This window comes from Streptomyces sp. JN8 (genome assembly GCF_055808075.1).
The window spans coordinates 4,654,813-4,712,167 of record NZ_CM147852.1 but is presented as its reverse complement, the minus strand read 5'-3'; the positions used below and the strand labels follow the sequence as shown (position 1 = coordinate 4,712,167).

Sequence of the window (57,355 nt, the reverse complement as noted above, 5' to 3'; positions counted from 1 at the left end):
TGCAGCACGTCGATGACGTCGTCCTCGTGGACGAACTGCAGCCGCGGGTCGTAGCCCAGGACGGTCGGCAGGACCGGCAGCGCGAGGTACTCGGTCAGGGGCGAGTCGATCCGGGGCCCGAGGATGTTCGCGAACCGCAGCACGCACACGGCGACGTCAGGCCGGCGCCGGGCGAACCCGCGGACGTACCCCTCGACCTCGACGGCGTCCTTCGCGAAGCCCCCGCTGGGCAGCGACTTCGCGGCCGTCGTCTCGGTGAAGACGGCCGGGTCGCGCGGCGCGGAGCCGTAGACGCTGGTACTGGACTTGATCACGAGCCGGCTGATCCGCGGCGACTTCTGGCAGGCGCCGAGCAGCTGCATCGTGCCGATGACGTTGGTCTCCTTGACCGACGTCCGGCCGCCGCCGCCGAGCGCCGTACCGGTGACGTCCAGGTGGACCACCGTGTCGACGTCGTGCTCGGCGAGGACCTTCGCGATCTCCGGCCGGCGGATGTCCGCCCGGACGAACTCGGCGGCGCCGAGCTGGTGCGCCGGATCGACCGCGTCCACCGCGATCACCCGGTCCACCTCCGGGTCCCGCTGGATCCGCCGCACGAGACGGCCCCCGAGGTGCCGGGCCGCACCGGTGACGAGCACGACCTTGCCCAAGATCAGCGCCTTCCGTCCGTCTTCCGTTGGTCGCCACCGTAGCGCCTCCGGATTTCCGCGCACATAAGACGTGGCCCTTCACCGTTCGGTGAAGGGCCACGTCTGACACACGGAACACTGCGAAGCAGCGGTCGCCTTACTTCTTGTTGCGACGCTGAACGCGCGTGCGCTTGAGCAGCTTGCGGTGCTTCTTCTTCGCCATCCGCTTACGCCGCTTCTTGATAACAGAGCCCACGACTACCCTCGCTCACTTCTCGGAACATCCCCGCCTCCCGGCGGGGATCGGTGCGGGGCGTCTGGGCCCACACGACCTACGTCGGCCTAGCCTACCGTCCCGAGCACCGCGCTTGTAATCCGAGGGACATACGGAGCTTTCCCGGCGTTGTCGCCGCGCTCGCGCTACGCGGTCCCCACCCCCACGAAGGACTCCCGCAGGTACTCGTGAACCGCCTGTTCCGGCACCCGGAAGGACCTGCCCACCCGGATCGCCGGCAGATGACCGCTGTGCACCAAGCGGTACACGGTCATCTTGGAGACGCGCATCACCGAGGCGACTTCCGCCACGGTCAGAAACTTGACCTCGTTGAGAGGTCGTTCGCCAGCAGCCATGACCCACCTGTACCTTCCGCCGCGACGCCCACCGGCTTCCCCTCCGGTGACCCTTAGTCGCCGAGCGCTCACTCTCCAGACTAGGGGCGGGTGGTACGAGTGGGGAAGAGGAGCTACCACCCGCCGTTTACCGTGACAGACACGCTCGATTGAGTACATAGCGCGTGAGCGGACGGTAGGAGGCGGGGCGCACGCCGTCGTCCAGCGGAACCGCCACCGACACCTGCCCCTCCGCCTCACCGACGAACAGCGCCGGATCATCCGTATCGGCCAGCCCGATGGCCTCGATACCCAGCTGACCTGCCCCGCAGACCCAGCCGTGGTCCCCGATGACGAGCTCCGGCAGCGGCCCGCCGGCCTCGGCCGCGCTCTCCAGAGCGGCCCTGACCGGCAGCGGGGAGTGGGAATGCGCCCCCGGCACACGCCCGTCCCCCGACGGCCCCGGTTCTCGCACCAGCGCGACCCCCCGTACGTAGTCGATGAGGTACGTACGTACGCCGAACCGGGTCGTTATGTCGACACATCGCCCCTGCGCCGGGGTGAGGACAAGACATCCCGCCGCCGACAAAGCGTCTGCGAGAGCGACGTAGAAACCGAGCAGACGGTGCGGATGACCCGTCCCGAGGAGCACCGGAACCCGCCGCACGGCCGCCGCGCCCACCCGCGCGGCGAACGCGTCCAGCCCCCGCAGCGTCCGCTCGGGATCGATCACGTCGGGCCCCGACCGGTGCGCCGGATCGTCCGACACCCCGCATCGGTCCGCCATCAGCCGCAGCAGATCGGCCTCACCCCACCCCCCGGTGGGATCGAGCCCCAGCAGCACCCGCGGATCACGCGCCGCGAAGAGCCGATAGCTCCGCAGGCTCGTCTCCCGCGGCGTCGCCACCGTGCCCGCCAACCCCGCAGCCAACAGATGCGCCCGCAGCGCCCCGGTACTCAACACCCTCCCGATGCTGCCGGAACACCCCCGCACCGGAGCCCAAACCCCCGGCACACCCCACCGTCGGCGTAACGCCCGCCCGCACGTTCAGCGACCCGCCTAGGGCAGCATCCCCCGCAGCGGGAAGGCCGCCTTCCGCGTCGCGAGCACCGCCTGGTCCAACCGGTCCGCCGGGTCGTATCCCTGGGACCAGTCACGGAAGCCCACCGGCCACAGGCCGTCCGTCATCCGCCCGGGACCCGGCTGCCGGGTCCGCGCGTACACCTCGTCGCGCCAGGACGCCGGGATCACCGACTCCGGATCCACCGGGGCGTGCGCGGCGATCCCCACGAGATGGGTCCACGACCGGGGCACGACGTCGACCACCGCGTAGCCGCCGCCGCCCAGGGCCAGCCAGCGCCCCTCCGCGTACTCGTGCGCCAGCTCGTGACAGGCCCACTGCACCGCCCGCTGCGCGTCCAGCGACACCGCGAGATGGGCCAGCGGATCCTCGAAGTGCGTGTCCGCCCCGTGCTGGGTGACGAGGACCTGCGGCCGGAAGTCCGCGAGTAGTTCGGGCACGACCGCGTGAAAGGCCCGCAGCCACCCCGCGTCCCCGGTCCCGGCCGGCAGCGCCAGGTTCACCGCCCCGCCCTCGCCCGGCCCGGCCGCCCCGGTCTCCTCCGGCCAGCCGGTCTGCGGGAACAGCGTCCGGGGATGCTCGTGCAGCGACACGGTCAGCACCCGGGGGTCCTCCCAGAACGCCGCCTGCACCCCGTCTCCGTGGTGCACGTCCACATCCACGTACGCGACCCGCTCGGCGCCCAGTTCGAGCAGCCGCGCGATCGCCAGCGACGCGTCGTTGTAGACGCAGAATCCCGACGCGCTCCCGGGCATCGCGTGGTGCAGACCGCCCGCGAAGTTCACCGCGTGCGCGGCCTCCCCGCGCCACACCGCCTCCGCGGCGCCCACCGACTGCCCGGCGATCAGCGCCGACGCCTCGTGCATCCCGGCGAACGCCGGGTCGTCGACCGTACCGAGCCCGTACGCCTGGTCGGCGTGCCGCGGATCCGCCGACGCCGCCCGCACCGCCGCCACGTAGTCCTCGCGGTGCACGAGCCGCAGCGTCGAGTCCCCCGCCGGCTTCGCCGCGACCACGTCCACGGACCGGTCCAGCCCGTAGGCCCGCACCAACGACATCGTCAGCGCGAGCCGTACCGGATCCATCGGATGCTCGGACCCGAAGTCGTACCGGGTGACAGCTTCATCCCACATCAACAGTGCGCGGCCGCTCATGCCCGCCACCGTATCGGGCCGTTCGCGAGCCGAACGACGTGGCGTACACCACCGTCACGAGGACCAGCACCATCGGCACCAGCATCGCCCCCCGGTAGCTCCACGCGTCGCCCAGCGCCCCCACGAGCGGGGAGCCGATCAGGAACCCGACGTAGTTGAAGACGTTCAGCCGCGCCACCGCCGCGTCGCTCGCGCCCGGGAACAGCCGGCCGGCCGCGGCGAAGGTCTGCGGCACGATCACGCTGAGACCGAGTCCCAGCACGGTGAACCCGGCGATCCCGGCCCAGGCGCCCGGCGCCACCGCGACCACGCCGAACCCGAGCGCCGCGAGCACGGCACCGGCCCGCACGACCGCCGCGGCCCCCAGCCGCCGCACCCCGAGGTCCCCGACGGCCCGGCCCAGCAGCGTCGTCACCATGTACGCGTTGTACGGCACGGTCGCCAGCTCCTCCGAGCCGCCCAGCACGTCCTGGAGGTACTTGGCACTCCAGTTGGAGACCGTCGAGTCCCCTATGTACGCGAAGGTCATCACCAGGCAGAGCGGCAGCAGCAGGGTGAAGGCGACCCCGCTCCCCTTCGCGACCCCCGCCTCCGCCGCCGGGTCCGGTTCACCGCCCCCGGAGACGTACCAGCGGCTCCCGACGAAGGCGACCGGCAGCAGCACCGCCACCACGGGCAGATAGGACGCGAAGAGCGACAGGTGCCAGTGCGCCCCCACCCAGGCCAGCGAGGCCCCCGCGATCCCGCCGAGGCTGTACGAGGCGTGGAACCCGAGCATGATGCTCCGCCCGTACGCCCGCTGGAGGCTGACCCCCAGCATGTTCATGGAGGCGTCGAGCGCACCGACCGCCAGCCCGAAGAGCCCCAGGGCGAGGGCGGCCTGCCACAGCGAGTCCCCGACCCCCACGCCGAGCAGGGCCAGGAGCACGAACGGCTGGGCCCACCGCAGCACCACCGCGGGCCCGACCCGGGCCACGACCTTCTCGGTCAGCACACTGGCCGCACCGGCCAGGACCGGCACGGCGGCGAGGAACGCCGGCAGCAGGGCGTCCGAGATCCCGTACCGGTCCTGGATCGCCGGTATTCGGGTCACGAGCAGGGCGAAGGTGACCCCCTGCACGAAGAAACTGACCGCCAGGGATCCCCGCCCATGCCGCAACCGCGCATCCGTCATGGCGGCACAGCGTAGGGCCGGAACCTACCCGGGGGTAGATGGATCACAGTCCCAATATCGCCGGCAGCTCGTCCATGGCCGTGAAGAACCCGGCGGCGCCGGCGAGCTTCTCCTCCGGGGTCATCGCGGTGAACCCGTAGACGTCCATCCCGGCCGCGACCGCCGCCTGCACTCCGAGCCGGCTGTCCTCGACCACGACGCACCGCTCGGGGGCGACACCCATGCTCGCCGCGGCGTGGAGGAACAGGTCGGGTGCCGGCTTCCCCCGGCCGACGTCCTCGGCGCTGAAGACGAGCTCGTCGGGGAACCAGGTGTCGAGCCCCGTCGTGCGGTGCCCCACCCGGATCCGCTCGTGGCTCCCGGAGGAGGCGACACAGTACGGAATCCCCGCGTCGGCCAGCTGCTTGAGAACCGCACCGGCTCCGGGCACGGGTTCGAGTTCGGCCTGGAACGCGGCGAAGACCCGCGCGTGGAACGTCTCGTCGAACCCGGCCGGCAGCCGCTGCCCGCTGCGCTCCTCGACGAGCTCGTGAATGCGGTGCATGGCCGACCCCATGTAGTCCCGTACGGATTCCTCGTACGTGGTGGGGTGCCCGAGTTCTGTCAGATAGCCGGCCAGCAGCCTGTTGGAGATGGGCTCGCTGTCCACGAGCACACCGTCGTTGTCGAAGATGACCAGGTCGTAGCGCATGGACTCAGCTTAGAACGCAAAAATGCCTCAACCCCCGGACGAAGTCCGGGGGTTGAGGCTAAAGATTGTTCGGCGGCGTCCTACTCTCCCACAGGGTCCCCCCTGCAGTACCATCGGCGCTGAAAGGCTTAGCTTCCGGGTTCGGAATGTAACCGGGCGTTTCCCTAACGCTATGACCACCGAAACACTATGAAGTTGAACTCGACCGGCAAAGGGAGTTCATTGCTTCAGAACTAACACAGTGGACGCGAGCAACTGAGGACAAGCCCTCGGCCTATTAGTACCGGTCAGCTCCACCCATTACTGGGCTTCCACATCCGGCCTATCAACCCAGTCGTCTACTGGGAGCCTTACCCTCTCAAGGAGGTGGGAATACTCATCTCGAAGCAGGCTTCCCGCTTAGATGCTTTCAGCGGTTATCCCTCCCGAACGTAGCCAACCAGCCATGCCCTTGGCAGGACAACTGGCACACCAGAGGTTCGTCCGTCCCGGTCCTCTCGTACTAGGGACAGCCCTTCTCAATATTCCTACGCGCACAGCGGATAGGGACCGAACTGTCTCACGACGTTCTAAACCCAGCTCGCGTACCGCTTTAATGGGCGAACAGCCCAACCCTTGGGACCGACTCCAGCCCCAGGATGCGACGAGCCGACATCGAGGTGCCAAACCATCCCGTCGATATGGACTCTTGGGGAAGATCAGCCTGTTATCCCCGGGGTACCTTTTATCCGTTGAGCGACGGCGCTTCCACAAGCCACCGCCGGATCACTAGTCCCGACTTTCGTCCCTGCTCGACCCGTCGGTCTCACAGTCAAGCTCCCTTGTGCACTTACACTCAACACCTGATTGCCAACCAGGCTGAGGGAACCTTTGGGCGCCTCCGTTACCCTTTGGGAGGCAACCGCCCCAGTTAAACTACCCATCAGACACTGTCCCTGATCCGGATCACGGACCGAGGTTAGACATCCAGCACGACCAGAGTGGTATTTCAACGGCGACTCCACCATGACTGGCGTCACGGCTTCAAAGTCTCCCACCTATCCTACACAAGCCGAACCGAACACCAATATCAAACTGTAGTAAAGGTCCCGGGGTCTTTCCGTCCTGCTGCGCGAAACGAGCATCTTTACTCGTAGTGCAATTTCACCGGGCCTATGGTTGAGACAGTCGAGAAGTCGTTACGCCATTCGTGCAGGTCGGAACTTACCCGACAAGGAATTTCGCTACCTTAGGATGGTTATAGTTACCACCGCCGTTTACTGGCGCTTAAGTTCTCAGCTTCGCCCTGTCGAAACAGAGCTAACCGGTCCCCTTAACGTTCCAGCACCGGGCAGGCGTCAGTCCGTATACATCGCCTTACGGCTTCGCACGGACCTGTGTTTTTAGTAAACAGTCGCTTCTCGCTGGTCTCTGCGGCCACCCCCAGCTCACGGAGTAAATCCGATCACCAGTGATGGCCCCCCTTCTCCCGAAGTTACGGGGGCATTTTGCCGAGTTCCTTAACCATAGTTCACCCGAACGCCTCGGTATTCTCTACCTGACCACCTGAGTCGGTTTAGGGTACGGGCCGCCATGAAACTCGCTAGAGGCTTTTCTCGACAGCATAGGATCATCCACTTCACCACAATCGGCTCGGCATCAGGTCTCAGCCTTAATGTGTGACGGATTTGCCTATCACACGGCCTACACCCTTACCCCGGGACAACCACCGCCCGGGCTGGACTACCTTCCTGCGTCACCCCATCGCTTACCTACTACCACCTTGGGTCGACGGCTCCACCACTTTCCATTCCCCGAAGGGTCCGGAACGGCTTCACGGCCTTAGCATTAATGGGCTCGATATTGGGCGTTTCAAAGCGGGTACCGGAATATCAACCGGTTGTCCATCGACTACGCCTGTCGGCCTCGCCTTAGGTCCCGACTTACCCTGGGCAGATCAGCTTGACCCAGGAACCCTTAGTCAATCGGCGCACACGTTTCTCACGTGTGTATCGCTACTCATGCCTGCATTCTCACTCGTGAACCGTCCACAACTCGCTTCCGCGGCTGCTTCACCCGGCACACGACGCTCCCCTACCCATCACAACACCCGTTGGGGCTTAACGCTGCAATGACACGACTTCGGCGGTACGCTTGAGCCCCGCTACATTGTCGGCGCGGAATCACTTGACCAGTGAGCTATTACGCACTCTTTCAAGGGTGGCTGCTTCTAAGCCAACCTCCTGGTTGTCTCTGCGACTCCACATCCTTTCCCACTTAGCGTACGCTTAGGGGCCTTAGTCGATGCTCTGGGCTGTTTCCCTCTCGACCATGGAGCTTATCCCCCACAGTCTCACTGCCGTGCTCTCACTTACCGGCATTCGGAGTTTGGCTAAGGTCAGTAACCCGGTAGGGCCCATCGCCTATCCAGTGCTCTACCTCCGGCAAGAAACACACGACGCTGCACCTAAATGCATTTCGGGGAGAACCAGCTATCACGGAGTTTGATTGGCCTTTCACCCCTAACCACAGGTCATCCCCCAGGTTTTCAACCCTGGTGGGTTCGGTCCTCCACGAAGTCTTACCTCCGCTTCAACCTGCCCATGGCTAGATCACTCCGCTTCGGGTCTTGAGCGCGCTACTGAATCGCCCTATTCGGACTCGCTTTCGCTACGGCTTCCCCACACGGGTTAACCTCGCAACGCACCGCAAACTCGCAGGCTCATTCTTCAAAAGGCACGCAGTCACGACATACAGCAAGCTGTATGCGACGCTCCCACGGCTTGTAGGCACACGGTTTCAGGTACTATTTCACTCCGCTCCCGCGGTACTTTTCACCATTCCCTCACGGTACTATCCGCTATCGGTCACCAGGGAATATTTAGGCTTAGCGGGTGGTCCCGCCAGATTCACACGGGATTTCTCGGGCCCCGTGCTACTTGGGTGTCTCTCAAACGAGCCGTCAATGTTTCAGCTACGGGGGTCTTACCCTCTACGCCGGACCTTTCGCATGTCCTTCGCCTACATCAACGGTTTCTGACTCGTCCTGTCGCCGGCAGACGACAGAAGAGAGATCCCACAACCCCGCATGCGCAACCCCTGCCGGGTATCACACGCATACGGTTTGGCCTCATCCGGTTTCGCTCGCCACTACTCCCGGAATCACGGTTGTTTTCTCTTCCTGAGGGTACTGAGATGTTTCACTTCCCCTCGTTCCCTCCACATGCCCTATGTGTTCAGGCATGGGTGACAGCCCATGACGACTGCCGGGTTTCCCCATTCGGAAACCCCCGGATCAAAGCCTGGTTGACGGCTCCCCGGGGACTATCGTGGCCTCCCACGTCCTTCATCGGTTCCTGGTGCCAAGGCATCCACCGTGCGCCCTTAAAAACTTGGCCACAGATGCTCGCGTCCACTGTGTAGTTCTCAAACAACGACCAGCCACCCATCACCCTGACTTAACAAGCCAAGTTCACTGGGGCCGGAATCTTGAAGGACGACCAGCCGGCCGTACCCTCAGACACCCAACAACGTGCCAAGCACACTCTTCTGAACTCTCATCACGTTCCACGCCGAAGCAGTACTGGTGAAGGAGACATCCGAGTGTGCCAACTAATCAACGTTCCACCCATGAGCTGACCGTGCAGAACGTTTGCCTGCAATCGGTACTGTGCTCCTTAGAAAGGAGGTGATCCAGCCGCACCTTCCGGTACGGCTACCTTGTTACGACTTCGTCCCAATCGCCAGTCCCACCTTCGACAGCTCCCTCCCACAAGGGGTTGGGCCACCGGCTTCGGGTGTTACCGACTTTCGTGACGTGACGGGCGGTGTGTACAAGGCCCGGGAACGTATTCACCGCAGCAATGCTGATCTGCGATTACTAGCAACTCCGACTTCATGGGGTCGAGTTGCAGACCCCAATCCGAACTGAGACCGGCTTTTTGAGATTCGCTCCGCCTCGCGGCATCGCAGCTCTTTGTACCGGCCATTGTAGCACGTGTGCAGCCCAAGACATAAGGGGCATGATGACTTGACGTCGTCCCCACCTTCCTCCGAGTTGACCCCGGCGGTCTCCTGTGAGTCCCCATCACCCCGAAGGGCATGCTGGCAACACAGGACAAGGGTTGCGCTCGTTGCGGGACTTAACCCAACATCTCACGACACGAGCTGACGACAGCCATGCACCACCTGTATACCGACCACAAGGGGGGCACTATCTCTAATGCTTTCCGGTATATGTCAAGCCTTGGTAAGGTTCTTCGCGTTGCGTCGAATTAAGCCACATGCTCCGCTGCTTGTGCGGGCCCCCGTCAATTCCTTTGAGTTTTAGCCTTGCGGCCGTACTCCCCAGGCGGGGAACTTAATGCGTTAGCTGCGGCACCGACGACGTGGAATGTCGCCAACACCTAGTTCCCAACGTTTACGGCGTGGACTACCAGGGTATCTAATCCTGTTCGCTCCCCACGCTTTCGCTCCTCAGCGTCAGTAATGGCCCAGAGATCCGCCTTCGCCACCGGTGTTCCTCCTGATATCTGCGCATTTCACCGCTACACCAGGAATTCCGATCTCCCCTACCACACTCTAGCCTGCCCGTATCGGATGCAGACCCGGGGTTAAGCCCCGGGCTTTCACACCCGACGTGACAAGCCGCCTACGAGCTCTTTACGCCCAATAATTCCGGACAACGCTTGCGCCCTACGTATTACCGCGGCTGCTGGCACGTAGTTAGCCGGCGCTTCTTCTGCAGGTACCGTCACTTTCGCTTCTTCCCTGCTGAAAGAGGTTTACAACCCGAAGGCCGTCATCCCTCACGCGGCGTCGCTGCATCAGGCTTTCGCCCATTGTGCAATATTCCCCACTGCTGCCTCCCGTAGGAGTCTGGGCCGTGTCTCAGTCCCAGTGTGGCCGGTCGCCCTCTCAGGCCGGCTACCCGTCGTCGCCTTGGTAGGCCATTACCCCACCAACAAGCTGATAGGCCGCGGGCTCATCCTTCACCGCCGGAGCTTTCAACCAGCCCCCATGCGGAAGCCGGTGTTATCCGGTATTAGACCCCGTTTCCAGGGCTTGTCCCAGAGTGAAGGGCAGATTGCCCACGTGTTACTCACCCGTTCGCCACTAATCCACCCCGAAGGGCTTCATCGTTCGACTTGCATGTGTTAAGCACGCCGCCAGCGTTCGTCCTGAGCCAGGATCAAACTCTCCGTGAATGTTTACCGGATATCCGGTTGCACACTCGCGTTGAGCGGGACGGTCAAGCCGGAATGTGGCCGACCGTCCACAGCGTCCTCGCTGTGTATGTCGCCTACCAGCCACAAGGGCCGGCAGGACTTTCAAAGGAACCTCGCCATCCGAAGATGGACGGGGTATCAACTAATCTGGCGTTGATTTTTGGCACGCTGTTGAGTTCTCAAGGAACGGACGCTTCCTTCGTACTCACCCTCTCGGGCTTTCCTCCGGGCTTTCCCTTCGGTCTTGCGTTTCCGACTCTATCAGATCTTTCCGATCCGATTTCCTCGGTGCTTTCCGGTCCCCTTCGCTTTCGCGCCGGTCCCTTCCTGCGTCTCCGACTCTATCAGATCTTTTCGGTCTGACTTCCTCGGTGCTTTCCGGTTCCTGCGCTTTCGCGCCGGTCCCTTCCTGCGTCTCCGACTCTATCAGATGTTTGAGGGCCGGATTGCCACCGCCGGCGGCCCCGGGGGGCTGTCCGCCGGCGCTCGACCGCGCCGCGGGCAGCTCCTGGTCCTGAACGCAGAAAAGCCCCGCACCATGTCGGTGCGGGGCTTTCCCCCAATGATTGTTCGGCGGCGTCCTACTCTCCCACAGGGTCCCCCCTGCAGTACCATCGGCGCTGAAAGGCTTAGCTTCCGGGTTCGGAATGTAACCGGGCGTTTCCCTAACGCTATGACCACCGAAACACTATGAAGTTGAACTCGACCGGCAAAGGGAGTTCATTGCTTCAGAACTAACACAGTGGACGCGAGCAACTGAGGACAAGCCCTCGGCCTATTAGTACCGGTCAGCTCCACCCATTACTGGGCTTCCACATCCGGCCTATCAACCCAGTCGTCTACTGGGAGCCTTACCCTCTCAAGGAGGTGGGAATACTCATCTCGAAGCAGGCTTCCCGCTTAGATGCTTTCAGCGGTTATCCCTCCCGAACGTAGCCAACCAGCCATGCCCTTGGCAGGACAACTGGCACACCAGAGGTTCGTCCGTCCCGGTCCTCTCGTACTAGGGACAGCCCTTCTCAATATTCCTACGCGCACAGCGGATAGGGACCGAACTGTCTCACGACGTTCTAAACCCAGCTCGCGTACCGCTTTAATGGGCGAACAGCCCAACCCTTGGGACCGACTCCAGCCCCAGGATGCGACGAGCCGACATCGAGGTGCCAAACCATCCCGTCGATATGGACTCTTGGGGAAGATCAGCCTGTTATCCCCGGGGTACCTTTTATCCGTTGAGCGACGGCGCTTCCACAAGCCACCGCCGGATCACTAGTCCCGACTTTCGTCCCTGCTCGACCCGTCGGTCTCACAGTCAAGCTCCCTTGTGCACTTACACTCAACACCTGATTGCCAACCAGGCTGAGGGAACCTTTGGGCGCCTCCGTTACCCTTTGGGAGGCAACCGCCCCAGTTAAACTACCCATCAGACACTGTCCCTGATCCGGATCACGGACCGAGGTTAGACATCCAGCACGACCAGAGTGGTATTTCAACGGCGACTCCACCATGACTGGCGTCACGGCTTCAAAGTCTCCCACCTATCCTACACAAGCCGAACCGAACACCAATATCAAACTGTAGTAAAGGTCCCGGGGTCTTTCCGTCCTGCTGCGCGAAACGAGCATCTTTACTCGTAGTGCAATTTCACCGGGCCTATGGTTGAGACAGTCGAGAAGTCGTTACGCCATTCGTGCAGGTCGGAACTTACCCGACAAGGAATTTCGCTACCTTAGGATGGTTATAGTTACCACCGCCGTTTACTGGCGCTTAAGTTCTCAGCTTCGCCCTGTCGAAACAGAGCTAACCGGTCCCCTTAACGTTCCAGCACCGGGCAGGCGTCAGTCCGTATACATCGCCTTACGGCTTCGCACGGACCTGTGTTTTTAGTAAACAGTCGCTTCTCGCTGGTCTCTGCGGCCACCCCCAGCTCACGGAGTAAATCCGATCACCAGTGATGGCCCCCCTTCTCCCGAAGTTACGGGGGCATTTTGCCGAGTTCCTTAACCATAGTTCACCCGAACGCCTCGGTATTCTCTACCTGACCACCTGAGTCGGTTTAGGGTACGGGCCGCCATGAAACTCGCTAGAGGCTTTTCTCGACAGCATAGGATCATCCACTTCACCACAATCGGCTCGGCATCAGGTCTCAGCCTTAATGTGTGACGGATTTGCCTATCACACGGCCTACACCCTTACCCCGGGACAACCACCGCCCGGGCTGGACTACCTTCCTGCGTCACCCCATCGCTTACCTACTACCACCTTGGGTCGACGGCTCCACCACTTTCCATTCCCCGAAGGGTCCGGAACGGCTTCACGGCCTTAGCATTAATGGGCTCGATATTGGGCGTTTCAAAGCGGGTACCGGAATATCAACCGGTTGTCCATCGACTACGCCTGTCGGCCTCGCCTTAGGTCCCGACTTACCCTGGGCAGATCAGCTTGACCCAGGAACCCTTAGTCAATCGGCGCACACGTTTCTCACGTGTGTATCGCTACTCATGCCTGCATTCTCACTCGTGAACCGTCCACAACTCGCTTCCGCGGCTGCTTCACCCGGCACACGACGCTCCCCTACCCATCACAGCGGGCGTTGGCCCTATTGCTGCAATGACACGACTTCGGCGGTACGCTTGAGCCCCGCTACATTGTCGGCGCGGAATCACTTGACCAGTGAGCTATTACGCACTCTTTCAAGGGTGGCTGCTTCTAAGCCAACCTCCTGGTTGTCTCTGCGACTCCACATCCTTTCCCACTTAGCGTACGCTTAGGGGCCTTAGTCGATGCTCTGGGCTGTTTCCCTCTCGACCATGGAGCTTATCCCCCACAGTCTCACTGCCGTGCTCTCACTTACCGGCATTCGGAGTTTGGCTAAGGTCAGTAACCCGGTAGGGCCCATCGCCTATCCAGTGCTCTACCTCCGGCAAGAAACACACGACGCTGCACCTAAATGCATTTCGGGGAGAACCAGCTATCACGGAGTTTGATTGGCCTTTCACCCCTAACCACAGGTCATCCCCCAGGTTTTCAACCCTGGTGGGTTCGGTCCTCCACGAAGTCTTACCTCCGCTTCAACCTGCCCATGGCTAGATCACTCCGCTTCGGGTCTTGAGCGCGCTACTGAATCGCCCTATTCGGACTCGCTTTCGCTACGGCTTCCCCACACGGGTTAACCTCGCAACGCACCGCAAACTCGCAGGCTCATTCTTCAAAAGGCACGCAGTCACGAGACATAGCAAGCTATGTCCGACGCTCCCACGGCTTGTAGGCACACGGTTTCAGGTACTATTTCACTCCGCTCCCGCGGTACTTTTCACCATTCCCTCACGGTACTATCCGCTATCGGTCACCAGGGAATATTTAGGCTTAGCGGGTGGTCCCGCCAGATTCACACGGGATTTCTCGGGCCCCGTGCTACTTGGGTGTCTCTCAAACGAGCCGTCAATGTTTCAGCTACGGGGGTCTTACCCTCTACGCCGGACCTTTCGCATGTCCTTCGCCTACATCAACGGTTTCTGACTCGTCCTGTCGCCGGCAGACGACAGAAGAGAGATCCCACAACCCCGCATGCGCAACCCCTGCCGGGTATCACACGCATACGGTTTGGCCTCATCCGGTTTCGCTCGCCACTACTCCCGGAATCACGGTTGTTTTCTCTTCCTGAGGGTACTGAGATGTTTCACTTCCCCTCGTTCCCTCCACATGCCCTATGTGTTCAGGCATGGGTGACAGCCCATGACGACTGCCGGGTTTCCCCATTCGGAAACCCCCGGATCAAAGCCTGGTTGACGGCTCCCCGGGGACTATCGTGGCCTCCCACGTCCTTCATCGGTTCCTGGTGCCAAGGCATCCACCGTGCGCCCTTAAAAACTTGGCCACAGATGCTCGCGTCCACTGTGTAGTTCTCAAACAACGACCAGCCACCCATCACCCTGACTTAACAAGCCAAGTTCACTGGGGCCGGAATCTTGAAGGACGACCAGCCGGCCGTACCCTCAGACACCCAACAACGTGCCAAGCACACTCTTCTGAACTCTCATCACGTTCCACGCCGAAGCAGTACTGGTGAAGGAGACATCCGAGTGTGCCAACTAATCAACGTTCCACCCATGAGCTGACCGTGCAGAACGTTTGCCTGCAATCGGTACTGTGCTCCTTAGAAAGGAGGTGATCCAGCCGCACCTTCCGGTACGGCTACCTTGTTACGACTTCGTCCCAATCGCCAGTCCCACCTTCGACAGCTCCCTCCCACAAGGGGTTGGGCCACCGGCTTCGGGTGTTACCGACTTTCGTGACGTGACGGGCGGTGTGTACAAGGCCCGGGAACGTATTCACCGCAGCAATGCTGATCTGCGATTACTAGCAACTCCGACTTCATGGGGTCGAGTTGCAGACCCCAATCCGAACTGAGACCGGCTTTTTGAGATTCGCTCCGCCTCGCGGCATCGCAGCTCTTTGTACCGGCCATTGTAGCACGTGTGCAGCCCAAGACATAAGGGGCATGATGACTTGACGTCGTCCCCACCTTCCTCCGAGTTGACCCCGGCGGTCTCCTGTGAGTCCCCATCACCCCGAAGGGCATGCTGGCAACACAGGACAAGGGTTGCGCTCGTTGCGGGACTTAACCCAACATCTCACGACACGAGCTGACGACAGCCATGCACCACCTGTATACCGACCACAAGGGGGGCACTATCTCTAATGCTTTCCGGTATATGTCAAGCCTTGGTAAGGTTCTTCGCGTTGCGTCGAATTAAGCCACATGCTCCGCTGCTTGTGCGGGCCCCCGTCAATTCCTTTGAGTTTTAGCCTTGCGGCCGTACTCCCCAGGCGGGGAACTTAATGCGTTAGCTGCGGCACCGACGACGTGGAATGTCGCCAACACCTAGTTCCCAACGTTTACGGCGTGGACTACCAGGGTATCTAATCCTGTTCGCTCCCCACGCTTTCGCTCCTCAGCGTCAGTAATGGCCCAGAGATCCGCCTTCGCCACCGGTGTTCCTCCTGATATCTGCGCATTTCACCGCTACACCAGGAATTCCGATCTCCCCTACCACACTCTAGCCTGCCCGTATCGGATGCAGACCCGGGGTTAAGCCCCGGGCTTTCACACCCGACGTGACAAGCCGCCTACGAGCTCTTTACGCCCAATAATTCCGGACAACGCTTGCGCCCTACGTATTACCGCGGCTGCTGGCACGTAGTTAGCCGGCGCTTCTTCTGCAGGTACCGTCACTTTCGCTTCTTCCCTGCTGAAAGAGGTTTACAACCCGAAGGCCGTCATCCCTCACGCGGCGTCGCTGCATCAGGCTTTCGCCCATTGTGCAATATTCCCCACTGCTGCCTCCCGTAGGAGTCTGGGCCGTGTCTCAGTCCCAGTGTGGCCGGTCGCCCTCTCAGGCCGGCTACCCGTCGTCGCCTTGGTAGGCCATTACCCCACCAACAAGCTGATAGGCCGCGGGCTCATCCTTCACCGCCGGAGCTTTCAACCAGCCCCCATGCGGAAGCCGGTGTTATCCGGTATTAGACCCCGTTTCCAGGGCTTGTCCCAGAGTGAAGGGCAGATTGCCCACGTGTTACTCACCCGTTCGCCACTAATCCACCCCGAAGGGCTTCATCGTTCGACTTGCATGTGTTAAGCACGCCGCCAGCGTTCGTCCTGAGCCAGGATCAAACTCTCCGTGAATGTTTACCCGTAATCGGGTGACACTCGCGTTGAGCGGGACGGTCATGCCGGAATGTGGCCGACCGTCCACAGCGTCCTCGCTGTGTATGTCGCCTACCAGCCACAAGGGCCGGCAGGACTTTCAAAGGAACCTCGCCATCCGAAGATGGACGGGGTATCAACTAATCTGGCGTTGATTTTTGGCACGCTGTTGAGTTCTCAAGGAACGGACGCTTCCTTCGTACTCACCCTCTCGGGCTTTCCTCCGGGCTTTCCCTTCGGTCTTGCGTTTCCGACTCTATCAGATCCTTTCGGCGTCTGATTCCCAGTCAGCGGGATTCGTCTTTCCGGCTGTTGGGCCGTTCCGACGAGTGAGACTTTAGCGGATTTCCTGCCTCCGACGCTAATCGGGGGCTGCGTTCGGGTTTCGAACGCGGATTCCTCATTTCGCAGAAACGCACGGAAAGCACGACGGCACGGCAAAGCACCGTCAGCTTCTGTGGATCTTGCGGAATGGCTGTCCGGGGCCGACCGGGGTCGGTGCTCACGTCGGACAACTCGGAGAACCTTACGGATCCGTGAATCCCGTGTCAACCCAGGTCCTCGGGCGTACGCTCCCCGTATGACTACGCGTGCGCACACCACCCAGTGGTGGGCCGCCTGACGGCGGCCCACCACTCGCGCATGCAGCAAGCGGCCGCCGACTCGGCGGCCGTTCGCGTATCCCCCTCCGGGATCCGGCCGTCCGGTCGGCGCACGGAGAAGAGGGAGAACGAACGCGATGACGAGGATCTTCAGCGGGGTCAAGCCGACCGGGCACCTGACGCTGGGCAACTACCTCGGGGCCGTCCGGCGGTGGGTCGAGGTCGATCAGCACCGGGCGGAGGCGCTGTTCAGCGTCGTCGACCTGCACGCGCTGACCGTGGAGCACGATCCGGCCCGGGTGCGGCGGCTCAGCCGGCAGGCGGCCACGCTGCTGCTGGCGGCCGGGCTGGATCCGGAGCTCTGCACCCTGTTCGTACAGAGTCATGTGGACGAGCACGCCCGGTTGTCGTACCTCCTGGAGTGCACCGCCACGGACGGCGAGCTCCGGCGGATGGTCCAGTACAAGGAGAAGAGCGTCCGGGCGCGGGGTGCCGGGCAGGGGGTGCGGCTGTCCCTGCTGACGTATCCGGTCCTGATGGCGGCGGACATCCTGGCCTACGGGGCGGACGAGGTGCCGGTGGGTGAGGACCAGACGCAGCACGTGGAGCTCACCCGGGACCTGGCCGTGCGGTTCAACCAGCGCTACGGGCACACCTTCACGGTGCCGCGGGCGACGCGGCCCGAGGTGGCGGCGCGGGTCATGGACCTTCAGGACCCCCTGTCGAAGATGGGGAAGTCGCACGAGAACGGGTCGGGGATCGTCTATCTGCTCGACGACGCGGACACCGTGCGGCGGAAGGTCATGCGGGCCGTCACCGACAGCGGCCGGGACGTGGCGTACGACCGGGAGGGCCGGCCCGGGGTCGCCAACCTCCTCGACCTGCTGGCGGCGGCGACCGGAGGGAGTCCCGCGGCGCTGGCCGGTGCGTACCGGTCGTACGGATCGCTGAAGAAGGACACGGCGGACGCGGTCGTCGAGCTGCTGCGGCCCGTGCGGGAGCGGCACGCCGAGCTGGCGGCGGACCCCGGTCATGTGGATCGGGTGCTGCGGGACGGGGCGCGGCGGGCGCGGGAGACGGCGCGGCCCCTGGTGGACCGGGCCTATCGGGCGATCGGGCTGCTGCCCGCCGGGTGACGGAAGGCGTTGCGGTAGTCGCGCGGGCTGGTGGCGAGGTGCGAGGCGAAGTGCTGGCGCATCGTGACCTCGCTGCCGAAGCCCGCGCGGCGGGCCACCTCGGGGAGGGGGTGGTCGGTGCGTTCGAGGAGTTTCTGGGCGGCGGCGACGCGCTGGGTGATGAGCCAGTGCAGCGGGGTGGTTCCCGTGGAGGCCTGGAAGTGGCGGGCGAAGGAGCGGGGGGACATGCCGGCGCGGGCTGCCAGGGTCGCGACGGTGTGGGGCTCGTCGAGGTGGGCGAGGGCGTACGCCCGGACGGCGGCCAGGGCGTCCGCGTCGCGGTCGGCCCGGGGGGTGGGGTGCTCGATGAACTGGGCCTGGGTGGCGGCGCGGAAGGGGGCGGTGACCATCGCGCGGGCGATGGCGGCGGCCGCTTCGGCTCCGTGGGCGGTGCGGACGAGGTGGAGGCAGAGGTCGATGCCGGCGGCGGTGCCGGCGGAGGTCCAGACGCCGGTGTCCTCGACGAAGAGGGCGTCGGGCTGGACGCGGACGGCGGGGTGGCGGTCGGCGAGGGTGTCGGCCAGGTGCCAGTGGGTGACGGCGCGGCGGCCGTCGAGGAGTCCGGCGCGGGCGAGGACGAACGCGCCGGCGCAGAGCGAGGCGACCGGGATGCCGGCGGTGTGGGCGCGGCGGAGGGCGTCGAGCACCCGGGGCGGGATGTCGGCGTCGGGGTCCTCGATGCCGGGGACGAGGACGAGGTCGGTGGGGGTGAGGTCGTCGAGCCAGTCGAGGGGGCGGTCGGGGGTGAGGGAGAGGCCGCCGCGCAGGGGGAGGGGGGTGTCCGGGTCCGTCGCCGTCCTGCGGAGTTCGAAGGGCGGGACGCCTCGGGGGGTGCGGTCGCTGCCCCAGACCTCGGTGACCACGGAGACGTCGAAGGCGCGGACGCCCGGGAAGCAGAGGAGGGCGATGCGCTGGGGGCGGGGTGCGGGGGCCTGGGAGGGGGGCACGGTTGGCAGTAAACCATCGATCGCTGTCATTCACCCCGCTGGGTGGGTGCGTCGGTCGGCGGCAGGATCGTGGGCATGGAGATCAGGGAGAACGCAGCGCTGGTGGTCGTCGACGTGCAGAAGGGCTTCGAGGAGGAGTACTGGGGGAAGCGGAACAACCCGGCCGCCGAGGAGAACATCGCGGCTCTCATCGACCTGTGGCAGGAGACGGGGCGGCCAGTGGTGTTCGTGCGGCACGACTCGGTGGAGAGTTCGCGGTCGCCGCTGCGGGCCGGTCACGTGGGGAACGACTTCAAGGACTTCGTCGAGGAGCGGCGGGGGAAGGGCAGCGGGCCTGAGCTGCTGGTCACGAAGACGGTGAACTCGGCGTTCTACGGTGTTCCGTCGCTGGACGGGTGGCTGACCGGGCTCGACGTGGTGCAGATCGTGATCGTGGGGATCCAGACGAACATGTGCAACGAGACCACGGCGCGGATGGGCGGGAACCTCGGGTACGAGGTGGTGTTCCCGCTGGACGCGATGCACACGTTCGATCTGGAGGGGCCGTTCGGCTGGTCGCTGGACGCGGACGAGCTGACGCGGGCGACGGCCGTGTCCCTGCACGGGGGGCGGTTCGCGAAGGTGGTGACGACGGAGGACGTCGTGCGGGGGGCGGGCGCCGGGGTCCGGTGACCCCGGCGGGCGGTGGTCAGCCGTTGCCGGAGGCGAGTTCGCGGCTGCGGTCGCGGGCGGCTTCGAGGGCGGCGATGAGGGCGGCGCGGACGCCGTGGTTCTCCAGTTCGCGGATGGCGCTGATGGTGGTGCCGGCCGGGGAGGTGACGGCCTCGCGGAGCTTGACGGGGTGTTCGCCGCTGTCGCGGAGCATCACGGCGGCGCCGATGGCGGCCTGGACGATGAGGTCGTGGGCCTGGGCGCGGGGCAGGCCGAGGAGGATGCCGGCGTCGGTCATGGCCTCGACGAGGAAGTAGAAGTACGCGGGGCCGGAGCCGGAGAGGGCGGTGGCGGCGTCCTGCTGGGACTCGGGGACGCGGAGGGTCTTCCCGACGCCGCCGAAGATCTCCTCGGTGTGGGCCAGGTGCGCGGGGGTGGCGTGGCTGCCGGCCGAGATGACGGACATCCCCTCGTCGACGAGGACGGGGGTGTTGGGCATGACGCGGACGACGGGGGTGCCGCCGGTGAGGCGTTCCTCGATGAAGGAGGTGGGGATGCCGGCGGCGGCGCTGACGATCAGGCGGTCGGCGGTGACGTGGGGGGCGAGTTCGTCGAGGAGGCGGCCCATGTCCTGGGGCTTGACGGCCAGGATCAGGGTGTCGGCGCGCTTGGCGGCCTCGGCGTTGGTGACGGTCTCGACGCCGTAGCGGGCGTGGAGCTCCTCGGCGCGTTCGGAGCGGCGGGCGGTGACCAGGAGGTTCGCGGGGCGCCAGCCGGCGCGGATCATGCCGCTGAGGAGCGCTTCACCGATCTTGCCGGTGCCGAGGACTGCGACGGTCTGGGTCATGGCTCTGTTCACCTCGCCGGAGGGGGGTACGTGTCGTCATCCTCGCACCGGCGGGCGGGGTGGTGTGCGGGTGTCCGAGGGGCGGTCACGCGGTGCGGCGGCGGAGGGTGGCCGCGCCGAGGCCGAGGACGAGGAGCGCGCAGCCGGCGACGACGAGGACGTCGCGGACGAAGTCGCCGGTGGCGTCGGGGTGGTGGAGGACCTGGTTCATGCCGTCGACGGCGTACGACATGGGGAGGGCGTCGGAGAGCGCTTCGAGGGCGGGGGCCATCCGGTCGCGCGGGGTGAAGAGTCCGCAGAGGAGCAGCTGGGGGAAGATCACGGCCGGCATGAACTGGACGGCCTGGAACTCGGAGGCGGCGAAGGCGGAGACGAAGAGGCCGAGGGCGGTGCCGAGGAGGGCGTCGAGGAGGGCGACCAGGAGGAGGAGCCAGGGGGAGCCGGTGACGTCGAGGCCGAGGGCGGCGACGGCGAGGCCGGTGGCGAGGGCGGACTGGACGACGGCGAGGAGTCCGAAGGCGAGGGCGTAGCCGGCGATGAGGTCGGCCTTGCCGAGGGGCATGGCGAGGAGGCGTTCGAGGGTGCCGGAGGTCCGCTCGCGGAGGGTGGCGATGGAGGTCACCAGGAACATCGTGATGAGCGGGAAGATGCCGAGCAGTGAGGCGCCGATGGTGTCGAAGGTGCCGGGGCTGCCGTCGAAGACGAACCGCAGCAGGAAGAGCATGGCGCAGGGCACGAGGAGCATCAGGGCGATCGAGCGCGGGTCGTGGCGCAGCTGACGCAGGACGCGGGCGGCGGTGGCGAGGGTGCGGGCGGGGTTCATGGCCGGGGCTCCTCGTGGGCGGCTCGGGCTGCGGCGGCGTCGACGAGGCGGAGGAAGGCCTCTTCGACGGTGGCGGTGTCGTTGCGTCGGCGGAGTGCCTCGGGGGTGTCGTCGGCGAGGATCTCGCCCTCGCGCATGAGGAGGAGCCGGTGGCAGCGTTCGGCCTCGTCCATGACGTGGGAGGAGACGAGGAGGGTGGTGCCGTGGTCGGCGGCGATCCGGTGGAAGAGCTCCCACAGGTCGCGGCGGAGGACGGGGTCCAGGCCGACGGTGGGCTCGTCGAGGACGAGGAGGTCGGGGGTTCCGAGGAGGGCGACGGCGAGGGAGACGCGGCTGCGCTGGCCGCCGGAGAGCCGGCCGGCGAGGGAGTCGGCGTGGGGGGTGAGGTCGACGTCGGCGACGGCCCGGTCGACGAGGTCGCGGCGGTCGTGGCGGTGGGCGCGGCCGGGGAGGAGGACGGCGGCGAAGTAGTCGAGGTTCTGCCGGACGGTGAGGTCGTCGTAGACGGAGGGGGCCTGGGTGACGTAGCCGATGCGGGAGCGGAGGGCGGGGTCTCCGGCGGGGTGGCCGAGGACCTGGAGGGTGCCGTCGACCTTGGCCTGGGTGCCGACGACGGCGCGCATGAGGGTGGTCTTTCCGCAGCCCGAGGGGCCGAGGAGGCCGGTGATGCGGCCGGCCGGGACGGTGAAGTCGAGGCCGCGCAGGACGGTGCGGTCGCCTCGGACGGCGGTGAGTCCGCGGGCGGTGATCGCCGCGGTCGGGGGTGGGGCGGGGTCGGTGGGGGGTGTCCGGTGGGGGGCGGGGGCGGTCGGGGACCTGGTGCCGGCCCGGTCGGCGGCCTCACCCGCCGGGTAATTCATCATGCGATGAATAGTGCTCCCGGCGCCACCGGCCGTCAAGCGTCCGGCGGCCCCCGCGCGGGCGGTCTCGCGGGCCGCACACGGTCGCACCCGTTGCGCGGGTCGCGCGGGCCGTGGGGGCCGAGGGGGCCGCAAGCGTCGCGCGGGGCGCGCAAGTCGCGCAGGTCGCGCGGGAACGACGAAGCCCCCGCGGCGGTGGGCGTCGCGGGGGCGTACGGGTCGCACACGTCGCACCCGTCGTGCGGGACGTGCGGGGCGCGCAGGTCGCGCCGGTCGCGCAGGTCGCGCAGGAACGACGAAGCCCCCGCGGCGGTGGGCGTCGCGGGGGCTCTCGTTCGGGGGCTACTTGCGCTTGGGCTTCTTGCGGGCGGCCGGGTTGCCCGTGCGGGAGCCGCGGCGCTTCTCGTACTGGGCGCGGGCCGTGTCGTACTCGGCGCGGCGGAGCCCCTCCCCCGGGGCCTCGGCGAAGCAGCGGACGCCGTAGGCGAGGAGCGAGCCGATGAAGCCGATCGCCTTCAGGCTGCGCAGGGACTCCTCGCGGGCCGGGTCGGCGGGCCTGCGGCCGAAGCCCTCCCAGGTCTTGCGGAACGCGATGGCGCTGCAGACCGCGAACATGAGGACGACCAGCATGTTGACGATGCCGCCGACGTCCGCGATCTGCAGGCCCTGGTACGCGAAGCGCAGGACGAGGCAGGCCGCGACGGCGGCGGCCAGCGAGCCGGCGGCCAGGCCGACGCGGCGGAGCGTGTAGCCGCCGCTGTGGTCGACCCAGGTGGTGCCGAAGAAACGGATCTCCTCGGGCCGGGGCCCGGCCGGGGTGCCGCCCTTCGGGCCGCCGGCCGGTCCGCCGGTGGTGCTGGGGGTCTGCTCGTCGTCGCTCACGCTGTCGATTATCCCCGGGGCGCCGGGGAAGGGCCTCAGGCGCAGCGCGGTGCGACGAACCCGTCGCTGCCCGTGCGGACGTACGCGTCGGAGATGTACTCCCCCGGCGCGATGCTGTCCCAGATCTTCGTGGTGCCGTACGGGCCGCTGACCCACTCGCCGTACTTCTGGCAGGAGATCGACACCGTCGCGCCGAGCGGCAGCGTCCGGACGATCGGGTACTGGGTGCTCGGGCCGGAGCGCACGTTGACCCGGTAGCCGGGCGCGACCGTGTAGCGGGTGGCCGCGGCCGTGACCGCCGTCGCGGTCGTCGGGGCTCCGACGGGCTCGTCGTTCCGGTGGTTCTCGTCCATGATCATGGTGTCCTCCCCCTTGGCGCGAAAGCGCTCTGCGGAGCTTCACTCTCCGCGACGCGCAGGCTAGCAAGCCCCGCCGACATCACGGGGGTCATCGACTAGGCTCCGTCGGGTTCGCGCGGGTGCGCGCGAGTGACGGGGAACCACACGGGGGTGGGCGATGCCGCCGCTGCGCGACACCGGTGCCGACCGGAATGCGGAGCAGCCCGAGTACGCGGGCGGCTACCGCCTCCAGGCATGTCTGGGCGCCGGCGGCATGGGGGTCGTGCACCTGGCCGCCTCCGCCTCGGGGCTGCGGCTCGCGGTCAAGGTCGTGCACGCACGGTACGCGGAGGACCCCGAGTTCAGGGCGCGTTTCCGCCAGGAGGTCGCGGCCGCCCGCCGGGTCAGCGGGGCCTTCACCGCCCCCGTCGTCGACGCCGACCCCGATGCCGTGCGCCCCTGGATGGCGACCCTCTACGTCCCCGGTCCCACCCTCGCCGACCAGGTGAAGCGGAACGGTCCGCTGGCCCCGGCCGAGCTGCGCCGGCTCACCGCCGGGCTCGCCGAGGCCCTGCGCGACATCCACCGGGCTGGTGTCGTCCACCGCGACCTGAAGCCCAGCAACGTCCTGCTCACCGACACCGGCCCGAAGGTCATCGACTTCGGCATCTCGCGGCCCGTCGACAGCGACCTGCACACCGAGACGGGCAAGCTCATCGGCTCGCCGCCGTTCATGGCTCCCGAGCAGTTCCAGCGGCCGCGGGAGGTCGGGCCCGCCGCGGACGTCTTCGCGCTCGGCTCGGTCCTGGTGCACGCGGCCACCGGCCACGGCCCCTTCGACTCCGACAGCCCGTACATCGTGGCGTACCAGGTCGTCCACGACGAGCCCGACCTGACGGGCGTCCCGGCGGAGCTGGCGCCGCTCGTCGCGCGGTGCCTCGCCAAGGACCCTGGCGACCGCCCGACCCCGGCCCAGATCATGTCGGCGCTGCTGCCGCCCTCGTACGCGGCCGAGGCCTTCATACCGGCGCAGCGCCGCCGGCCCGCGCTGCCGTACGGCGAGGAGTCCGGCCGCGGCGGGCCCGGCCGCGAGGAGCCCGGCCACGCGCCCGCGTGGGACGCCGACACCCCCGTACGCGCCACCGCGCCGGCCCCGCCCCGCCGGCGGCCGCGCCTCGGCCGGGTGCGTCCGGGGCCGCGCCTCGCGCTCGCCGTGGCGGCCGCGCTCGCCCTCACCGGGGCGGGCCTCTACGCGGCCATGAGCCCCCCGGCCGACGCCGGTTCCGAACCGCCCGCGCGGCCCGCCGAGGTGGCCACCGCCTTCGCGGGCTGGCACACCGTCCTCCAGACGCACGGCCCGACCGCCGCGCCCGCGTGCGCGCACGGCGGCGGCGCGCTGTACTGCACGGCGCGGGGCGTCGCACTCGCCCGGCTCGACCCCGTCACCGGGAAGGCGGCCTGGTCGCGCACCGGGCCGGTCGAGGCGGAGTCCCCCGTCGCGCCCTTCCTCCTCGCCGACGGCCTGGTCGGCGCGGCGGCTCCGGCGGACAGGCTGCGGTCCTACGCCTCCGCCGACGGAGCGCCGGGCTGGACCGCCGGACGGGCCGGGGTGCCCGAGCTGTCGACGCCGGCCGGTCCGACCGTCGTGCTGACCGACGGGCGGGGCGGGGTGCGGGCCGTCGGGAGCCGTGACGGGAAGGAGCTGTGGCGGCACGGCCTGGCCGGATTCGGCGTCCCGCGCACGGGTCCGTACGACGCCCCGTCCGGACTCCTCACCGTCTCCGAGACCTCGGCCGACGGGACGCACACGCGCGTGGCCGCGATCCGGCCCGGGACCGGCGAGCAGGTCTGGCAGCGGAACCTGGCGGGGGACCTCGACCCGCTGGGCGGCACCGGGGACGGCGCGCTGCTCCTCGCCTCCCGCTACCAGGGCTCGCTCTTCGACCGCCTGGTCGTGCTCGACCCGGGCAGCGGCGAGGTGCGGACGCTGTCCCTGCCGCACCGGATCGACGTCCGGGGCACCGCCGTGCGCGGGGCGGTCGTCCATCTCCTCGACGCCGACGGGCATCTCACGGCCTTCGACACCGCGGCGCCCAAGGGGCGGGTGCTGTGGGAGCTGGAGACGGGGGCGGGGAACGTGTCGACGCCCGTGACGGGCCCCGGCGACCGGCTCTACTTCTCCGTGCAGGACGGCCGGCTGCTCGCGGTCGACACCGTCCGCGGGTCGCTGATCGGCCAGACCCGGCCTCGGCTGCTCAACGGGCGGCTCGCGTACGCGCCGCTGGTGCCGCCGCCGGTGGTCGCCGGCGACCGGGTGTTCGGGACGGCCCCGGACGGGTCGGTCTTCGCGGTGGACGCCCGGGACCCCGCCGCCTGGTGAAGCCCGGCGCACACGAAGACGGCGGGGAACGGGCGTCCGCGCTCGTTCCCCGCCGTCCCGTCGCGTGCCTCCGGGCTCAGCCCAGCTTCGACACGTCCCGGACGGCGCCCTTGTCGGCGCTGGTCGCCATGGCCGCGTAGGCCCGCAGCGCCGCCGACACCTTGCGCTGCCGGTTCTTCGGCGCGTAGACGCCGTTCAGCGCCGCGCGGCGGGCGGCGAGGGTGGCCTCGTCGACGAGGAGCTCGATGGAGCGGTGGGGGATGTCGATGCGGATGCGGTCGCCGTCCTCGACGAGGGCGATCGTGCCGCCCGAGGCGGCCTCGGGCGAGGCGTGGCCGATGGACAGGCCGGAGGTGCCGCCCGAGAAGCGTCCGTCGGTGACGAGGGCGCAGGTCTTGCCGAGGCCCCGGCCCTTGAGGAAGGAGGTCGGGTAGAGCATCTCCTGCATGCCGGGGCCGCCGCGCGGACCCTCGTAGCGGATGACGACCACGTCGCCGTCCGTGACCTGCTTGTTCAGGATCTTCTCGACGGCCTCGTCCTGCGACTCGCAGACCACGGCGGGGCCTTCGAAGGTCCAGATGGACTCGTCGACGCCGGCCGTCTTCACGACGCAGCCGTCGGCGGCGAGGTTGCCGTGCAGCACGGCGAGGCCGCCGTCCTTGGAGTACGCGTGGGCCGCGTCGCGGATGCAGCCGCCGGCCGCGTCCACGTCGAGCGCCTCCCAGCGCTCGGACTGGGAGAAGGCGGTCGCCGAGCGGACGCAGCCGGGGGCCGCGTGCCACATCTCGACGGACTCCTCGGTCGGGGAGCCGCCGCGCACGTCCCAGGCGCCCAGCCACTCCTTGATGGAGCGCGCGTGGACGGAGTGGACGTCCTCGTTCAGGAGGCCGGCGCGGTAGAGCTCGCCGAGGATGGCCGGGATGCCGCCCGCCCGGTGCACGTCCTCCATGTAGTACGTGCGGTCCTTGGCGACGTTCGGCGCGACCTTGGCCAGGCAGGGCACCCGGCGCGAGACCTCGTCCATGTCCGGCAGGCCGTAGTCGAGCTCGGCCTCCTGGGCGGCGGCGAGCAGGTGCAGGATCGTGTTGGTCGAGCCGCCCATGGCGATGTCGAGCGCCATGGCGTTCTCGAAGGCCGCGCGGGTCGCGATCGAGCGCGGCAGGACGGAGTCGTCGTCCTCGTCGTAGTAGCGCCGGGTGATGTCGACGACCGTGCGGGCCGCGTTCTCGTACAGCGCCCTGCGGCCGGTGTGGGTGGCGAGCAGGGAGCCGTTGCCCGGCAGGGAGAGGCCGATGGCCTCGGTCAGGCAGTTCATCGAGTTGGCGGTGAACATGCCGGAACAGGAGCCGCAGGTCGGGCAGGCGTTCTCCTCGATGCGGGCGATGTCCTCGTCCGAGATCTTCGGGTTCACGGCGTCGGAGATCGCGTCGACCAGGTCGAGCGTGCGGACCGTGCCGTCGACCAGGGTCGCGCGGCCGGACTCCATCGGGCCGCCGGAGACGAAGACCGTCGGGATGTTGAGGCGCAGAGCGGCCATCAGCATGCCGGGGGTGATCTTGTCGCAGTTGGAGATGCAGATCAGGGCGTCGGCGCAGTGGGCCTCCACCATGTACTCCACGCTGTCCGCGATCAGGTCGCGGGAGGGCAGCGAGTAGAGCATGCCGCCGTGGCCCATGGCGATGCCGTCGTCGACGGCGATCGTGTTGAACTCGCGCGGGATGGCGCCGGCGGCCGTGATGGCCTCGGAGACGATCCGGCCGACGGGCTGCAGGTGGGTGTGGCCCGGAACGAACTCCGTGAAGGAGTTGGCGACCGCGATGATCGGCTTCCGGCCGATGTCCGCGCCGGGTACACCGGAGGCCCGCATAAGGGCGCGTGCGCCCGCCATGTTGCGGCCGTGGGTGACTGTGCGGGACCTCAGCTCGGGCATCGTCGCTCGCTCCTCAGTGATGGGGGTGCTTGCTTTCGAGCGTACGCCGACGGACCAAGATCTGGACAGCGCGTCCGTATGACGGACAGGCTGTTCAGCTTTCGGTCACCCGCGGCGGGGTGGGGCTCAGGCCTCGGTGAGGTAGCGCTGGAGGGTCGGGGCGACCATGGCCACGATCTCCTCCGGGTCCACCGAGGCCATCGGCTCGACCTGGATGACGTACCGCAGGATCGCGATCCCGATCATGTGCGAGGCGGCGAGCTCCGCGCGGAACCGGGGGTCCGGTACGTCGAGCTCGTCCGCGATCCGCTCCAGGAGCCGGCGCAGCACGAAGGTCCTGAGCACCTTGGCCGCGGCCTCGTGGGTGAGCGCGGAGCGGACGATCGCGAGGAGCGGGGCGCGGCTGACCGGGTTCTCCCAGACGCCGATGAAGAAGCGGGCGAGGCGTTCGCCGATGGTCTCGCGGGGGCCGCCGACGATCGCCGGGACGACCGTGGCGGGCTCGAAGGAGACCTCGATCGCCGCGGCGAAGACCTCGTCCTTCGTGCCGAAGTAGTGGTGGACGAGGGCCGCGTCGACCCCCGCCGCCTTGGCGATCCCGCGAACGGAGGTCTTGTCGTAGCCGCGCTCGGCGAACTGGGCGCGGGCCGCCTCCAGGATGCGGTGGCGCGCGCCGGGTCCGCGCTCCTCCTCGGTACGGGACGGGCGGCCGCGCCTGCGGGGGGCCGGCTCGGTCACCGGGGCGGCACCCGGGACGGGCGGGTGGCCGCGGAGGCGAGGTGGAGGCGGGTGAAGGCGAGGGCCTCGGCGAGGTCGGCCTCTCGTTCGGCGGCTGACATCGCGCGGCGGGTGTTGACCTCGATGACGACGTGTCCGTCGAAGCCGGTGCGCGCGAGGCGCTCCAGGAGTTCGGCGCAGGGCTGCGTGCCGCGGCCGGGCACCAGGTGCTCGTCCTTGGCGGAGCCCTTGCCGTCGGCGAGGTGGACGTGGCCGAGGCGGTCGCCCATGCGGTCGATCATCGCGAGGGCGTCGGTGCGGGCGGTCGCGGTGTGCGAGAGGTCGACGGTGAAGTGCCGGTAGTCGTCCTTGGTGACGTCCCACTCGGGGGCGTACGCGAGCATCTCGCGGTCCTTGTACCGCCACGGGTACATGTTCTCGACGGCGAACCGGACGTCGGTCTCCTCCGCCATCCGCCAGATGCCGGTGACGAAGTCCTTGGCGTACTGGCGCTGCCAGCGGAACGGGGGGTGCACGACGACCGTGGAGGCGCCGAGGTGCTCGGCCGCGGCCCGGGCGCGCTGGAGCTTGACCCACGGGTCGGTGGACCAGACGCGCTGGGTGATGAGGAGGCAGGGGGCGTGCACGGCCAGGATCGGGACCTGGTGGTAGTCGGAGAGCCTGCGCAGCGCCTCGACGTCCTGGCTGACCGGATCGGTCCACACCATGACCTCGACGCCGTCGTAGCCGAGGCGCGCGGCGATCTCGAAGGCCGTCGCCGTCGACTCCGGATAGACCGAGGCCGTCGACAGGGCGACCTTCGCATCCGGGATGCGCACCACTGGTTCTGCCACGGGGACAGGGTACGGGGCCCGCCGGGCGGCAGGGGGGTGGTTCCGGTCACGCCGGGGCGGGGCACGCGCGCGTGCGCGGGCCCATGGGGGGCGCGCACGCGGGGCCGTCCACGGGGCGGGCGGAGGACGGCGGGGCGGGGGCCTCGGGGGCGGCGGGGTCCCGGGGGCGGCGGGGTCCCGGGGGCGGCGGGGTCCCGGGGGCGGCGGAGGACGGCGGGAGGGCCGGGACAGCGGGAGGGCCGGGACAGCGGGGCTTCGGGGACGGCAGGGGTTCCGGGAACGGCGGAGGACGGCGGGGCCCCCGGGAACGGCGGAGGACGGCGGGGCTCCGGGGCCCCGGGCTCGCCGGGGGCTCCGCCGCTACTGCTCCGGCAGGTGGTCCAGGCGGCGGAGGATGACGCCCTCGCGCAGGGCCCAGGGGCAGATCTCCAGCTCCTCCACGCCGAGCAGGTCCATCGCGCCCTCCGCGACCAGCGCGCCCGCGAGGAGCTGCGCCGCCCTGCCCTCCGAGACGCCCGGCAGCGCGGCCCGCTCGGGGACCGACATGCCGGCCAGCCGCGGGACCCACTCCTCCAGGGAGGCGCGGGTCAGGATCCGCTGGGCGTACAGCCCCTCCCCCGAGCCGGGGGCGCCGGCGATCCTCGCCAGCTGCTTGAAGGTCTTGGAGGTGGCCACGACGTGATCGGGGCGGCCGGAGCGGCTGAAGTCCCCGACCGTACGGGCGATCTGCGCGCGCACGTGGCGGCGGAGCGCCTTCACGTCGGCGGCGTCGGCCGGGTCGCCGGGGAGCCAGCCGGCGGTGAGCCGGCCCGCGCCGAGCGGCAGGGAGACCGCCGTGTCGGGGTCCTCGTCGATGCCGTACGCGACTTCGAGGGAGCCGCCCCCGATGTCGAGGAGGAGCAGCTTGCCCGCGGACCAGCCGAACCAGCGGCGGGCCGCGAGGAAGGTGAGCCGGGCCTCCTCCTCGCCGGTGAGGACCTGGAGGTCGACGCCCGTCTCGTCCTTCACTCGCGCGAGGACGGCGTCCGCGTTGGTGGCCTCGCGGACCGCGGAGGTGGCGAACGGGAGCACCTCCTCGCAGCCCTTGTCCTCGGCGGCGTGCAGCGCGTCCCTGACGGTCGCGATGAGCCGCTCGACGCCGAAGGGCGCGATCGCTCCCTTCTCGTCGAGGAGTTCGGCGAGCCGCAGCTCCGCCTTGTGCGAGTGCGCGGGCAGCGGCCGGGCGCCGGGGTGGGCGTCCACCACGAGGAAGTGCACCGTGTTCGAACCGACGTCGAGGACTCCGAGTCTCATGGACGGAACGCTACTGCGCCGACCCGCATACGCTTGGACCTGTGCCAAAGACGAAAAAGGCGAAACCGGGCAAAGACAGTGCGGTCAAGAGCGCCAAGAAGCAGGGCAAGAGCGTGGAGCCGGACGAGAAGGGCCTCGACTTCGCCCGCGCGTGGGTCGAGTTCCCCGACCCGGTGGACGAGGAGCAGATCTTCCGCTGCGACCTGACCTGGCTGACCTCGCGCTGGTCGTGCGTCTTCGGCAGCGGCTGCCAGGGGATCCAGGCGGGCCGGGCCGACGACGGCTGCTGCACGCTGGGCGCGCACTTCTCCGACGAGGACGACGAGAAGCGGGTGGCGACGCACGTGGCTCGCCTCACGCCGGAGCTGTGGCAGTTCCACGAGGTCGGTACGGCCTCGGGCTGGACCCAGCTCGACGAGGACGGCGACCGGCAGACCCGCCGCTGGGAGGGCTCCTGCATCTTCCAGAACCGCCCGGGGTTCGCGGGCGGCGCGGGCTGCTCGCTGCACATCCTGGCCCTGAAGGAGGGCCGGGAGCCGCTGGAGACCAAGCCGGACGTCTGCTGGCAGCTGCCGGTGCGGCGCACGTACGACTGGATCGAGCGGCCGGACGACACGAAGGTCCTCCAGGTCTCGATCGGCGAGTACGACCGGCGGGGCTGGGGTCCCGGCGGCCACGACCTGCACTGGTGGTGCACGTCGGCGACGTCGGCGCACGGGGCGGGCGAGCCGGTCTACGTCACGTACCGGCCGGAGCTCACCGAGATGATGGGCGCGGAGGCGTACGAGGTCCTGGCCGGACTGTGCGAGGCGCGGCTCGCCGCGCAGCTGCCGCTGGTGGCCCCGCACCCGGCCGACCCGCCGCGCTGACGCCCCGGGGCCCTGCCGTCGACGCCCGCCCGGGGATTCCCCGGGCGGGCGTCCCGTCTCACGAGGAGGACGGCGGCGGTTCCTCCGTCGCCGGCGGCGGCGTGGTCGGCTCCGTCGGGCCCGGGTCCGTCGTGGTCGGCGGGGGCTCCTCCGTGGTCGGCGGTGTCGTCGGCTCGGTGGTGGGCGGTGTCGTCGGCGGTTCGGTCGGCTCGGTCGTCGGCGGTTCCCCGGTCGGCGGCGGTGTCGTCGGTTCCGTCGTCGGCGGGCTCGTCGGCGGCGTGGTGGGTTCGGTCGTCGTCGGCGGGGGCGTTCCGGGGTCGACGGAGACCGGCGGCGGCGGGGTCTCGCCCTGCCCGTCGATCCTGACGACCGCGCCGGAGGGGTTCACCCCGACGCGGGCGCTCCACGCGCCGTGCGGCTGGCGGCGGTGGTCGACGCGGACGGTGACGGTGATCCGTTCGCCCGGGCGGAGGGTGCCGGAGGCGCGGCTCACGTAGAGCCAGGGCGCGTCCGTCCACAGCGACCAGTCGACGGGGGACCCGCCGGCCGCGGTGAGGGTGAGCAGCGTCAGGTCGCCGAGGCCGCGGGCGGTCACCGTGACCCAGCCCGCGGCGGGGTCGCCCGGTGTCGAGGGGCCGGCGGAGCCGCCGGGACCGCCGGGGCCGCCGGGGCTGAGCACCTCGACGGAGACGTCGGGGGCGCGGCTGCCGCGGGTGAAGCGGGGTTCGGGGGTGGTGCGGGCGTTGCCCGCGTTCTCGTAGCGGTCGTAGGGGCGGCCGTCCGGTCCGGTCGGTTCGTCGGCCTCGCTCGCGCTGACCCGGGAGCCGTCGGAGGCGCTCGGGTCGGCGACGGGGGCGCCCCGGTAGGAGGTCCACAGGGCGAGGACGGGCGCGGCGACCACGGCCGCGACCACGGTGGTCGTCACCGCGCGGGCCCGGAGCCGGTCGCGGCGGGCCACGTGGTCCTTCGGGTCCATCGGGAAGCCGGTCGGCGAGAAGCGCGGGGCGCCCGCACGCGCGCGCGGGACGTGCAGCATCGCCATGTACGCGGCGGCCCTGGGCGCCTCGACGAGCGGGAGCCGGGCCTGCGGGAGCGCTCCGGCGCCGGGCCAGGGCCCGACGGCGCCGACCCGCTCGGCGGCCCTGCGGCAGCGGGGGCAGTCGTCGACGTGCCGGACGAGCTCCGCCCGCAGGGCCGCCGAGAGCAGCACCTGCTGGTCGCCGGTGAGCCGGGCGACGGTGGGGCAGCTGCCGGTCTCGACGACGGCGAGGGCGGCGCGGGTGCGCTCGACCTCGCAGCCGGCGGTGGCGAGGAGTTCGCGGGCGGCGAGCGGGTCGAGGGAGAGGACGGCGGCGACCTGGCGGTGGCTGAGGCCGTGCCGTACGGCCAGTTCGAGGGCCTCGCGCTGCTCGGGCGTGGTGCCGGCGGCCTCCGGCCAGGCGAGCCGGGCCAATTCGGCGCGGCGCCGCTCGGCGGTCTCCTCGGGGACGCGGGGCGGTTCGGGGGCGGTGACGGCGGGCCGCCCGGTGTGGGCGCCCTGGCGGCGGCGGCGCTGCTCGCCGAGGCTGCGCAGGCAGGCCCAGCGGGCGAGGGCGTACAGCCAAGCGGTGCGGCCGTCCTCGTCCGAGGGGCAGCGGCCGTGGTGGCGCTCGGCGACGGCGAGGACGTCGCCGAGGACGGCGGTGGCGGTGTCGTGGTCGCACAGCACGGAGAGGCAGTACGTGAAGAGGCCGTCGAGGGCGGCCTCGTAGCGGGCCGGGGGCTTCCGGCCGAGCGTGCGCGGTCCCTGGTCCGTGGCGCGGCGCGCCGCCCGGTGTGCGCCGGTGGTGCGTGCGGGGGAGTCCAGCCTGCTGCTCGTCACCGTTCGACCGTAGGCAGCGCGGGGGGCGCTTTTCGTACCGGTCGCGTTCTTCTCATTCTTACGGGTGAAGCTATCGCTCGAAAGGGGACAGGAATCCGAGGTTCCGCTCCGCTGTGGAGACCCGGCGGCCGTTGTCGGTGGGGGCCGCTACGGTGGGCGCCATGGCTGCCCGTACGAAATCGACCAAGGAACGGCCGTCCTACCGCTGCACCGAGTGCGGCTGGCAGACGGCCAAGTGGCTCGGCCGCTGCCCCGAGTGCCAGGCCTGGGGGACCGTCGAGGAGTACGGCGCGCCCGCCGTCCGGACGACCGCGGCGGGCCGGGTCTCCACCGCCGCGCTGCCCATCGGCCAGGTCGACGGCCGGCAGGCGACCGCCCGCTCGACCGGGGTCGACGAGCTGGACCGGGTCCTCGGCGGGGGCCTGGTGCCCGGCGCCGTCGTGCTGCTCGCGGGCGAGCCGGGCGTGGGCAAGTCGACGCTGCTGCTCGACGTGGCGGCCAAGGCGGCCGGCGCCGAGCACCGCACGCTCTACGTCACCGGCGAGGAGTCCGCGAGCCAGGTGCGGCTGCGCGCCGACCGGATCAACGCCCTCAGCGACCATCTATACCTCGCCGCCGAGACCGACCTGTCGGCCGTCCTCGGCCATCTCGACGCCGTGCAGCCCTCGCTGCTGATCATGGACTCGGTGCAGACGGTCGCCTCCCCCGAGATCGACGGCGCCCCCGGCGGCATGGCCCAGGTCCGCGAGGTCGCGGGCGCGCTCATCCGGGCCTCCAAGGAGCGGGGCATGTCGACGCTGCTCGTCGGGCACGTCACCAAGGACGGCGCGATCGCCGGTCCCCGCCTCCTGGAGCACCTGGTCGACGTCGTCCTCAGCTTCGAGGGCGACCGGCACGCGCGCCTGCGGCTGGTCCGCGGCGTGAAGAACCGGTACGGGGCGACCGACGAGGTGGGCTGCTTCGAGCTGCACGACGAGGGGATCACGGGTCTCGCCGACCCGTCGGGTCTCTTCCTGACCCGGCGTGACGTGGCCGTGCCGGGCACCTGCCTGACGGTGACCCTGGAGGGCCGCCGGCCGCTGGTCGCCGAGGTGCAGTCGCTGACCGTGGACTCCCAGATCCCCTCGCCGCGGCGGACCGTCTCCGGCCTGGAGACCTCCCGGGTCTCGATGATGCTGGCGGTCCTGGAGCAGCGCGGCCGGATCAGCGCGCTCGGCAAGCGGGACATCTACAGCGCGACCGTGGGCGGCGTGAAGCTCACCGAGCCCGCCGCCGACCTGGCGATCGCGCTGGCGCTGGCCTCCGCGGCGAGCGACACCCCGCTGCCGAAGAACCTGGTGGCGATCGGCGAGGTCGGTCTCGCCGGCGAGGTCCGGCGGGTGACCGGAGTCCAGCGGAGGCTGGCCGAGGCGCACCGGCTCGGCTTCACGCACGCGCTGGTGCCGTCGGACCCGGGCAAGGTGCCGGCCGGCATGAAGGTGACGGAGGTCGCGGACATGGGCGACGCCCTGCGCGTGCTGCCGCGCGGCCGGCGTGCGAAGGCGCCCGAGGGCGCGGAGTAGGAGGAGGGCCGCGGGGGCGCCTCGCCGGGAGGCCGGAACCCGCGCCGCGACGGCCGGCGGGCGCGCGCCGGGAGGAATTCGGCGGGCATGCTCCGGAAAGCCCGGTCGGCACGCTCCGGAAGGCCCGAGGCACGCTCGGGAAGGCCGGGGCACGCTCCGGACGGCCCGGCAGGCACGCTCCGGAAGGCCCGGTCGACGCGCTTCGGGACGGCCCGGTCGGCGCGTGCCGGAGGGTCGGAGGCGGCCGTTCACACCGCGCCGACGGTTCGCTCCGTACGCTTCGCAAAGACGCGGAGGGTTAGGTCCGCGTCGGGGCGGGGACCCCTTTCGGACCACCGTGATCCATCGGGGGCGGAGGGCGGCGGGGTGGTGTCGCTAGACTTTGCCCTGGTCTCGCCCATCCGTACGAGCCGGAGGAGTGCAGTGGCAGCCAAGGACGGGGCAGCAGCTCCCGGAAAGTCCGGCGCGGGCTCCGGCAACGAAGCGCTGATGCGCGCCGCCCTGAGCGCCGTCGCGCCCGGCACCGCGCTGCGGGACGGCCTGGAGCGGATCCTCCGCGGCAACACCGGCGGTCTCATCGTGCTCGGCCTCGACAAGACCGTCGACTCGATGTGCACCGGCGGTTTCGTGCTGGACGTCGAGTTCGCCGCCACGCGCCTGCGTGAGCTGTGCAAACTCGACGGGGCGCTCGTCCTCGACAAGGACATCACCAAGATCCACCGCGCGGGCGTGCAGCTGGTTCCGGACGCCTCCATCCCCACCGACGAGACGGGCACCCGGCACCGCACGGCGGACCGGGTCTCCAAGCAGTGCAACTTCCCGGTCGTCTCCGTCTCCCAGTCGATGCGGCTGATCGCGCTGTACGTGGACGGTGAGCGCCGGGTCCTGGAGGAGTCGGCGGCGATCCTGTCCCGCGCCAACCAGGCGCTGGCGACCCTGGAGCGGTACAAGCTCCGGCTCGACGAGGTGGCCGGCACGCTCTCCGCGCTGGAGATCGAGGACCTGGTCACCGTCCGGGACGTCACCGCGGTCGCCCAGCGCCTGGAGATGGTCCGCCGGATCGCCACCGAGATCGCCGAGTACGTGGTCGAGCTCGGCACCGACGGGCGGCTGCTCTCGCTCCAGCTGGACGAGCTGATCGCGGGCGTGGAGCCGGAGCGCGAGCTGGTCATCCGGGACTACGTGCCGGAGCCGACGGCCAAGCGCTCGCGGACGGTCGCGGAGGCGCTGACCGAACTGGACGCGCTGACCCACACCGAGCTGCTCGAACTGCCGGTCGTGGCGCGTGCGCTGGGCTACAGCGGTTCGCCCGAGACCCTCGACTCGGCCGTCTCGCCGCGCGGCTACCGGCTCCTGGCCAAGGTGCCGCGGCTGCCGGGCGCGATCATCGAGCGGCTCGTGGAGCACTTCGGCGGGCTGCAGAAGCTGCTCGCGGCCAGTGTGGACGACCTCCAGACCGTGGACGGCGTCGGCGAGGCCCGCGCCCGCAGCGTGCGCGAGGGCCTGTCCCGGCTGGCGGAGTCCTCGATCCTCGAACGGTACGTCTGAGTCCGTCCGCCGTTGTCCGGCCCGCGGGCGCCACGGCGGTCCGGCCCGCGGGCGCGGTGCCGGACGGCACGGATCCCGCCGCCGGGCCGGATCTGGTCTCCCGGTGTTTCCCCCCCCCCCGGGAGCCGCGGAACGAGGCCCGGTGCGTCCGGGCCGCCTCCCCCGGTTCCGGCGCGGCTCAGTCCTTGGCGAGCGTGAACGAGGCCGGCAGCACCTTCGCGCCCGGCATCGTGGCCTCGACGAGGTAGGTCCCGGGAGCGGCCTGGCCCGCCGGGGCGGTGGCGCACCGCGGGGCGCTGCGCCCGCGGTCCCACTCCACGGTGTGGGTGACGGTGGCGCCCGCGGGGACGCGCAGCAGGACCGGGTCGCCGGGGCGCGGGCAGTCCGCCGAGGACCAGACCTCGTCGTCCTGCTTGTCGCTGATCGTCAGCACCGCCGTGCGGGGCCCGAAGTCGGCCTTGCAGTCGGCCTTCGAGGTGTTCCTGGCGACGAGCTGGAAGCGGGGCCGCTCCCCCGCCTCGTAGCTGACCTGGACGCTGCGGAGGGTCAACTGCAGTGCCCCGGAGGGGCAGTTCGGGAGCGGTGAGCCGGCCGGGACCTGCTGTCCCGCACCGGTGCCCGCGCCGCCGTCGCCGCCCGCTCCGTCGGTGTCGCCGTTCTTGCCACCGTCGCCGCCGGCGGTCGCGCCCGCGTCCGTACCGGAGTCGGCGCCCGAGCCCGGGTCCGTACCGGAGCCGCCGGAGCCGCCGCTGCCTCCGGTGGCGTCGCCGGAGTCGTCCGACTCGTCGCGTCCGCCCGGCTGTTGGGTGATCGCCTCACCGGTGCCGGAGGGTCCCGGGGTGATGGAGGGAGGGGTGGGAGAGGAGCCGTTGGCCCCGTCGTTCGGCTTCTTCCCGCCCCCGCCGCCGGAGGTGACGGCCCACACGGCGAGGAGTGCGAGGAGCGCCACCAGGCACGCCGCCACCGCCCTCCGTCGCCAGTAGATGGTGGAGGGAAGCGGCCCGACCGGATTGCGCAAAGATCCCACGAGCCGAACCTTACGAGAGATCCGGCCCAACTCCCGCCCCACATGCCGCTCCAGGCATCAAGTTTTGCCGATGATCACATCCTTCGGTACGGGGAACTTTTCTCCCGGTACCGCCCCGGGAGCCACCCCACGCCACCCGAAAACGGTGCCAACCGGGCCGAATCACCGGCACCCCCACTTTCGTCGGGGGTCGGTGTGGCCGTTGGCCCGGGGCGGGGCACTCCGGATTCCGGTTAGCGTCATGCACCATGAACACCCTCCTCGACCTCTCCGACCGGCTCTACCTCGATGTCGCCGACTTCGCCCATGCGACCCCCCACTGGTTCCAGTGGCTCGCCGAGGTCTGGACCGAGGCCGGACTGCTGTTGTTCGGCGCGCTGTTCCTGGCCGGCTGGTGGCGCTCCCGCGAGGGTTCGAGCCGGGCGATGGCCCTCGCGCTCCTCGCCCCGCTCGCCACGGCGTTCGGGTACGTGGTGAGCGAGTCCCTGAAGTCGCTGGTCGACGAGGACCGCCCGTGCCGCGCCGTCGTCGGAGCGCCCGACGCGCTCATCACCTGCCCGCCGTACGGCGACTGGTCCTTCCCCAGCAACCACTCGGCCATCGCCGGGGCGGCCGCGATCGCCCTCGCGCTCTCCTGGCGCGGGATCGGGTGGCTGACCGTGCCGATGGCGCTGCTCATGGCGTTCTCCCGGGTCTTCGTCGGGGTGCACTACCCGCACGACGTGACCGTCGGCCTGCTCCTCGGCGCCCTGATCGCCTTCCTCGTCATGCGGGCGGCGGTCCGACCGGTGGGCGCGCTCGTGGAGACGGCCCGGTCGAGCCGGAGCTCGGCCGTGGCGTGGTGCGCGGGGCGCGGACCGTCGGCTCACGCCCCCGCGCGCGCCGAGGACACTCCGCGCGCCCGCCACGGCGCGTACTGATCACCTCGGGGACGTGCCAGGATCGGAGACGCCATGACTTCCATCGACGCTCCCCTCACGCCCGCCGTCCCCGCCGCCGCCGGGGCCCCGGACCTCCCGACGCCCCCCGCCGAGCTGCACGGGCCCGTCCTCGCCTGGTTCGACCGGCACGCCCGCGACCTGCCCTGGCGCCGTCCCGAGGCCGGCGCCTGGGGCGTCATGGTCAGCGAGTTCATGCTCCAGCAGACGCCCGTCGTCCGGGTCCTCCCGGTGTACGAGCAGTGGCTCGCGCGCTGGCCGCGGCCGGCCGACCTGGCCGCCGACGCCCCCGGCGAGGCGGTCCGCGCCTGGGGCCGGCTCGGCTACCCGCGCCGGGCCCTGCGGCTGCACGCCGCCGCCGTGGCCATAAAGGAACGGCACGGCGGCGACGTACCCAGCGATCACGGGCAGCTGCTCGCGCTGCCCGGCATCGGCGAGTACACGGCGGCCGCGGTGGCCTCCTTCGCGTACGGGCAGCGGCACGCCGTCCTGGACACCAACGTGCGCCGGGTCTTCGCGCGGGCGGCCACGGGCGTGCAGTACCCGCCGAACGCGACGACGGCGGCGGAGCGGCGGCTGGCCCGCGCGCTGCTGCCGGCGGACGAGGCCACGGCCTCCCGCTGGGCCGCCGCCTCGATGGAGCTGGGCGCGCTCGTCTGCACGGCGAAGAACGAGGACTGCGGGCGCTGCCCGATCGCGGAGAAGTGCGCCTGGCTGCTCTCGGGGAAGCCCGCGCACGACGGCCCGCCGCGCCGCGGCCAGACGTACGCCGGGACGGACCGGCAGGTCAGGGGCCGGCTCCTCGCGGTGCTCCGGGAGTCCGCCGACCCGGTGGCGCAGGCGGTCCTGGACGAGGTCTGGGACGAGCCGGTGCAGCGGGCCAGGGCCCTGGACGGCCTGGTCGCCGACGGCCTGGTCGAACCGCTGGACCACGGGCTCTACCGGCTCCCCGTGTCCTGAGCCGCGGGCTCCGGGCCGGCACCGCGCCGCCGCCGGGGCGGAGGGCGTCCGCCCCGCACCCGCGGGCGCCCGGGCGGCCCCGCGGCCTCCGAACCGCTGTTACACAACCGATGGGTAGCCGTGCGTCCACCGACGGCTGCCCCGCACAACCCCGTGACAAGCGCTCCGTACGGTCGTCCACGACACGAGGAAAAAGCTGGTCACGGGGTTCGGAGGCGGTTCGGATGAGGCATGGCGAGGTGCTCGACTTCGAGGAGTACGTACGCACGCGGCAGGACGCGCTGCTGCGCAGTGCGCGTCGTCTCGTGGCCGACCCCGTCGACGCCCAGGACCTCCTGCAGACGGCCCTCGCCCGCACGTTCGGCCGCTGGGACGGCATCGCCGACAAGTCCCTGGCCGACGCCTACCTCCGCCGGGTCATGATCAACACCCGGACCGAGTGGTGGCGCTCCCGCAAGCTCGAAGAGGTCCCCACCGAGCAGCTGCCCGACGCCTCCGTCGAGGACCCGACCGAGCAGCACGCCGACCGGGCCCTCCTCATGGACATCCTGAAGGTCCTCGCCCCCAAGCAGCGCAGCGTCGTCGTCCTGCGGCACTGGGAGCAGATGAGCACCGAGGAGACGGCGGCGGCGCTCGGCATGTCGACCGGTACCGTGAAGTCGACACTCCACCGGGCGCTCGCCCGGCTCCGCCAGGAGCTGGAGAGCCGTGATCTGGACGCCCGCGCCCTGGGGCGGACCGGAGAGCGGACGACCGTACGAGGCGACGAACGGGGGCGGGAGCGGTGCGCGGCCTAGACGGCGAAGCCGACGGCAGAAGACACGACGGCGACGGCGGCATCGACAGCGGTGGCGGCCCCGGCGGCGACGACCGGTACGGAACCGGCCGGCGCCGCCGGCGCCGTACCGCGAAGGCGGCGAGCATCACGGCGGCGGCCGGGCTCGTCGCCGTCGGGCTGTCCATGGCCGCCTGCTCCACCGGCGGAACCGGCTCCCGGGACGAGGGGGCGGCCTCCACCAAGGACCTGGCCGCCGCCGCACCCACCCCGTCGCCCTCGGCCGACGGCGAGCAGCGGTCCGCCGAGCGGGTGGACCCGATCAAGCTGCTGAAGGCCGACCCGAAGATCGGGGAGCGGTTCAAGGCCGATCTCAAGCCGTGCGTCGCCGACGCGTACCCGGTGGACGCCTCGTACGGGAACCTGACGAACGCGTCCGCGCCGGACGTCGTCGTCAACGTCATGACCTGCGGGGACGCCGTCGGCATCGGCACGTACGTCTACCGGCGGCAGAGCGGCGCCTACGAGAACGTGTTCATGGCGGAGGACGCCGCCGTCTACGCCACGATCGACCGCGGCGACCTCGTCGTCACCAAGCAGGTGTACGCGAAGGGCGACCCGGTCGCGTACCCCTCGGGCGAGGACGTGATCACGTACCGCTGGTCGGGGAACAGGTTCACCCAGCACGACTGGGTGCACAACGACTACAGCCGGGCCGTGGGCGACGGCGAGGTGACCGACCCCGCGCCGAGCGCGCCCCCCGCCGACTGAGCCGTACGCCCCCCACCCGCAGAGATCAGAAGGACACGCACGATGGCCGAAACCCATGTCCTGTTCGTCGAGGACGACGACGTCATCCGCGAGGCCACCCAGCTCGCCCTGGAGCGGGACGGCTTCCGGGTCACGGCCATGCCCGACGGGCTCTCCGGACTAGACGCCTTCCGCGCGCAGCGGCCGGACATCGCCCTGCTCGACGTGATGCTGCCGGGCATGGACGGGGTCAGCCTCTGCCGCCGCATCCGCGACGAGTCGACCGTTCCGGTGATCATGCTGTCCGCGCGCGCCGACTCGATCGACGTCGTCCTCGGTCTGGAGGCCGGCGCCGACGACTACGTGACCAAGCCCTTCGACGGGGCCGTGCTCATGGCCCGGATCCGCGCCGTCCTGCGCCGCTTCGGGCACGCGGGCGGCCTCGGCCCCGTCGAGCACGAGGAGGACGGGTCGGACGGCGGCGGGCTGCTCGCCTTCGGCGACCTGGAGGTCGACACCGACGGCATGGAGGTCCGCAGGGGCGGGACGCCGGTCGCGCTGACCCCGACCGAGATGCGGCTGCTCCTGGAGTTCTCGTCGGCGCCGGGCACCGTCCTGTCCCGGGACAAGCTCCTGGAGCGGGTCTGGGACTACGGCTGGGGCGGCGACACCCGGGTCGTGGACGTCCACGTCCAGCGGCTCCGGGCCAAGATCGGCCAGGACAGGATCGAGACGGTCCGCGGCTTCGGCTACAAGCTCAAGAGCTAGGACGGCATGACCCACACGACACCCCCCGAGACGGGCGGGTCCCGGTGAGGCCGTTCCCCCTCCGCACCGGCGTCCGCTGGAAGATCGCCGTCGCGATCGCGGCCGTCGGCGCGCTGATCGCGATCACCCTGAGCGTCGTCGTGCACAACGCCGCCCGCATCTCGATGCTCGACAACGCCCGCGAGGTGCAGATGGAGCGGCTGCTCTTCGCCCAGCGGCTGTACGAGACGTCGAAGCCGAAGGAGCCCCGCTTCGGCACGAAGATCAACGACCCGGCGCTGCCCGGCCAGCTGGACCAGCTGATGCGGGACAAGCGCCGCGGCACGTACGTGCAGGAGCACCGGCACGGCGGGCCGCCCGACGTGTGGGCGGCGGTGCCGCTCGCCAACGGCGACGTGCTCTCGCTGCACATCCCGTTCGCCGACCGCAGCGCGACGATCATGAACGATCTGGACCGCGCCCTCGTCGTCGGCTCGGTCTCGGTGGTCTTCGGCGGCTGCGCCCTCGGCGTGCTCATCGGCGGCCAGCTCTCGCGGCGGCTGCGGAAGGCCGCCGTCGCGGCCGGCCGGGTCGCCCAGGGGAACACGGAGGTGCGGGTCAGGGAGGCCGTCGGCGGGGTCGTACGGGACGAGACCGACGACCTGGCGTGGGCGGTCGACGCCCTGACCGACGCCCTCAACGAGCGGATCGAGGCCGAGCGCCGGGTCACCGCGGACATCGCGCACGAGCTGCGCACCCCGGTGACCGGGCTGCTCACGGCGGCCGAGCTGCTGCCCCCGGGGCGGCCGACCGAGCTCGTGCGGGACCGGGCTCAGGCGATGCGGACGCTGGTCGAGGACGTCCTGGAGGTCGCCCGGCTCGACAGCGCGTCGGAGCGGGCGGAGCTGCAGGAGATCGCGCTCGGCGAGTTCGTGGAGCGGCGGGTGCGGGCGCTGGACCCGGAGGTCGTCGTCCGGGTCGTCCACGACTCCTGGGTGAACACCGACCCGCGGCGTCTGGAGCGCGTCCTCGGCAACCTCCTCGCCAACGCCGCCAAGCACGGCAGACCGCCGGTGGAGGTCACCGTCGAGGGGCGCGTCGTACGGGTCCGGGACCACGGTCCCGGCTTTCCGGAGGCGCTGCTCCGGGAGGGGCCGAGCCGGTTCCGCACGGGGTCGAGCGACCGCGCGGGCCAGGGCCACGGTCTGGGCCTGACCATCGCGTCGGGCCAGGCCCGGGTCCTCGGCGCCCGGCTGACCTTCCGGAACGTGGCGTCCGAGGCCTCGCCGAACGGGGTGGGCGGGGCCATCGCGGTGCTGTGGCTGCCGGACCACGCGCCGACGAACACGGGCAGCTTCCCGATCCTGCGGCCGGCGGACTGAGCGACGGCCGCGGGCGCGGGCGCGGGCCGGACGAGCGCCGGGGGCGTTCCACGGGCCGGACAGCCGGGGCGCCGGGGCCGTCGGGCGCCCGGGCGACGGCCCCGATGGGCCTGCGCGGCCGGAGCGGCCGACGCGGTCGCGGGCTGTCGGCGCGGGCGCGGGCTGTCGTGAGCGGGCGGGCGCGGGCGGGCGCGGGCGTGGACGTACGGAGGTGGGGCCGGTCCCGACTCGGGACCGGCCCCACCTCCGTACGCGCGTGTCTCCCTCGAAGGTCAGACCTTCTCGGCGACCTTCACCGTGCCGTCGTCCCCGGCGGCCTTCGGGGCCGCGGCGGGGCCGGCGCCGCGGAGCGCCACCTCCTTGACGAAGAAGGCGAGGACCAGACCGAGGACGGAGACCGCGGAGGCGACCAGGAAGGCGCCGTGCGTGCCCGTCGCGACCGCGTGCTGGTAGGCCTCGCGGAGCGCCTCCGGCAGCTTGGCCAGGCTGGCCGCGTCGAGCTGGGCCGTCCGCTCGGTGAGGCCGGACCCGCCGCGCGCCGCCATCTCGTCCTGGACGCGGCTCGTGAAGAGCGCGCCCATGATCGCGACGCCGAAGGAGGAGCCGAGCGTCCGGAAGAGGGTGGTGGAGGACGAGGCGACGCCCATGTCCTTCATCTCGACGCTGTTCTGGGCGACCAGCATGGTGATCTGCATCAGGAAGCCCATGCCGGCACCGAGGACCGCCATGTAGGCGCCGGAGACCAGTCGCGAGGTGTCGGTGTCCATCGTGGAGAGCAGGAAGAGACCGACCGTCATGAGCGCGCCGCCCACGATCGGGAAGATCTTGTACTTGCCGGTGCTGGTGGTGAACCGTCCGACGACCAGCGACACGACCATCATCGACAGCAGCATCGGCAGGAGCAGCAGACCGGAGTTGGTGGCCGAGGCGCCCTGGACGGACTGCTGGAAGATCGGCAGGTAGAGGACCGCGCCGAACATCACGAAGCCGGTGATGAACCCGATCAGGGACATCAGGGTGAAGTTGCGGCTGCGGAAGATGTGCAGCGGCATGATCGGGTCGCTCGCGCGGGTCTCCACGTAGAGGAACGCGGCGAGGGCGAGCGCTCCGCCGACGGCGAGGCCGACGATGGTGGCCGAGCCCCAGGCGTACTCGGTGCCGCCCCAGGTGGTGACCAGGACGATCGCGGTGATGCCGAGCGTCAGCAGGCCGGCGCCGAGGAAGTCGATCCGGGTGCCCGTGGCGCGCTGCTTCCTCGGCAGGTGCAGGACGGTGGTGACCATGGCGAGGGCGACGGCGCCGAGCGGCAGGTTGATGTAGAAGGACCAGCGCCAGCCCCAGTGGTCGGTGATGGTGCCGCCGACCAGCGGTCCGCCGATCATGGCGAGGGCCATCACGCCGGCCATCATGCCCTGGTACTTGCCGCGCTCGCGGGGCGGGATGAGGTCGCCGATGATCGCCATGACGCCGACCATGAGGCCGCCGGCGCCGAGGCCCTGGATGGTCCGGAAGCCGATCAGCTGACCCATGTCCTGGGCCATGCCGCTCAGCGCCGAGCCGATCAGGAAGATCACGATCGAGGTGAGGAAGACGCCCTTGCGGCCGAACATGTCGCCGAGCTTGCCCCAGAGGGGGGTCGAGGCGGCGGTGGCCAGGGTGTAGGCGGTGACGACCCAGGAGAGGTGCTCCAGGCCGCCGAGCTCGCCGACGATGGTCGGCATCGCGGTGCCGATGATCATGTTGTCCAGCATCGCGAGGAGCATCGCGATCATCAGGGCGAGCAGGACGACGCGGACGCTGCGTGGCTGCGGTTCCGTCTCCCCCTGTGCCGGTGTCGCTGTGGCTTGCGTCGTCATGTTCTTCCCTTACTTGCCGCCCGGCTAGTTACTACACTGGGGACGGTAGACCTGTAACTTGCCGGTCGTCAAGTAAGTTCTTTGGAAAGTGGAGGGCAGTCATGGCCCGAGGCAACACCCGCCAGCGCATCCAGGACGTCGCCCTCGACCTCTTCGCGGAGCAGGGCTACGAGAAGACCTCACTGCGCGAGATCGCGGAACGCCTCGACGTCACCAAGGCGGCGCTCTACTACCACTTCAAGACGAAGGAGGACATCCTCGTCGGGATCTTCGAGGACCTGACCCGGCCCATGGACGACCTGATCGCCTGGGCCGAGGAGCAGCCCCGGACCCTGGAGACCCGGCAGGAGGTGCTGCGCCGCTACCAGGTGGCGCTGCGCGCGGCGGCCCCGCTCTTCCGCTTCATGCAGGAGAACCAGGCGACGGTCCGCGAGCTGAGCGTCGGCCTCACCTTCAAGGAGCGGATGCTCGCGCTGACCGGGCTGATCCAGGAGCCGGACTTCCCGATGGTGGACCAGGTGCGCTGCGTCAGCGCGATCTTCACCCTGCACGCGGGCACGTTCTTCATGCAGAACATCGAGGGCGACCCCGAGGAGAAGCACAGGGCCACCCTCGAGGTCGCCCTCGATCTGCTCAACCAGGCCCACCGGGCCTCGTGACATCGGTTCGTACGGCTCAGATGGAGACGCCGTGGGACCGCAGGAAGGCGGCCGGGTTCACGGCGGAGCCGTAGTTCGGGGTCGTACGGATCTCGAAGTGCAGGTGGGGGCCGGAGGAGTTGCCGGTGTTGCCCGAGAGGGCGATCTGCTGGCCGACGAGGACCTTCTGGCCGATGTGCACCTTGATCTTCGACAGGTGGGCGTACTGCGAGTACGTGCCGTTGGCGTGCTTGACGACGATCGCGTTGCCGTACGCGGGGCCGTCGCCGCCGCCGTTCGGGCCGGCCTTCACGACGGTGCCGGAGCCGGCGACCTTGACCGGGGTGCCGACCGGAACGGCGAAGTCCTGGCCGGAGTGCTTGTGGGCCCACATGGCGCCGCCCTGGTTGTAGCTGGCGCTCAGCGTGTACCCGGCGACGGGCTTGACCCAGGCGGCGGCCTTCTTGGCGGCGACCGGCTTCACGGTCACGGCCTTCTTCGCGGCCGCGGCCTTCGTGGCGGCGGCCTTCGCGGCGGCGGCCTTCACCTGGGCGGCGGCGTGCGCCTGGACGTCGGCCTGCTTGGCGACGGCGGCGGACGCGGTGACCGCGACCGGGGCGGCGGCGGCCTTGCCCTCGGCGGCGAAGGCGGACCCAGCTCCGGTCACCATCGTCGCTCCCAGGCCGGCGGCGGCAAGAGCGACGACGGTGACACGGGCGGCGGGGTTCATGCGCTTCGACATACGGGGGAAACCTCCGGGAAGTACGGGACCCGACGCGAACGGTGCGCTGCGTCGGGCTTGCTCATCCTTGGTAACCCGGACCCCGAGCCATCCCAAAACACCCCATCTACGACATCGGCTCGTAGCGATCTCCCGGGAAGTTCAGCCCTTGACGGCCCCGCGGGCCACCTTCGAAATCGGACATAACGGCACAAGAGAACCGGTTTATCCGCATGTCACGGAGCGCCGAACCGAGCAGAACGCCGTCTGCCGTCCGGTTCGGGACCCTCGGGGACCAAGGTCCCGCCGGTTCTCTCCCGATCGTCCTGAATCGGCACCAATGGTCAGCACTATTCCGGTTAGTACCCCTCGAAACCCCTGTGCGCCTTGTCACCAGCCGCGGGCCGCCGATGGGATCTGGGTCACGCGACCGAACCGTGCGGAGGGCCGTCCCGCACTACGCTGACCGCTTCGGGGAACCACGGGGGGACACACATGGAACCGGCACTCATCGGCACACGGCTCGCCTCGGCCGCGATCGGCCCGATCCTGAAGAAACTGCTGGTCAGCGAGGGTCCGGGCGCCGGCCTCACGCACCGTTCGGAGAAGGTCAGGCTCTCCTCCCTGGTCTCCTTCCGCGGCGAGAAGCGCACGCTGACGGAGAAGGACGTCCGGAAGCTGGCGGCCACGGTGGTCGGCTGGTCCGTGGCAGGGGACGGTGAGCCCCCCTTCCCCACCGGTGAGAAGGAGGCCGTCACCGATGCCCTCGCCGCCACCCTCCTCGCCCTCGGCGATCTCGACATGGACGACGTCCAGGCCGTCCGGCTCGGCCACACCGCCCTCGCCCGCCGCCTGCGCGCCGCGGCCCCGGACCCGGCCCCCGGCGACCTGTCAACGGACTCGCTCCGCTACCTGGAGTCGCTGACGGAGTGGGCCTGCCTCCACATCCTGGAGTTCTTCACCCAGCGCTCCACGTTCATCGCCCGCACCCTGGTGGAACAGACCCGAGGGCAGGGCGAGCTCATCGCCAAGATGGACGAGGTCATCCGCCGGGTACCCCGGGCGGACGGCCGGGACGCCGAGTTCGAACGGCGCTACCTGACCCACCTGGCGAAGAAGCACGGCCGCCTCACCATCTACGGGGTGGACCTGCGGGACGCACCGGAGAAGTGGCCGCTGGACGTGGCGTACCTGTCGCTGGAGGCGACGGGGGGCCCGGGGCGGACGGGCATGGGCGTGGCGGCAGCAGGGGCCGAGACCCCGGGCGCCGGACCATACGTCTTCGGTGTCTCCCCCGTCGGTGCCCTGTCCGCCGACCCCACCGCGCCCTACCGCCGGGGCGATCTGGTGGACGGCCGCGCCGACCGGATCCTCGCCCACCACGACAGGGTCCTCCTGCGCGGCGCGGCCGGCTCCGGCAAGACCACGCTCATCCAGTGGCTGGCGGTGTCGGCCACCCATCAGGACCCCGCGGACGACATGGCGTACCTCCGTGGCCGGATCCCCTTCGTCCTCCCCCTCCGTGCCCTCACCCGCCACGGCGAGCGCCTCCCCACCCCCGACCGCTTCCTCTCCGCCGTCGGCTGCCCGCTCTCCCCGCCCGACGGCTGGACCGACCGCGTCCTCGCCGGCGGGCGCGGCCTGGTCCTCGTCGACGGCATCGACGAGATCCCCGAGGCCGAGCGCGACCGTGCGCGCCGCTGGCTCCGCGACCTGCTCGACGCCTACGACGGCAACCGCTGGCTCGTGACCTCCCGGCCCACCGCCGTGGACGACGAATGGCTCGCCCCGGAGGGCTTCGCCGAGCTCACCCTCGCCCCCATGTCCTCCACCGAGGTCACCACCTTCGTCAGCCGCTGGCACAAGGCCGCCGGGCCGACCGCGGCGCCGTACGAGCAGCCGCTCCTCGACGCCCTGCGCACGACGGCGGACGTCGCCCGGCTCGCCACCAGCCCCCTGATGTGCGGCCTGATCTGCGCCCTGCACCACGGGCGGCGCGGCTTCCTGCCCCGCGGCCGCAAGGCGCTGTACGAGGCGGCCCTCGCGATGCTGCTCTCGCGCCGGGACCGGGAGCGGGACATGGGGACCCCGTACGGCGTCGAGCTGGGGGACGCGCCCCAGATCCAGCTGATCCAGCGTCTCGCCTACTGGCTGACCCTCAACGGCCGCACGGCGATGGACCGCGCGCACGCGGAGTCGGTCGTACGGGAGGCGGTGCCGGCGATCACCGAGGCGGCCGGGTACGACCCCGGCGCGGTCTTCACCCACCTCCTCCACCGCAGCGGTCTGCTGCGCGAGCCGACCGCGGACACGGTCGACTTCGTCCACCGCACCTTCCAGGACTACCTGGCGGCGAAGGCCCTGGTGGACCGCTGGGACATCGGCGTCCTCGTCCGGCACGCGGCGGACGACCAGTGGGAGGACGTCATCCGGATGGCCGTCGGGCACGCGCGGCCGCGCGAGTGCGCGGAGATCTTCGACGAGCTGCTGAAGGCGGCGGAGGCGGCGCCCGACCGCCGCACCCGGCTCCGCGTCCTGGTGGTGGCGGCGGCGGCACTCGACCACGCGACGGAGGTGGAGCCGGCGATCAGGGAGCGGATCCTGGCCCTCACCGCGGAGGAGATCCCGCCGCGCGGCTCGGAGGAGGCGCGCGAGCTGGCCTCGGCAGGCCGGGCCGTCCTGGACCTGCTGCCGGGGCCGGAGAGCCTCACCCACGAGCAGGCCCTGGACGTGGTGATCACCGCGACGCACGTAGCCCACGACGCGACACTGCCCTACCTCGCCCGCTTCACCGACCACCCCGACCTGGCGGTCCGCTCCCAGCTGATGTGGGGCTGGTCCCGCTTCCCGAGCGCGCCGTACGCGGAGGAGATCATCGCTCGGCTCGACCCCCGGCTCCTGGACTTCACGCTCGTCTCCGACGCGCAGGCCTCCGAGATCGTCCGCCTGGGACTGCGCCCGATCAGCCTCGACCTGCGGCCGGGCCTCTCCCCCGACGGCATGGCGGTGCTGCGCGAGGTGATCGCCGGGGCCCGGAGCCTGCAGATCTCGGGGTCCCTCACCCGGCACCTGGGGCCGGCCGCCGCCGAGAGCCTGCTGGAGTCCCTCGTGGTGATCGGACACCCCCGAGGGGGACTGTCCGGTCTCCGCCCTCTCACGCGTCTCCGCGCGCTGGAACTCTACGGCGAGACGACGGTGGACGAGGCGGACTGGGGCATCCTGGCCTCCCTGCCGGAGCTCTCGTTCCTCTCGCTGCACACCGAGACCCTGGCGGGCCTCCCCGCGGGCCTGCGGCTGCCGCGGATCGAGGTGCTCCACGTGCACTGCGGCGAGGAGCCGACACCGCTCGACCTCGTCGCGTGGGCCTTCCCGGGCCTGAGCGCGCTGCGGCTGGTGGGAGCCGGTGACGAGGGACCCCACGACCTCGCGCCGCTGGCCCCCCTGACGGGGCTCCGCGCCGTCGTGGGCACCCTCAGCCGCTTCACCGGCACCGAGGCTCTCTCACCCGACGTGGAGATCCGCGGCTGAACCCCCGGGCACGCGAAAGGGGCGGCCCCGGAACCGTTCAGGTTCCGGGGCCGCCCCTTACCGCTCAGTCGCGGGACGCCTACGCGTCCTTGGACAGGTTCGGGCCCGTGCCGCCCGTCGCCTCGATCGGCGGGGCGTCCGGCAGAGCCGTCTTCTCCTCGCCGCGGAAGGTGAAGGTGCGCTCGTCGCCCTCGCCCTCCGTGTCCACGACCACGATGTGACCGGGGCGCAGCTCGCCGAAGAGGATCTTCTCCGACAGCGAGTCCTCGATCTCGCGCTGGATCGTCCGGCGCAGCGGCCGGGCGCCCATCACGGGGTCGTAGCCCTTCTTGGCGAGCAGCTCCTTCGCGGACTGGGAGAGCTCGATGCCCATGTCCCGGTCCTTGAGGCGCTCGTCGACGCGGCTGATCATCAGGTCGACGATCTGGAGGATGTCGTCCTGGGTCAGCTGCGGGAAGACGATGATGTCGTCCACACGGTTGAGGAACTCCGGGCGGAAGTGCTGCTTCAGCTCGTCGCTGACCTTGGCCTTCATCCGCTCGTAGTTGGACTTCGTGTCGCCCTGGGCCGCGAAGCCCAGGTTGAAGCCCTTCGAGATGTCCCTGGTCCCGAGGTTGGTCGTCATGATGATGACCGTGTTCTTGAAGTCCACGACCCGGCCCTGGGAGTCGGTCAGGCGACCGTCCTCCAGGATCTGGAGAAGGGAATTGAAGATATCGGGGTGGGCCTTCTCGACCTCGTCGAAGAGGACGACGGAGAACGGCTTGCGGCGCACCTTCTCGGTGAGCTGGCCGCCCTCTTCGTAGCCGACGTATCCGGGCGGCGAACCGAAGAGGCGGGAAACCGTGTGCTTCTCGCTGAACTCCGACATGTCGAGGGAGATCATCGCGTCCTCGTCGCCGAAGAGGAATTCGGCGAGCGCCTTCGAAAGCTCGGTCTTACCGACACCAGACGGACCGGCGAAGATGAACGAGCCACCGGGGCGCTTCGGGTCCTTCAGACCGGCACGCGTACGGCGGATGGCCCGCGAGAGGCCGATGACGGCGTCCTTCTGCCCGATGACGCGCTTGTGGAGCTCGTCCTCCATGCGGAGCAGGCGGCTGGACTCCTCCTCGGTCAGCTTGAAGACCGGGATGCCCGTGGCCGTCGCGAGGACCTCGGCGATCAGATCGCCGTCGACCTCGGCCACGACGTCCATGTCGCCGGCCTTCCACTCCTTCTCGCGCTTGGCCTTCGCGGCGAGGAGCTGCTTCTCCTTGTCGCGGAGCGAGGCGGCCTTCTCGAAGTCCTGCGAGTCGATCGCGGACTCCTTGTCGCGGCGGACGCCGGCGATCTTCTCGTCGAACTCGCGGAGGTCCGGCGGCGCGGTCATCCGGCGGATGCGCATCCGGGAGCCGGCCTCGTCGATCAGGTCGATCGCCTTGTCCGGGAGGAAGCGGTCCGAGATGTACCGGTCGGCCAGGGTCGCGGCCTGGACGAGGGCCTCGTCGGTGATGGAGACCCGGTGGTGGGCCTCGTACCGGTCGCGCAGACCCTTGAGGATCTCGATGGTGTGCGGCAGCGACGGCTCGGCGACCTGGATGGGCTGGAAGCGGCGCTCGAGGGCCGCGTCCTTCTCCAGGTACTTCCGGTACTCGTCCAGCGTGGTCGCACCGATGGTCTGGAGCTCACCGCGGGCCAGCATCGGCTTGAGGATGCTGGCGGCGTCGATCGCGCCCTCGGCGGCACCCGCACCCACGAGGGTGTGGAGCTCGTCGATGAACAGGATGATGTCGCCGCGGGTGCGGATCTCCTTGAGGACCTTCTTCAGGCGCTCCTCGAAGTCACCGCGGTAGCGGGAGCCGGCGACCAGCGCGCCGAGGTCGAGGGTGTAGAGGTGCTTGTCCTTGAGGGTCTCGGGCACCTCGCCCTTGACGATGGCCTGCGCCAGGCCCTCGACGACGGCGGTCTTGCCGACGCCGGGCTCGCCGATGAGCACCGGGTTGTTCTTGGTGCGGCGGGACAGCACCTGCATGACCCGCTCGATCTCCTTCTCGCGCCCGATGACCGGGTCGAGCTTGGATTCGCGGGCGGCCTGGGTGAGGTTGCGCCCGAACTGGTCGAGCACCAGGGACGTCGAGGGGGTGCCCTCGGCAGGACCGCCGGCCGTGGCGGCTTCCTTGCCCTGGTAGCCGGAGAGCAGCTGGATGACCTGCTGCCGCACCCGGTTGAGGTCGGCGCCCAGCTTCACGAGGACCTGGGCGGCGACGCCCTCGCCCTCGCGGATCAGGCCGAGCAGGATGTGCTCGGTGCCGATGTAGTTGTGGCCGAGCTGGAGGGCCTCGCGGAGCGAGAGCTCCAGGACCTTCTTGGCACGAGGGGTGAAGGGGATGTGCCCGGACGGGGCCTGCTGGCCCTGACCGATGATCTCCTCCACCTGCTGGCGGACCGCCTCGAGCGAAATCCCGAGGCTCTCCAGGGCCTTAGCGGCGACACCCTCACCCTCGTGGATAAGGCCCAGAAGGATGTGCTCGGTGCCGATGTAGTTGTGGTTGAGCATCCGGGCTTCTTCCTGAGCCAGGACGACAACCCGCCGCGCGCGGTCGGTGAACCTCTCGAACATCGTTAATCGCTCCTCAGAGCGGTCAGTCAGTTAGGGGTCGATCCCCTCCCTGTCCTTCCGCAGCTTAGTCCCGCAAGCGGGGACCGCTCATTCCAACTGCCGACATCCGTCCGGATCACCCCCTCTTCCGCGGGGAGACCTGCTGCCGAACAGCCGACAAATGCTCCAACCCGATGGTGCGAGACGATGTTCCCGCAGGCCAAGTAGTTACCCGCGCCTTCACTACGCCGATGGCGAACGTGAGACGCCGTGGCCCGCGAGTCGCCCCTCTCCACTAGGAATGTCTTACCCGTAAGGACGGACACTCCATGCGGCGCACCCCGGTTCCCTCCGCTACCAGCGAACACCCTTGCGCGGCCGAATGCACTCGTACGCCCCATCTCGGACACCGTGCGTGCCCGGGACGCGACGCTGGGTCATCGCGGACCGGGGTTCGGACGCCCGTCGCATCCGCCCCGGCCGTAACCGATGCGTCCCCGGAGGAGTTCCCCGGGCATGCCCCTCACCGTGCCGCTCCCCCGTACGCCGCTCGATCGCGGTGTCGCCCGGTGGTACGAGGACGGGCTCGGCTGGGCGACGGTGCCCGGGCCGCCGGTGCGGCTGGTCACGGGAGTGCGCTTCGACGTCCTGGAGCTGCCCGCCGCGGCCGGCCGCGGTGTACTGCGCAGGGTGGGTCCGGCGACCGGTCCGGTGGCCCTGACGGGGCGCCGCATGCTGCTGCTGGTGGCCGCGGGGAGCGCGGAGGAGGTGCCCGGCCTGCTCGACTGGCTCGAGTGGGGCGGCATCGCGCTGGACCTCGCCGTACTGGGCACCGACGGCCGGATGACCGCGCCCCTTCCCCCGGGGCGGGGCGGATCCGGCGCGCCGGGCGCCGCCGTGTGGCTGCGGGCCCCGGCACCGGGCCGCGAGGTCGAGTCCTCGCTGCCGGCGCTGCGGTCCGCGCCGTGGGGCGAGGGGGCCGCCCCGTGCCTGGTGCGTCTCGTGGCCGCCGCGGCCGCGGAGTGCCACCGGGCGCGGCTGCTGAGTGCCCGGACCGGGGGCCCGGCGGCTCAGCAGCTGACGCCTCAGCGGTTCGCGTCCTCGTAAGCGGCCTTGATGTCGGCGGGAACGCGACCGCGGTCGTTCACGTTCATGCCGTTCTCCTTGGCCCACGCGCGGATCTTCGCGGTGTCCTGGCTGCCCGTCGCCACGGCGCGGCCCTTGCCGCGTCCGCCGGTGGTGCGGCCACCGGTACGACGTCCGCTCGTGGTGTACGGCTCGAGCAGGCCACGGAGCTTTTCCGCGTTGGCGGTGGTGAGGTCGATCTCGTAGGTCTTGCCGTCCAGCGCGAACGTCACGGTCTCGTCCGCCTCGACGCCGTCGAGGTCGTCGACAAGAAGGACCTGAACCTTCTGTGCCACCGGATTTCCTTTCATCGAAAATGCAGTACGCGGAAAGGAAACCGCTTTTCCCGGAAAAACACAAACCCCTGGGAGAGGTTCAGAACCCCGACAGCGCGGGAAACGTGCGCGATTCGGACATAGGGATCCGCCCGGGTTCCCCACGGGGTTCCGTCCGGCGTTCCGCGGGCTTCCGCCCGGCGTTCCGCCGGTTCCGCGTCACAGGTGCAGAAGCATCCGGCTGTTGCCCAAGGTGTTCGGCTTCACTCGTTCGAGACCGAGGAACTCGGCGACTCCCTCGTCATAGGAACGGAGGAGCTCGCTGTAGACATCTCCGTCCACCGGGGTCTCGCCGATCTCGACGAAGCCGTGCTTCGCGAAGAAGTCGACTTCGAAGGTCAGGCAGAATACCCGCCGGACCCCGAGCCATCGGGCCGTGTGCAACAACTTGTCCAGCACCTGATGTCCTACGCCGGCGCCCTTGAAGTCGGGATCGACGGCGAGAGTGCGGACTTCCGCGAGGTCTTCCCACATCACGTGGAGAGCGCCGCAGCCGACGACCTCGGCGTCCTCGTCGCGTTCCGCCACCCAGAACTCCTGGATGGACTCGTAAAGGGTGACGGTCGCCTTGTCGAGCAGGATCCCGCGCCGGACGAAGGGGTCGACGAGACGGCGGACCGCGGCGACATCTCCGGTACGGGCCCTGCGGACGGTGACGGCTTTGGCGGAGGCCGCGGAGGCGGCCGGGGAAGCGGACGGCGACATGGGGGGACGCTATCGCCCCGGCGCCGCGGTTATCGCTCCTGGCCCCCGGTTTCGCCGGCGCCCTCCTCGGGCGGCGCGGGAGCGGGAGCGGGCAGCGGGTTGTCGCGCTGAACGATACGGATCGCGTCGTTCAGCGCCTCGCGCTGGTTCGGCGACATCATCCCGAAGAAGGCGACGAGCGCGGCGGCGGGGTTGTCGCTCTGGGTCCATCCCTCGTTCATCAGCGCGGCCGCGTATGCGGCGCGGGTGGAGACCGCCGTATATCGATAGGCACGGCCTTCGACTTCTCTGCGGACCCAGCCCTTCTGATGGAGATTGTCCATGACGGTCATGACGGTGGTGTAGGCGATGGACCGTTCCTGCTGAAGGTCCTCCAGAACTTCCCGGACGGTCACCGGGCGGTTCCATTGCCAGACGCGCGTCATGACGGCGTCTTCCAGCTCTCCCAAAGGACGGGGCACAACGTCACTTTAGTGTGCAAAGCGACGACAACAGGTCATTGACCGAAGGAAAACCAACAAAAAGGACGTACGACCTCGAAGGGTCGTACGTCCCGGGTGCCGCGGTGGTCCGTGCGGGCGGTCAGTCCTTGTCCGAGGACTGACGGACGGCCTCGGCGCGGGCGATCGCGGCGTCCACGATCGCGTCCTCCTTGGCCTTGTTCGGGCCGCCCTGGCTCTTGATGATGATGGCCACGATGCCGAAGAAGAACACGGCCATCACGACGGGGGGCACGAGCGCGGATACGTAGTCCATGGCGACCAGACTAGCTATCCGGCGACACGCTCCTCCGGCGGGGGCGGCGGAACGGGCCTCCGGCGCGGCGGGAAGACCTCGGACGGCTTGGGCACCGGGCGCTCGGTCGGCACCGGCGGCCGCGGCTTGGGCTCGTCGGCCGCCGCGCGCCCGCCGGGGAGGGCGAGCAGCCGGGCCCGGGGGGCGGCGGCCGCGGGGGTGGCGGTGGCCTGGGAGACCCGGGCCAGGCGCGCGCGCACCGAGCGCTCGGCGAGGATCTGGCAGCGGGCGAGCAGCGCCGCGGCGGCGGGGTTGCGGCGCAGCGCGCGCAGGGCGGCGAGGTCGTCGGCCGCGGGGTCGTACCCGGCGGCGAGGGCGTCCTGGAGGAGCTCCAGGTAGCCGCTGAGCGAACCGGGCAGCGCCTCGCGGTACCGGGCCAGGTCGTCGAGGAGGAAGGCGCGCAGCCGGCCGGCCTCGCGCACCGCCTCGTCCACGGATTCGGCCAGGCGCAGCGCGTCCCGGACGTCCTCGTCCTGGAGGGGGGCGGGGTGGAGGGCGACGGCGAGGGCACGGCGGAGCACACGCAGCTCGTCCGCGCTGAACGCCATGCCGCCGCGGGATCCGTATGGCGTGGGCATGGGCCGACGATACGCGCTAATCGGACAATTTCCTCTTAGCGATCATTCCGGCGCGCCGGTGCCGGCGGGGGCGGCGGGGCCGCCCCCGGCCGGGTCGTTCGGGGTGGTGCCGGGCTCACATGCGGGACACGTTGCGCTCGTAGACCAGGCGCAGGCCGATCAGGGTCAGCCAGGGCTCGTGGTGGTCGATCTCCTTGGAGTCGGCGAGGACCATCGGCGCGAGGCCGCCGGTCGCGATCACGGTCACGTCGGACGGGTCGCCGGCCGGACCGGCGAGCTCGCGCTTCATGCGGGCGACGACGCCGTCGACCTGGCCCGCGTAGCCGTAGACGATGCCGGACTGCATCGCCTCGACCGTGTTCTTCCCGATGACGCTGCGCGGACGGGCCAGCTCGATCTTGCGGAGCATGGCGCCCCGGACGCCGAGCGCCTCGACGGAGATCTCGATGCCGGGCGCGATCGCCCCGCCCGCGTACTCCCCGCGGGCGGTGATCGCGTCGTACGTCGTCGCGGTGCCGAAGTCGACGACGATCGCCGGGCCGCCGTAGAGCTCGACGGCGGCGACGGCGTTGATCACCCGGTCCGCGCCGACCTCCTTGGGGTTGTCCGTGAGGACCGGGACGCCGGTCTTGACGCCCGGCTCCACCAGGACCGCCGGGACGTCCCCGTAGTACCGCCGGGTGACCTCGCGCAGCTCGTGCAGCACCGAGGGGACCGTCGCGCAGATGGCGATCCCCTCGATGCCGTCGCTCAGCTCGACGCCGAGCAGCGGGTGCATGCCCATGAGGCCCTGGAGCAGGACCGCCATCTCGTCGGCGGTGCGGCTCGGATCGGTGGAGATCCGCCAGTGCTCGACGATCTCGTCACCGTCGAAGAGACCGAGGACCGTGTGCGTGTTGCCGACGTCGATGGTGAGCAGCATCAGGCCCGCACCTCGCGCAGGTCGAGGCCGATGTCGAGGATCGGGGAGGAGTGGGTGAGGCCGCCGACGGCCAGGTAGTCCACCCCGGTCGCGGCGTACGCGGCCGCGTTCTCCAGGGTCAGCCGGCCCGAGGACTCCAGGACGGCGCGGCCCGCGACGAGGGCGACGGCCTCCTCGGTCTCCAGCGGGGTGAAGTTGTCCAGCAGGATCAGGTCGGCGCCCGCCTCCAGGACCTCGCGGACCTGGTGCATCGTGTCGACCTCGACCTCGATGGGCAGCTCGGGGAACAGCTCCCGCACGGCCTTGAAGGCCTGGGCCACGCCGCCGGCCGCCACCACGTGGTTGTCCTTGACGAGGGCCGCGTCGGAGAGCGACATGCGGTGGTTGACGCCGCCGCCGCAGCGGACCGCGTACTTCTCCAGGGCGCGCAGCCCCGGGGTCGTCTTGCGGGTGTCGCGGACCTTGGCCTTCGTGCCCTCCAGGGCGTCCGCCCACGCGCGCGTGGCGGTGGCGATGCCGGAGAGGCGGCACAGGATGTTGAGCGCGCTGCGCTCGCCGGTGAGCAGGTCGCGGGTGCGGGCGGTGACGCTGAGGAGCACG

General features: G+C 69.9%; 45 protein-coding genes and 6 rRNA genes (2 of these 51 running past the window's edge). 16 read left to right on the top strand and 35 right to left on the bottom strand.

The features are described from left to right. The 10 genes from ACY0MR_RS20850 to ACY0MR_RS20805 all read right to left on the bottom strand — a co-directional run. A protein-coding gene (locus ACY0MR_RS20850; protein WP_361859241.1) for an NAD-dependent epimerase/dehydratase family protein crosses the window boundary here: on the bottom strand, positions 1-650 show its 5' portion. 454 nt of this gene lie to the left of the window's left edge; only the first 650 of its 1,104 coding nucleotides appear in the window; its start codon is at positions 648-650; its stop codon lies off the left edge, out of view. 136 nt (positions 651-786) lie between these two features. After that, positions 787-885: a 30S ribosomal protein bS22 gene (locus ACY0MR_RS20845; RefSeq protein ID WP_003948845.1), complete on the bottom strand. Its 99-nt coding sequence runs from the start codon at positions 883-885 to the stop codon at positions 787-789. 164 nt (positions 886-1,049) lie between these two features. Further along, entirely contained in the window at positions 1,050-1,259 is a 210-nt protein-coding gene (locus ACY0MR_RS20840; protein ID WP_015034391.1) for a helix-turn-helix domain-containing protein, read from the bottom strand. Between the two features lie 127 nt (positions 1,260-1,386). After that, positions 1,387-2,202: a phosphatase gene (locus ACY0MR_RS20835; protein ID WP_473554640.1), complete on the bottom strand. Its 816-nt coding sequence runs from the start codon at positions 2,200-2,202 to the stop codon at positions 1,387-1,389. A gap of 96 nt (positions 2,203-2,298) precedes the next feature. Then, entirely contained in the window at positions 2,299-3,474 is a 1,176-nt protein-coding gene (locus tag ACY0MR_RS20830) for an acetoin utilization protein AcuC (protein WP_473554637.1), read from the bottom strand. Beyond that, positions 3,443-4,648 (bottom strand): MFS transporter, encoded by a 1,206-nt coding sequence (locus ACY0MR_RS20825; protein ID WP_473554635.1) that lies wholly within the window; start codon positions 4,646-4,648, stop codon positions 3,443-3,445. The genes ACY0MR_RS20830 and ACY0MR_RS20825 overlap by 32 nt, the downstream gene beginning before the upstream one ends. 43 nt (positions 4,649-4,691) lie before the next feature. Continuing rightward, positions 4,692-5,339, bottom strand: coding sequence for an HAD family hydrolase (locus ACY0MR_RS20820; RefSeq protein WP_473554634.1), 648 nt, complete (start codon positions 5,337-5,339; stop codon positions 4,692-4,694). Positions 5,340-5,406: 67 nt separating this feature from the next. After that, a 5S ribosomal RNA gene (gene rrf / locus ACY0MR_RS20815) occupies positions 5,407-5,523 on the bottom strand. Between the two features lie 73 nt (positions 5,524-5,596). Beyond that, positions 5,597-8,716, bottom strand: a 23S ribosomal RNA gene (locus ACY0MR_RS20810). Positions 8,717-8,999: 283 nt separating this feature from the next. Then, positions 9,000-10,525 (bottom strand): 16S ribosomal RNA (locus ACY0MR_RS20805). A gap of 84 nt (positions 10,526-10,609) precedes the next feature. On the opposite strand from ACY0MR_RS20805, the gene ACY0MR_RS20800 reads away from it, so the two are divergent. After that, a complete protein-coding gene (locus tag ACY0MR_RS20800) occupies positions 10,610-10,909 on the top strand; it encodes a hypothetical protein (RefSeq protein WP_473554632.1) in 300 nt (99 codons plus the stop codon). 205 nt (positions 10,910-11,114) lie between these two features. On the opposite strand, the gene rrf (ACY0MR_RS20795) is transcribed toward ACY0MR_RS20800, so the two are convergent. The 3 genes from rrf (ACY0MR_RS20795) to ACY0MR_RS20785 all read right to left on the bottom strand — a co-directional run bounded on the left by rrf (ACY0MR_RS20795) (position 11,115) and on the right by ACY0MR_RS20785 (position 16,232). Further along, positions 11,115-11,231, bottom strand: a 5S ribosomal RNA gene (gene rrf, locus ACY0MR_RS20795). 73 nt (positions 11,232-11,304) lie between these two features. Next, positions 11,305-14,423 (bottom strand): 23S ribosomal RNA (locus ACY0MR_RS20790). Positions 14,424-14,706: 283 nt separating this feature from the next. Beyond that, positions 14,707-16,232: ribosomal RNA gene (locus tag ACY0MR_RS20785) — 16S ribosomal RNA — on the bottom strand. Together the 16S, 23S and 5S rRNA genes form the textbook arrangement of a ribosomal RNA operon. Positions 16,233-16,992: 760 nt before the next feature. On the opposite strand from ACY0MR_RS20785, the gene trpS reads away from it, so the two are divergent. Continuing rightward, positions 16,993-17,991, top strand: a complete 999-nt coding sequence (trpS, locus tag ACY0MR_RS20780) for a tryptophan--tRNA ligase (RefSeq protein ID WP_403318188.1) — start codon at positions 16,993-16,995, stop codon at positions 17,989-17,991. Here the strand turns inward: trpS and ACY0MR_RS20775 are convergent. Next, entirely contained in the window at positions 17,958-19,007 is a 1,050-nt protein-coding gene (locus ACY0MR_RS20775) for a GlxA family transcriptional regulator (protein ID WP_388801267.1), read from the bottom strand. The genes trpS and ACY0MR_RS20775 overlap by 34 nt on opposite strands. Positions 19,008-19,052: 45 nt before the next feature. On the opposite strand from ACY0MR_RS20775, the gene ACY0MR_RS20770 reads away from it, so the two are divergent. Next, complete coding sequence (locus ACY0MR_RS20770) at positions 19,053-19,649, top strand: cysteine hydrolase family protein (RefSeq protein WP_392867458.1); 597 nt, start codon at positions 19,053-19,055, stop codon at positions 19,647-19,649. A gap of 16 nt (positions 19,650-19,665) precedes the next feature. Here the strand turns inward: ACY0MR_RS20770 and proC are convergent, their stop codons facing one another. From proC to ACY0MR_RS20745, 5 genes are all read right to left on the bottom strand, one after another. Then, a complete protein-coding gene (gene proC / locus ACY0MR_RS20765; RefSeq protein ID WP_388801273.1) occupies positions 19,666-20,475 on the bottom strand; it encodes a pyrroline-5-carboxylate reductase in 810 nt (269 codons plus the stop codon). Positions 20,476-20,560: 85 nt separating this feature from the next. Further along, positions 20,561-21,298: an ABC transporter permease gene (locus ACY0MR_RS20760; RefSeq protein WP_388801276.1), complete on the bottom strand. Its 738-nt coding sequence runs from the start codon at positions 21,296-21,298 to the stop codon at positions 20,561-20,563. After that, positions 21,295-22,161, bottom strand: a complete 867-nt coding sequence (locus ACY0MR_RS20755; RefSeq protein ID WP_473554628.1) for an ABC transporter ATP-binding protein — start codon at positions 22,159-22,161, stop codon at positions 21,295-21,297. Before ACY0MR_RS20755 ends, ACY0MR_RS20760 begins: the two co-directional genes overlap by 4 nt. A gap of 339 nt (positions 22,162-22,500) precedes the next feature. Next, complete coding sequence (locus ACY0MR_RS20750; protein ID WP_388801282.1) at positions 22,501-23,040, bottom strand: hypothetical protein; 540 nt, start codon at positions 23,038-23,040, stop codon at positions 22,501-22,503. A 35-nt stretch (positions 23,041-23,075) separates the two neighbouring features. Beyond that, positions 23,076-23,399 carry an SH3 domain-containing protein gene (locus ACY0MR_RS20745; RefSeq protein WP_388801285.1) on the bottom strand — a complete coding sequence of 108 codons (324 nt, stop codon included), beginning with the start codon at positions 23,397-23,399 and terminating at the stop codon, positions 23,076-23,078. 157 nt (positions 23,400-23,556) lie between these two features. Here ACY0MR_RS20745 and ACY0MR_RS20740 point away from each other — a divergent pair, with 157 nt between their 5' ends. Further along, positions 23,557-25,758, top strand: coding sequence for a serine/threonine-protein kinase (locus ACY0MR_RS20740; protein WP_473554625.1), 2,202 nt, complete (start codon positions 23,557-23,559; stop codon positions 25,756-25,758). A 76-nt stretch (positions 25,759-25,834) separates the two neighbouring features. On the opposite strand, the gene ilvD is transcribed toward ACY0MR_RS20740, so the two are convergent. From ilvD to ACY0MR_RS20720, 4 genes are all read right to left on the bottom strand, one after another. Further along, positions 25,835-27,688, bottom strand: coding sequence for a dihydroxy-acid dehydratase (gene ilvD / locus ACY0MR_RS20735; protein WP_388801291.1), 1,854 nt, complete (start codon positions 27,686-27,688; stop codon positions 25,835-25,837). A 126-nt stretch (positions 27,689-27,814) separates the two neighbouring features. Beyond that, the gene (locus tag ACY0MR_RS20730; RefSeq protein ID WP_388801294.1) at positions 27,815-28,426 is read right to left on the bottom strand and encodes a TetR/AcrR family transcriptional regulator; all 612 of its coding nucleotides are present in this window, start codon (positions 28,424-28,426) and stop codon (positions 27,815-27,817) included. Further along, on the bottom strand, positions 28,423-29,259 hold the full coding sequence (locus tag ACY0MR_RS20725; RefSeq protein ID WP_361861157.1) for a sugar phosphate isomerase/epimerase family protein: 837 nt from the start codon (positions 29,257-29,259) through the stop codon (positions 28,423-28,425). Before ACY0MR_RS20725 ends, ACY0MR_RS20730 begins: the two co-directional genes overlap by 4 nt. 360 nt (positions 29,260-29,619) lie before the next feature. Further along, positions 29,620-30,552 (bottom strand): Ppx/GppA family phosphatase, encoded by a 933-nt coding sequence (locus ACY0MR_RS20720; RefSeq protein ID WP_388801297.1) that lies wholly within the window; start codon positions 30,550-30,552, stop codon positions 29,620-29,622. 41 nt (positions 30,553-30,593) lie between these two features. Here ACY0MR_RS20720 and ACY0MR_RS20715 point away from each other — a divergent pair, with 41 nt between their 5' ends. Next, positions 30,594-31,421 (top strand): DUF3109 family protein, encoded by an 828-nt coding sequence (locus ACY0MR_RS20715; protein WP_473554623.1) that lies wholly within the window; start codon positions 30,594-30,596, stop codon positions 31,419-31,421. A gap of 58 nt (positions 31,422-31,479) precedes the next feature. Here ACY0MR_RS20715 and ACY0MR_RS20710 read toward each other — a convergent pair whose 3' ends face one another. Then, positions 31,480-33,282 (bottom strand): BACON domain-containing protein, encoded by a 1,803-nt coding sequence (locus ACY0MR_RS20710; RefSeq protein ID WP_388801303.1) that lies wholly within the window; start codon positions 33,280-33,282, stop codon positions 31,480-31,482. A 161-nt stretch (positions 33,283-33,443) separates the two neighbouring features. On the opposite strand from ACY0MR_RS20710, the gene radA reads away from it, so the two are divergent. Both radA and disA read left to right on the top strand, forming a co-directional pair. Beyond that, positions 33,444-34,844: a DNA repair protein RadA gene (radA, locus tag ACY0MR_RS20705; RefSeq protein WP_388801306.1), complete on the top strand. Its 1,401-nt coding sequence runs from the start codon at positions 33,444-33,446 to the stop codon at positions 34,842-34,844. A 423-nt stretch (positions 34,845-35,267) separates the two neighbouring features. After that, positions 35,268-36,392, top strand: coding sequence for a DNA integrity scanning diadenylate cyclase DisA (gene disA, locus ACY0MR_RS20700; RefSeq protein WP_073907793.1), 1,125 nt, complete (start codon positions 35,268-35,270; stop codon positions 36,390-36,392). Positions 36,393-36,570: 178 nt separating this feature from the next. On the opposite strand, the gene ACY0MR_RS20695 is transcribed toward disA, so the two are convergent. Then, on the bottom strand, positions 36,571-37,419 hold the full coding sequence (locus ACY0MR_RS20695; protein WP_404085848.1) for a hypothetical protein: 849 nt from the start codon (positions 37,417-37,419) through the stop codon (positions 36,571-36,573). 248 nt (positions 37,420-37,667) lie between these two features. Between ACY0MR_RS20695 and ACY0MR_RS20690 the strand changes: the two genes are divergently transcribed. The 6 genes from ACY0MR_RS20690 (at position 37,668) to cseC (ending at position 42,971) form a co-directional block, all read left to right on the top strand. Continuing rightward, positions 37,668-38,339: a phosphatase PAP2 family protein gene (locus ACY0MR_RS20690; protein ID WP_388801313.1), complete on the top strand. Its 672-nt coding sequence runs from the start codon at positions 37,668-37,670 to the stop codon at positions 38,337-38,339. Positions 38,340-38,372: 33 nt separating this feature from the next. Continuing rightward, complete coding sequence (locus tag ACY0MR_RS20685) at positions 38,373-39,317, top strand: HhH-GPD family protein (protein WP_392046522.1); 945 nt, start codon at positions 38,373-38,375, stop codon at positions 39,315-39,317. Positions 39,318-39,541: 224 nt separating this feature from the next. Then, entirely contained in the window at positions 39,542-40,114 is a 573-nt protein-coding gene (locus ACY0MR_RS20680) for a SigE family RNA polymerase sigma factor (RefSeq protein ID WP_361858215.1), read from the top strand. Then, positions 40,102-40,863, top strand: coding sequence for a hypothetical protein (locus ACY0MR_RS20675; RefSeq protein ID WP_388801319.1), 762 nt, complete (start codon positions 40,102-40,104; stop codon positions 40,861-40,863). Before ACY0MR_RS20680 ends, ACY0MR_RS20675 begins: the two co-directional genes overlap by 13 nt. A 42-nt stretch (positions 40,864-40,905) precedes the next feature. After that, positions 40,906-41,610, top strand: coding sequence for a two-component system response regulator CseB (gene cseB / locus ACY0MR_RS20670; RefSeq protein WP_473554617.1), 705 nt, complete (start codon positions 40,906-40,908; stop codon positions 41,608-41,610). A gap of 44 nt (positions 41,611-41,654) precedes the next feature. Then, complete coding sequence (gene cseC, locus ACY0MR_RS20665; RefSeq protein ID WP_388801323.1) at positions 41,655-42,971, top strand: two-component system sensor histidine kinase CseC; 1,317 nt, start codon at positions 41,655-41,657, stop codon at positions 42,969-42,971. A gap of 272 nt (positions 42,972-43,243) precedes the next feature. On the opposite strand, the gene ACY0MR_RS20660 is transcribed toward cseC, so the two are convergent. After that, the gene (locus ACY0MR_RS20660) at positions 43,244-44,827 is read right to left on the bottom strand and encodes an MDR family MFS transporter (protein WP_473554615.1); all 1,584 of its coding nucleotides are present in this window, start codon (positions 44,825-44,827) and stop codon (positions 43,244-43,246) included. Positions 44,828-44,928: 101 nt separating this feature from the next. On the opposite strand from ACY0MR_RS20660, the gene ACY0MR_RS20655 reads away from it, so the two are divergent. Beyond that, entirely contained in the window at positions 44,929-45,486 is a 558-nt protein-coding gene (locus ACY0MR_RS20655; RefSeq protein WP_361858119.1) for a TetR/AcrR family transcriptional regulator, read from the top strand. Between the two features lie 16 nt (positions 45,487-45,502). Here ACY0MR_RS20655 and ACY0MR_RS20650 read toward each other — a convergent pair whose 3' ends face one another. Continuing rightward, entirely contained in the window at positions 45,503-46,207 is a 705-nt protein-coding gene (locus ACY0MR_RS20650; RefSeq protein WP_473554612.1) for a M23 family metallopeptidase, read from the bottom strand. 474 nt (positions 46,208-46,681) lie between these two features. Here ACY0MR_RS20650 and ACY0MR_RS20645 point away from each other — a divergent pair, with 474 nt between their 5' ends. After that, complete coding sequence (locus tag ACY0MR_RS20645; protein WP_473554610.1) at positions 46,682-49,714, top strand: NACHT domain-containing protein; 3,033 nt, start codon at positions 46,682-46,684, stop codon at positions 49,712-49,714. A gap of 79 nt (positions 49,715-49,793) precedes the next feature. Here the strand turns inward: ACY0MR_RS20645 and ACY0MR_RS20640 are convergent, their stop codons facing one another. Further along, positions 49,794-52,316, bottom strand: a complete 2,523-nt coding sequence (locus ACY0MR_RS20640; protein WP_015034424.1) for an ATP-dependent Clp protease ATP-binding subunit — start codon at positions 52,314-52,316, stop codon at positions 49,794-49,796. A gap of 495 nt (positions 52,317-52,811) precedes the next feature. On the opposite strand from ACY0MR_RS20640, the gene ACY0MR_RS20635 reads away from it, so the two are divergent. Next, on the top strand, positions 52,812-53,402 hold the full coding sequence (locus tag ACY0MR_RS20635; RefSeq protein ID WP_388801340.1) for an SCO3374 family protein: 591 nt from the start codon (positions 52,812-52,814) through the stop codon (positions 53,400-53,402). Here ACY0MR_RS20635 and ACY0MR_RS20630 read toward each other — a convergent pair. The 7 genes from ACY0MR_RS20630 to nadC form a co-directional block, all read right to left on the bottom strand. Continuing rightward, positions 53,381-53,716, bottom strand: a complete 336-nt coding sequence (locus tag ACY0MR_RS20630; RefSeq protein ID WP_030324199.1) for a histone-like nucleoid-structuring protein Lsr2 — start codon at positions 53,714-53,716, stop codon at positions 53,381-53,383. The two genes, ACY0MR_RS20635 and ACY0MR_RS20630, sit on opposite strands and share 22 nt — an antisense overlap. A 198-nt stretch (positions 53,717-53,914) precedes the next feature. Then, on the bottom strand, positions 53,915-54,460 hold the full coding sequence (locus ACY0MR_RS20625) for an amino-acid N-acetyltransferase (protein ID WP_361858104.1): 546 nt from the start codon (positions 54,458-54,460) through the stop codon (positions 53,915-53,917). 29 nt (positions 54,461-54,489) lie between these two features. Continuing rightward, the gene (locus ACY0MR_RS20620) at positions 54,490-54,921 is read right to left on the bottom strand and encodes a BlaI/MecI/CopY family transcriptional regulator (protein ID WP_473554606.1); all 432 of its coding nucleotides are present in this window, start codon (positions 54,919-54,921) and stop codon (positions 54,490-54,492) included. 121 nt (positions 54,922-55,042) lie between these two features. After that, a complete protein-coding gene (locus ACY0MR_RS20615; protein ID WP_198955885.1) occupies positions 55,043-55,216 on the bottom strand; it encodes a hypothetical protein in 174 nt (57 codons plus the stop codon). Positions 55,217-55,230: 14 nt separating this feature from the next. Beyond that, positions 55,231-55,803, bottom strand: coding sequence for a hypothetical protein (locus ACY0MR_RS20610; RefSeq protein WP_388802055.1), 573 nt, complete (start codon positions 55,801-55,803; stop codon positions 55,231-55,233). Between the two features lie 145 nt (positions 55,804-55,948). Next, positions 55,949-56,755, bottom strand: a complete 807-nt coding sequence (locus tag ACY0MR_RS20605; protein WP_388801350.1) for a type III pantothenate kinase — start codon at positions 56,753-56,755, stop codon at positions 55,949-55,951. Then, a protein-coding gene (nadC, locus tag ACY0MR_RS20600) for a carboxylating nicotinate-nucleotide diphosphorylase (protein WP_361862671.1) crosses the window boundary here: on the bottom strand, positions 56,755-57,355 show its 3' portion. The gene runs 422 nt beyond the window's last position; 601 of the gene's 1,023 nt are visible here — the last part of the coding sequence; its start codon lies beyond the right edge, outside the window; it ends in the stop codon at positions 56,755-56,757. The genes ACY0MR_RS20605 and nadC overlap by 1 nt, the downstream gene beginning before the upstream one ends.

What these genes read in the sequence shown, in the direction of transcription:
- radA (WP_388801306.1), top strand. Translation starts at nt 33,444, where the DNA reads ATGGCTGCCCGTACGAAATCGACCAAGGAACGGCCGTCCTACCGCTGC.
- ACY0MR_RS20685 (WP_392046522.1), top strand. Translation starts at nt 38,373, where the DNA reads ATGACTTCCATCGACGCTCCCCTCACGCCCGCCGTCCCCGCCGCCGCC.
- ACY0MR_RS20720 (WP_388801297.1), bottom strand. Translation starts at nt 30,552, where the DNA reads ATGAGACTCGGAGTCCTCGACGTCGGTTCGAACACGGTGCACTTCCTC.
- ACY0MR_RS20760 (WP_388801276.1), bottom strand. Translation starts at nt 21,298, where the DNA reads ATGAACCCCGCCCGCACCCTCGCCACCGCCGCCCGCGTCCTGCGTCAG.
- ACY0MR_RS20740 (WP_473554625.1), top strand. Translation starts at nt 23,557, where the DNA reads ATGCCGCCGCTGCGCGACACCGGTGCCGACCGGAATGCGGAGCAGCCC.
- ACY0MR_RS20645 (WP_473554610.1), top strand. Translation starts at nt 46,682, where the DNA reads ATGGAACCGGCACTCATCGGCACACGGCTCGCCTCGGCCGCGATCGGC.
- ACY0MR_RS20840 (WP_015034391.1), bottom strand. Translation starts at nt 1,259, where the DNA reads ATGGCTGCTGGCGAACGACCTCTCAACGAGGTCAAGTTTCTGACCGTG.
- ACY0MR_RS20610 (WP_388802055.1), bottom strand. Translation starts at nt 55,803, where the DNA reads ATGGCGTTCAGCGCGGACGAGCTGCGTGTGCTCCGCCGTGCCCTCGCC.
- ACY0MR_RS20775 (WP_388801267.1), bottom strand. Translation starts at nt 19,007, where the DNA reads ATGACAGCGATCGATGGTTTACTGCCAACCGTGCCCCCCTCCCAGGCC.
- ACY0MR_RS20625 (WP_361858104.1), bottom strand. Translation starts at nt 54,460, where the DNA reads ATGTCGCCGTCCGCTTCCCCGGCCGCCTCCGCGGCCTCCGCCAAAGCC.
- ACY0MR_RS20660 (WP_473554615.1), bottom strand. Translation starts at nt 44,827, where the DNA reads ATGACGACGCAAGCCACAGCGACACCGGCACAGGGGGAGACGGAACCG.
- ACY0MR_RS20755 (WP_473554628.1), bottom strand. Translation starts at nt 22,161, where the DNA reads ATGATGAATTACCCGGCGGGTGAGGCCGCCGACCGGGCCGGCACCAGG.
- ACY0MR_RS20770 (WP_392867458.1), top strand. Translation starts at nt 19,053, where the DNA reads ATGGAGATCAGGGAGAACGCAGCGCTGGTGGTCGTCGACGTGCAGAAG.
- cseB (WP_473554617.1), top strand. Translation starts at nt 40,906, where the DNA reads ATGGCCGAAACCCATGTCCTGTTCGTCGAGGACGACGACGTCATCCGC.
- ACY0MR_RS20825 (WP_473554635.1), bottom strand. Translation starts at nt 4,648, where the DNA reads ATGACGGATGCGCGGTTGCGGCATGGGCGGGGATCCCTGGCGGTCAGT.
- ACY0MR_RS20650 (WP_473554612.1), bottom strand. Translation starts at nt 46,207, where the DNA reads ATGTCGAAGCGCATGAACCCCGCCGCCCGTGTCACCGTCGTCGCTCTT.
- ACY0MR_RS20605 (WP_388801350.1), bottom strand. Translation starts at nt 56,755, where the DNA reads ATGCTGCTCACCATCGACGTCGGCAACACGCACACGGTCCTCGGTCTC.
- ACY0MR_RS20655 (WP_361858119.1), top strand. Translation starts at nt 44,929, where the DNA reads ATGGCCCGAGGCAACACCCGCCAGCGCATCCAGGACGTCGCCCTCGAC.
- trpS (WP_403318188.1), top strand. Translation starts at nt 16,993, where the DNA reads ATGACGAGGATCTTCAGCGGGGTCAAGCCGACCGGGCACCTGACGCTG.
- ilvD (WP_388801291.1), bottom strand. Translation starts at nt 27,688, where the DNA reads ATGCCCGAGCTGAGGTCCCGCACAGTCACCCACGGCCGCAACATGGCG.
- ACY0MR_RS20820 (WP_473554634.1), bottom strand. Translation starts at nt 5,339, where the DNA reads ATGCGCTACGACCTGGTCATCTTCGACAACGACGGTGTGCTCGTGGAC.
- proC (WP_388801273.1), bottom strand. Translation starts at nt 20,475, where the DNA reads ATGACCCAGACCGTCGCAGTCCTCGGCACCGGCAAGATCGGTGAAGCG.
- ACY0MR_RS20635 (WP_388801340.1), top strand. Translation starts at nt 52,812, where the DNA reads ATGCCCCTCACCGTGCCGCTCCCCCGTACGCCGCTCGATCGCGGTGTC.
- ACY0MR_RS20745 (WP_388801285.1), bottom strand. Translation starts at nt 23,399, where the DNA reads ATGATCATGGACGAGAACCACCGGAACGACGAGCCCGTCGGAGCCCCG.
- ACY0MR_RS20830 (WP_473554637.1), bottom strand. Translation starts at nt 3,474, where the DNA reads ATGAGCGGCCGCGCACTGTTGATGTGGGATGAAGCTGTCACCCGGTAC.
- ACY0MR_RS20640 (WP_015034424.1), bottom strand. Translation starts at nt 52,316, where the DNA reads ATGTTCGAGAGGTTCACCGACCGCGCGCGGCGGGTTGTCGTCCTGGCT.
- ACY0MR_RS20615 (WP_198955885.1), bottom strand. Translation starts at nt 55,216, where the DNA reads ATGGACTACGTATCCGCGCTCGTGCCCCCCGTCGTGATGGCCGTGTTC.
- ACY0MR_RS20680 (WP_361858215.1), top strand. Translation starts at nt 39,542, where the DNA reads ATGAGGCATGGCGAGGTGCTCGACTTCGAGGAGTACGTACGCACGCGG.
- ACY0MR_RS20690 (WP_388801313.1), top strand. Translation starts at nt 37,668, where the DNA reads ATGAACACCCTCCTCGACCTCTCCGACCGGCTCTACCTCGATGTCGCC.